Origin of the sequence: Isoptericola sp. NPDC056618 (assembly GCF_042792715.1) — a bacterium.
GTDB classification, from domain to species: Bacteria; Actinomycetota; Actinomycetes; order Actinomycetales; family Cellulomonadaceae; genus Isoptericola; species Isoptericola nanjingensis.
In genome coordinates this window covers 21,600-76,524 of the sequence record NZ_JBHTVZ010000004.1, presented here as the reverse complement: position 1 = coordinate 76,524, position 54,925 = coordinate 21,600, and the positions used below count along the sequence as shown (strand labels likewise).

General features: G+C 75.1%; 53 protein-coding genes and 1 pseudogene (1 of these 54 running past the window's edge). 24 read left to right on the top strand and 30 right to left on the bottom strand.

The window, feature by feature from the left end:
• The 3 genes in view from ACFQ8T_RS07770 to ACFQ8T_RS07760 are tightly spaced (at most 52 nt apart) and all read left to right on the top strand, a layout consistent with a single transcriptional unit that may run on beyond the window.
• Window positions 1–631, top strand: the 3' portion of a protein-coding gene (locus tag ACFQ8T_RS07770) for a LysR family transcriptional regulator (protein WP_430545975.1). Its footprint begins 260 nt before the window's first position; the window shows 631 of its 891 coding nt (coding positions 261–891); its start codon lies off the left edge, out of view; it ends in the stop codon at window positions 629–631.
• Window positions 632–683: 52 nt separating this feature from the next.
• Window positions 684–1,304, top strand: coding sequence for an RNA polymerase sigma factor (locus ACFQ8T_RS07765; RefSeq protein WP_430545974.1), 621 nt, complete (start codon window positions 684–686; stop codon window positions 1,302–1,304).
• Window positions 1,304–2,311, top strand: coding sequence for a hypothetical protein (locus ACFQ8T_RS07760; RefSeq protein ID WP_430545973.1), 1,008 nt, complete (start codon window positions 1,304–1,306; stop codon window positions 2,309–2,311). The genes ACFQ8T_RS07765 and ACFQ8T_RS07760 overlap by 1 nt, the downstream gene beginning before the upstream one ends.
• A gap of 50 nt (window positions 2,312–2,361) precedes the next feature.
• Here ACFQ8T_RS07760 and ACFQ8T_RS07755 read toward each other — a convergent pair whose 3' ends face one another.
• Both ACFQ8T_RS07755 and ACFQ8T_RS07750 read right to left on the bottom strand, forming a co-directional pair.
• Complete coding sequence (locus ACFQ8T_RS07755) at window positions 2,362–3,060, bottom strand: response regulator (RefSeq protein WP_430545972.1); 699 nt, start codon at window positions 3,058–3,060, stop codon at window positions 2,362–2,364.
• Window positions 3,057–4,772, bottom strand: a complete 1,716-nt coding sequence (locus tag ACFQ8T_RS07750; RefSeq protein WP_430545971.1) for an ATP-binding protein — start codon at window positions 4,770–4,772, stop codon at window positions 3,057–3,059. Before ACFQ8T_RS07750 ends, ACFQ8T_RS07755 begins: the two co-directional genes overlap by 4 nt.
• Before the next feature lie 108 nt (window positions 4,773–4,880).
• On the opposite strand from ACFQ8T_RS07750, the gene ACFQ8T_RS07745 reads away from it, so the two are divergent.
• Genes ACFQ8T_RS07745 through ACFQ8T_RS07715 form a run of 7 tightly spaced genes read left to right on the top strand, consistent with a single transcriptional unit; the run spans window position 4,881 to window position 11,399 of the window.
• On the top strand, window positions 4,881–5,891 hold the full coding sequence (locus tag ACFQ8T_RS07745) for a Bug family tripartite tricarboxylate transporter substrate binding protein (RefSeq protein ID WP_430545970.1): 1,011 nt from the start codon (window positions 4,881–4,883) through the stop codon (window positions 5,889–5,891).
• Window positions 5,888–6,403 (top strand): tripartite tricarboxylate transporter TctB family protein, encoded by a 516-nt coding sequence (locus ACFQ8T_RS07740; protein ID WP_430545969.1) that lies wholly within the window; start codon window positions 5,888–5,890, stop codon window positions 6,401–6,403. Before ACFQ8T_RS07745 ends, ACFQ8T_RS07740 begins: the two co-directional genes overlap by 4 nt.
• A gap of 7 nt (window positions 6,404–6,410) precedes the next feature.
• On the top strand, window positions 6,411–7,979 hold the full coding sequence (locus ACFQ8T_RS07735; protein ID WP_430545968.1) for a tripartite tricarboxylate transporter permease: 1,569 nt from the start codon (window positions 6,411–6,413) through the stop codon (window positions 7,977–7,979).
• Window positions 7,976–8,425, top strand: a complete 450-nt coding sequence (locus ACFQ8T_RS07730; RefSeq protein WP_430545967.1) for a universal stress protein — start codon at window positions 7,976–7,978, stop codon at window positions 8,423–8,425. The genes ACFQ8T_RS07735 and ACFQ8T_RS07730 overlap by 4 nt, the downstream gene beginning before the upstream one ends.
• A 49-nt stretch (window positions 8,426–8,474) precedes the next feature.
• Window positions 8,475–9,089, top strand: a complete 615-nt coding sequence (locus ACFQ8T_RS07725; RefSeq protein WP_430545966.1) for an RNA polymerase sigma factor — start codon at window positions 8,475–8,477, stop codon at window positions 9,087–9,089.
• A complete protein-coding gene (locus tag ACFQ8T_RS07720) occupies window positions 9,086–10,450 on the top strand; it encodes a hypothetical protein (protein WP_430545965.1) in 1,365 nt (454 codons plus the stop codon). The genes ACFQ8T_RS07725 and ACFQ8T_RS07720 overlap by 4 nt, the downstream gene beginning before the upstream one ends.
• Before the next feature lie 40 nt (window positions 10,451–10,490).
• Window positions 10,491–11,399 carry an aminoglycoside phosphotransferase family protein gene (locus tag ACFQ8T_RS07715; protein ID WP_430545964.1) on the top strand — a complete coding sequence of 303 codons (909 nt, stop codon included), beginning with the start codon at window positions 10,491–10,493 and terminating at the stop codon, window positions 11,397–11,399.
• A gap of 27 nt (window positions 11,400–11,426) precedes the next feature.
• On the opposite strand, the gene ACFQ8T_RS07710 is transcribed toward ACFQ8T_RS07715, so the two are convergent.
• Window positions 11,427–12,011 (bottom strand): hypothetical protein, encoded by a 585-nt coding sequence (locus ACFQ8T_RS07710; RefSeq protein ID WP_430545963.1) that lies wholly within the window; start codon window positions 12,009–12,011, stop codon window positions 11,427–11,429.
• Between the two features lie 82 nt (window positions 12,012–12,093).
• On the opposite strand from ACFQ8T_RS07710, the gene ACFQ8T_RS07705 reads away from it, so the two are divergent.
• Both ACFQ8T_RS07705 and ACFQ8T_RS07700 read left to right on the top strand, forming a co-directional pair.
• Window positions 12,094–13,272 carry an SLC13 family permease gene (locus ACFQ8T_RS07705; RefSeq protein ID WP_430545962.1) on the top strand — a complete coding sequence of 393 codons (1,179 nt, stop codon included), beginning with the start codon at window positions 12,094–12,096 and terminating at the stop codon, window positions 13,270–13,272.
• Window positions 13,273–13,305: 33 nt separating this feature from the next.
• Entirely contained in the window at window positions 13,306–13,773 is a 468-nt protein-coding gene (locus ACFQ8T_RS07700) for a luciferase family protein (protein WP_430545961.1), read from the top strand.
• A 12-nt stretch (window positions 13,774–13,785) separates the two neighbouring features.
• On the opposite strand, the gene ACFQ8T_RS07695 is transcribed toward ACFQ8T_RS07700, so the two are convergent.
• Both ACFQ8T_RS07695 and ACFQ8T_RS07690 read right to left on the bottom strand, forming a co-directional pair.
• Window positions 13,786–14,376, bottom strand: coding sequence for a formyltransferase family protein (locus ACFQ8T_RS07695; protein ID WP_430545960.1), 591 nt, complete (start codon window positions 14,374–14,376; stop codon window positions 13,786–13,788).
• A 23-nt stretch (window positions 14,377–14,399) separates the two neighbouring features.
• Window positions 14,400–14,774, bottom strand: a complete 375-nt coding sequence (locus tag ACFQ8T_RS07690) for a VOC family protein (protein ID WP_430545959.1) — start codon at window positions 14,772–14,774, stop codon at window positions 14,400–14,402.
• A gap of 62 nt (window positions 14,775–14,836) precedes the next feature.
• Between ACFQ8T_RS07690 and ACFQ8T_RS07685 the strand changes: the two genes are divergently transcribed.
• Window positions 14,837–15,418, top strand: coding sequence for a 1-acyl-sn-glycerol-3-phosphate acyltransferase (locus tag ACFQ8T_RS07685; RefSeq protein WP_430545958.1), 582 nt, complete (start codon window positions 14,837–14,839; stop codon window positions 15,416–15,418).
• Window positions 15,419–15,428: 10 nt separating this feature from the next.
• On the opposite strand, the gene ACFQ8T_RS07680 is transcribed toward ACFQ8T_RS07685, so the two are convergent.
• Entirely contained in the window at window positions 15,429–16,331 is a 903-nt protein-coding gene (locus tag ACFQ8T_RS07680) for an SDR family oxidoreductase (RefSeq protein WP_430545957.1), read from the bottom strand.
• Between the two features lie 103 nt (window positions 16,332–16,434).
• Between ACFQ8T_RS07680 and ACFQ8T_RS07675 the strand changes: the two genes are divergently transcribed.
• Complete coding sequence (locus ACFQ8T_RS07675; RefSeq protein WP_430545956.1) at window positions 16,435–16,998, top strand: TetR/AcrR family transcriptional regulator; 564 nt, start codon at window positions 16,435–16,437, stop codon at window positions 16,996–16,998.
• A 10-nt stretch (window positions 16,999–17,008) separates the two neighbouring features.
• Window positions 17,009–17,578, top strand: a complete 570-nt coding sequence (locus ACFQ8T_RS07670; protein WP_430545955.1) for a GNAT family N-acetyltransferase — start codon at window positions 17,009–17,011, stop codon at window positions 17,576–17,578.
• On the opposite strand, the gene ACFQ8T_RS07665 is transcribed toward ACFQ8T_RS07670, so the two are convergent.
• Entirely contained in the window at window positions 17,459–19,567 is a 2,109-nt protein-coding gene (locus tag ACFQ8T_RS07665; RefSeq protein WP_430545954.1) for a hypothetical protein, read from the bottom strand. The two genes, ACFQ8T_RS07670 and ACFQ8T_RS07665, sit on opposite strands and share 120 nt — an antisense overlap.
• Window positions 19,568–19,674: 107 nt before the next feature.
• On the opposite strand from ACFQ8T_RS07665, the gene ACFQ8T_RS07660 reads away from it, so the two are divergent.
• Window positions 19,675–19,971 carry a hypothetical protein gene (locus ACFQ8T_RS07660; RefSeq protein WP_430545953.1) on the top strand — a complete coding sequence of 99 codons (297 nt, stop codon included), beginning with the start codon at window positions 19,675–19,677 and terminating at the stop codon, window positions 19,969–19,971.
• An 86-nt stretch (window positions 19,972–20,057) separates the two neighbouring features.
• On the opposite strand, the gene ACFQ8T_RS07655 is transcribed toward ACFQ8T_RS07660, so the two are convergent.
• Window positions 20,058–20,948: a universal stress protein gene (locus tag ACFQ8T_RS07655; protein ID WP_430545952.1), complete on the bottom strand. Its 891-nt coding sequence runs from the start codon at window positions 20,946–20,948 to the stop codon at window positions 20,058–20,060.
• 177 nt (window positions 20,949–21,125) lie between these two features.
• Between ACFQ8T_RS07655 and ACFQ8T_RS07650 the strand changes: the two genes are divergently transcribed.
• A complete protein-coding gene (locus tag ACFQ8T_RS07650) occupies window positions 21,126–22,844 on the top strand; it encodes a GAF domain-containing protein (protein WP_430545951.1) in 1,719 nt (572 codons plus the stop codon).
• Here ACFQ8T_RS07650 and ACFQ8T_RS07645 read toward each other — a convergent pair.
• The 6 genes from ACFQ8T_RS07645 to ACFQ8T_RS07620 form a co-directional block, all read right to left on the bottom strand.
• Entirely contained in the window at window positions 22,799–23,476 is a 678-nt protein-coding gene (locus tag ACFQ8T_RS07645) for a response regulator (RefSeq protein WP_430545950.1), read from the bottom strand. The two genes, ACFQ8T_RS07650 and ACFQ8T_RS07645, sit on opposite strands and share 46 nt — an antisense overlap.
• A gap of 56 nt (window positions 23,477–23,532) precedes the next feature.
• Window positions 23,533–24,765 (bottom strand): dipeptidase, encoded by a 1,233-nt coding sequence (locus ACFQ8T_RS07640; RefSeq protein ID WP_430545949.1) that lies wholly within the window; start codon window positions 24,763–24,765, stop codon window positions 23,533–23,535.
• Window positions 24,766–24,847: 82 nt separating this feature from the next.
• A complete protein-coding gene (locus tag ACFQ8T_RS07635; RefSeq protein ID WP_430545948.1) occupies window positions 24,848–25,207 on the bottom strand; it encodes an RNA-binding S4 domain-containing protein in 360 nt (119 codons plus the stop codon).
• A gap of 12 nt (window positions 25,208–25,219) precedes the next feature.
• Complete coding sequence (locus tag ACFQ8T_RS07630) at window positions 25,220–25,873, bottom strand: response regulator (RefSeq protein WP_430545947.1); 654 nt, start codon at window positions 25,871–25,873, stop codon at window positions 25,220–25,222.
• Window positions 25,870–27,186 carry a sensor histidine kinase gene (locus ACFQ8T_RS07625; RefSeq protein ID WP_430545946.1) on the bottom strand — a complete coding sequence of 439 codons (1,317 nt, stop codon included), beginning with the start codon at window positions 27,184–27,186 and terminating at the stop codon, window positions 25,870–25,872. Before ACFQ8T_RS07625 ends, ACFQ8T_RS07630 begins: the two co-directional genes overlap by 4 nt.
• 90 nt (window positions 27,187–27,276) lie before the next feature.
• Window positions 27,277–27,876: an NADPH-dependent FMN reductase gene (locus ACFQ8T_RS07620; protein WP_430545945.1), complete on the bottom strand. Its 600-nt coding sequence runs from the start codon at window positions 27,874–27,876 to the stop codon at window positions 27,277–27,279.
• Between the two features lie 96 nt (window positions 27,877–27,972).
• On the opposite strand from ACFQ8T_RS07620, the pseudogene aspA reads away from it, so the two are divergent.
• Window positions 27,973–29,406, top strand: a pseudogene (gene aspA, locus ACFQ8T_RS07615) (aspartate ammonia-lyase); the annotation flags it as partial.
• 134 nt (window positions 29,407–29,540) lie between these two features.
• Complete coding sequence (locus ACFQ8T_RS07610) at window positions 29,541–30,848, top strand: anaerobic C4-dicarboxylate transporter (protein WP_430545944.1); 1,308 nt, start codon at window positions 29,541–29,543, stop codon at window positions 30,846–30,848.
• An 8-nt stretch (window positions 30,849–30,856) separates the two neighbouring features.
• Here the strand turns inward: ACFQ8T_RS07610 and ACFQ8T_RS07605 are convergent, their stop codons facing one another.
• A complete protein-coding gene (locus tag ACFQ8T_RS07605) occupies window positions 30,857–31,273 on the bottom strand; it encodes a cupin domain-containing protein (protein WP_430545943.1) in 417 nt (138 codons plus the stop codon).
• A 219-nt stretch (window positions 31,274–31,492) separates the two neighbouring features.
• Between ACFQ8T_RS07605 and ACFQ8T_RS07600 the strand changes: the two genes are divergently transcribed.
• Window positions 31,493–32,950, top strand: a complete 1,458-nt coding sequence (locus ACFQ8T_RS07600) for a DUF2252 domain-containing protein (RefSeq protein WP_430545942.1) — start codon at window positions 31,493–31,495, stop codon at window positions 32,948–32,950.
• Between the two features lie 64 nt (window positions 32,951–33,014).
• On the opposite strand, the gene ACFQ8T_RS07595 is transcribed toward ACFQ8T_RS07600, so the two are convergent.
• The 8 genes from ACFQ8T_RS07595 to ACFQ8T_RS07560 are packed head-to-tail and all read right to left on the bottom strand — an operon-like array spanning window position 33,015 to window position 44,031.
• Complete coding sequence (locus tag ACFQ8T_RS07595; RefSeq protein WP_430545941.1) at window positions 33,015–33,263, bottom strand: DUF2630 family protein; 249 nt, start codon at window positions 33,261–33,263, stop codon at window positions 33,015–33,017.
• Between the two features lie 44 nt (window positions 33,264–33,307).
• Window positions 33,308–33,739 carry a GNAT family N-acetyltransferase gene (locus ACFQ8T_RS07590; protein WP_430545940.1) on the bottom strand — a complete coding sequence of 144 codons (432 nt, stop codon included), beginning with the start codon at window positions 33,737–33,739 and terminating at the stop codon, window positions 33,308–33,310.
• Window positions 33,740–33,748: 9 nt separating this feature from the next.
• The gene (locus tag ACFQ8T_RS07585; protein ID WP_430545939.1) at window positions 33,749–35,077 is read right to left on the bottom strand and encodes a cellulase-like family protein; all 1,329 of its coding nucleotides are present in this window, start codon (window positions 35,075–35,077) and stop codon (window positions 33,749–33,751) included.
• A gap of 5 nt (window positions 35,078–35,082) precedes the next feature.
• Entirely contained in the window at window positions 35,083–35,979 is an 897-nt protein-coding gene (locus ACFQ8T_RS07580; RefSeq protein ID WP_430545938.1) for a carbohydrate ABC transporter permease, read from the bottom strand.
• A complete protein-coding gene (locus ACFQ8T_RS07575) occupies window positions 35,976–36,911 on the bottom strand; it encodes a carbohydrate ABC transporter permease (protein ID WP_430545937.1) in 936 nt (311 codons plus the stop codon). Before ACFQ8T_RS07575 ends, ACFQ8T_RS07580 begins: the two co-directional genes overlap by 4 nt.
• Window positions 36,908–38,236, bottom strand: a complete 1,329-nt coding sequence (locus ACFQ8T_RS07570; RefSeq protein ID WP_430545936.1) for an ABC transporter substrate-binding protein — start codon at window positions 38,234–38,236, stop codon at window positions 36,908–36,910. The genes ACFQ8T_RS07575 and ACFQ8T_RS07570 overlap by 4 nt, the downstream gene beginning before the upstream one ends.
• On the bottom strand, window positions 38,227–40,695 hold the full coding sequence (locus ACFQ8T_RS07565) for a beta-galactosidase (protein ID WP_430545935.1): 2,469 nt from the start codon (window positions 40,693–40,695) through the stop codon (window positions 38,227–38,229). Before ACFQ8T_RS07565 ends, ACFQ8T_RS07570 begins: the two co-directional genes overlap by 10 nt.
• 39 nt (window positions 40,696–40,734) lie before the next feature.
• Window positions 40,735–44,031: a DUF5107 domain-containing protein gene (locus ACFQ8T_RS07560; RefSeq protein WP_430545934.1), complete on the bottom strand. Its 3,297-nt coding sequence runs from the start codon at window positions 44,029–44,031 to the stop codon at window positions 40,735–40,737.
• A 55-nt stretch (window positions 44,032–44,086) separates the two neighbouring features.
• Between ACFQ8T_RS07560 and ACFQ8T_RS07555 the strand changes: the two genes are divergently transcribed.
• Window positions 44,087–44,989, top strand: coding sequence for a helix-turn-helix domain-containing protein (locus ACFQ8T_RS07555; RefSeq protein WP_430545933.1), 903 nt, complete (start codon window positions 44,087–44,089; stop codon window positions 44,987–44,989).
• A 3-nt stretch (window positions 44,990–44,992) separates the two neighbouring features.
• Here ACFQ8T_RS07555 and ACFQ8T_RS07550 read toward each other — a convergent pair whose 3' ends face one another.
• Complete coding sequence (locus tag ACFQ8T_RS07550; protein ID WP_430545932.1) at window positions 44,993–45,481, bottom strand: nitroreductase family deazaflavin-dependent oxidoreductase; 489 nt, start codon at window positions 45,479–45,481, stop codon at window positions 44,993–44,995.
• Between the two features lie 16 nt (window positions 45,482–45,497).
• Here ACFQ8T_RS07550 and ACFQ8T_RS07545 point away from each other — a divergent pair, with 16 nt between their 5' ends.
• The gene (locus ACFQ8T_RS07545; protein WP_430545931.1) at window positions 45,498–45,902 is read left to right on the top strand and encodes a hypothetical protein; all 405 of its coding nucleotides are present in this window, start codon (window positions 45,498–45,500) and stop codon (window positions 45,900–45,902) included.
• A 13-nt stretch (window positions 45,903–45,915) separates the two neighbouring features.
• On the opposite strand, the gene ACFQ8T_RS07540 is transcribed toward ACFQ8T_RS07545, so the two are convergent.
• The 4 genes from ACFQ8T_RS07540 to ACFQ8T_RS07525 are packed head-to-tail and all read right to left on the bottom strand — an operon-like array spanning window position 45,916 to window position 51,560.
• Window positions 45,916–48,384, bottom strand: a complete 2,469-nt coding sequence (locus ACFQ8T_RS07540; protein ID WP_430545930.1) for a beta-glucosidase — start codon at window positions 48,382–48,384, stop codon at window positions 45,916–45,918.
• A complete protein-coding gene (locus tag ACFQ8T_RS07535) occupies window positions 48,381–49,268 on the bottom strand; it encodes a carbohydrate ABC transporter permease (protein WP_430545929.1) in 888 nt (295 codons plus the stop codon). Before ACFQ8T_RS07535 ends, ACFQ8T_RS07540 begins: the two co-directional genes overlap by 4 nt.
• The gene (locus ACFQ8T_RS07530; RefSeq protein ID WP_430545928.1) at window positions 49,265–50,233 is read right to left on the bottom strand and encodes a carbohydrate ABC transporter permease; all 969 of its coding nucleotides are present in this window, start codon (window positions 50,231–50,233) and stop codon (window positions 49,265–49,267) included. Before ACFQ8T_RS07530 ends, ACFQ8T_RS07535 begins: the two co-directional genes overlap by 4 nt.
• Before the next feature lie 7 nt (window positions 50,234–50,240).
• Window positions 50,241–51,560 carry an ABC transporter substrate-binding protein gene (locus tag ACFQ8T_RS07525; RefSeq protein WP_430545927.1) on the bottom strand — a complete coding sequence of 440 codons (1,320 nt, stop codon included), beginning with the start codon at window positions 51,558–51,560 and terminating at the stop codon, window positions 50,241–50,243.
• 196 nt (window positions 51,561–51,756) lie between these two features.
• On the opposite strand from ACFQ8T_RS07525, the gene ACFQ8T_RS07520 reads away from it, so the two are divergent.
• A complete protein-coding gene (locus ACFQ8T_RS07520; protein WP_430545926.1) occupies window positions 51,757–52,803 on the top strand; it encodes a LacI family DNA-binding transcriptional regulator in 1,047 nt (348 codons plus the stop codon).
• Window positions 52,804–52,849: 46 nt separating this feature from the next.
• On the opposite strand, the gene ACFQ8T_RS07515 is transcribed toward ACFQ8T_RS07520, so the two are convergent.
• Together ACFQ8T_RS07515 and ACFQ8T_RS07510 are read right to left on the bottom strand one after the other, a co-directional pair.
• Window positions 52,850–53,566, bottom strand: a complete 717-nt coding sequence (locus ACFQ8T_RS07515) for a DedA family protein (protein ID WP_430545925.1) — start codon at window positions 53,564–53,566, stop codon at window positions 52,850–52,852.
• Window positions 53,563–54,312 (bottom strand): copper homeostasis protein CutC, encoded by a 750-nt coding sequence (locus ACFQ8T_RS07510; protein WP_430546142.1) that lies wholly within the window; start codon window positions 54,310–54,312, stop codon window positions 53,563–53,565. Before ACFQ8T_RS07510 ends, ACFQ8T_RS07515 begins: the two co-directional genes overlap by 4 nt.
• Before the next feature lie 202 nt (window positions 54,313–54,514).
• Between ACFQ8T_RS07510 and ACFQ8T_RS07505 the strand changes: the two genes are divergently transcribed.
• A complete protein-coding gene (locus tag ACFQ8T_RS07505) occupies window positions 54,515–54,802 on the top strand; it encodes a hypothetical protein (protein WP_430545924.1) in 288 nt (95 codons plus the stop codon).
• Window positions 54,803–54,925: the final 123 nt, after the last annotated feature.

Below are 54,925 nucleotides of genomic sequence, written 5' to 3'. Positions count from 1 at the left end.
CGCCGCCGTCGCCGCGCCGACCCTTTCGGTCGGCACCATCCAGGCCCTCAGCCCGATGGTGCTCACGGCCGTCGAGCTCGAGCTGCCCGAGGTCACGATCCTGCCGGAGGTCGACCACGGTCCGAACCTCGTGCGGCAGGTGCACGAGGGCACCCTGGACGCCGCGATCGTCACCGTCGCGGAGCAGATCGTGGTGTCGCGCGGCCTGCAGCGCACCCCGCTGGGCGAGTCGCCGCGGGTGGTCGTGCTGCCCGACGGCGTGGCCCCGCTCGCCGCCGGGAGCCGGCCGTTCACGGGCCGCACCGTCGTCTACAGCCTCATCGACCTGGCCGGCGAGGCCACCCACCGGCGGCTGTCCGCGCTGGGCGCCGTCCCGCGCCGCGGCCCCACCACCGAGGCCACCCTCCGCATCGCGCGCGAGCTGGGCTGCCCCGCCCTCATGCCCGAGCTCACCGCCCGCTGGTACGCGGTCCCCGGGGACCGCGTGGTGCCGTCGCCGGTGCCCGGGACGGTGCGCATCACCCTCGTCACCCGCACCCCGCGGCCCGCCGCGCTGGCGGACGCGCTGCCCCGGATCACGGCGCGCGTGCTGGGCGACGACCGGTCGCCGGACGTGCCTGCAACGCTCTGACCCGAGCAGGACATGACACCGTCGTCACCGTCTCCCCGCCGAAGGGCCACCGATGCCAGCCCCCGAACCGCCCGACCACGAGGCGCGCTTCACCGCGCTCTTCGAGGCCACCCACCGCCCGCTGCTCGCCTACGCGGTGCGGCGCGTCGCCGACCCCGCCGACGCCGCCGACGTCGTCGCCGAGGCGTTCCTCGTCGCCTGGCGGCGCATCGAGGACGTCCCCGCGGGCGCGGACGCGCGGCCGTGGATGTTCGGCGTCGCGCGCCGTGTCCTCGCGAACCTCCACCGCGGGACCAGACGCCGCCTCGCCCTCGCCGACCGCCTGCGGGCCGAGGTCGTCGAGGCGGTGCCGCCGCCGTCCGACGACGACGTCGGCGACGTCGAACGGGCGCTCGCGCGCCTCGGCGACCAGGACCAGGAGCTGCTGCGGCTGGTCGCGTGGGAGGAGCTGGCACGGGAGGAGATCGCCCTCGTGCTCGGCATCTCCCGCGCGGCGGTCCGCGTCCGGCTGCACCGTGCACGACGACGGCTCGCCGACCAGCTGGCCGCGCTCGCCGCGGCGGACGACGTCCCCCGCGTGCGGCGCACCGACCGGGCCGTGCAACGCACGGACCCGGCCGGACAGGTGATCAGCGGGTGGGCACCGGCCCGCCCCGGAACCGAGGAGGCGTGATGAGCGACCTGACGAAGCGGCTGAGCGCCGCAGACCCGGCTCGCCGGGCGAACCTCGACGCCGTGGACGAGGCCGCGTTCGCCGCCCTGCGCGAGGAGATCACCATGACGAGCACCGGCGGCGCGACGGCGCCGACCCTCCCCACCGCCGACGACCCGCTCCCCCGGCGACGCCGGCTCGGGCGCCGCGGCGCGGTGGCGATCGGCCTGGCCGCCGCCCTCACCGGGGGCGGCGTCGCGTACGCGGCGATCCAGGCGTTCCAGGGCTCCAGCGGCGAGGGCGTCGCCTGCGTGCACGTCTGGGACGCGGACGCCGCCGAGGGCCTGCACCTCGACGCCGCCGGCTCGTGGATCACCGGCGACCCCTACGCCGACTGCACCACGCTGCTCGCCGAGGAGGGGCTGCCCCCGATCGAGGACCCCGTCGCCTTCGCGTGGGACGGCCAGACGATCGTGGCCCCCGCCGACCAGGTGCCCGAGGGCGTGCAGCGGCTCGAGGGCACGCAGGCGGTCGAGGGCGGCGTCGTCGAGCTCCAGAGGAGCGTGGCCGACACCGTCGACGGCGGCAGGAGCGGGTGCCGCACGGTCCCCGAGGCCGTCGCCTGGGCGCAGGGCGAGATCGAGCGGCTCGGCCTGCAGGACTGGACGGTGGTCACGCCGGAGTCCGCGCCGGCGCCCGACGCCGTGCCGGGCGCCGCGCCGCCGTGCTCCGACGGCGAGGTGCACGCCGGGGATCGGCAGGTCGTCGTCTTCGCGTCCGACGACCCGTTCGCGCGGCTCCACGGGCCCGACGACGACCCGACGATCGACGCCCTGCGCGAGCGGATCGTGGACGAGTGCGTCTCGCTCGACGAGGCCCGTGCCGTCGTCGACGAGGCGTACGCGGACGAGGAGTTCGAGGTGCCGACGACCGAGGTGGTCGACGACGGCGCCTCGTGCGCCCGCGTGGACCTCGTCGAGGGCGGCATGATCGAGGCGTTCGTGTACGGGCCGGGCTCGGGCTCCTGATCGGTCGCCGGGCGTCCGCTCCCTGACGCCCGGCGGGCGCCGCCGCCGGCTCAGCGCAGCCGGTAGCGGCGCTCGGGGCGCCCCGCGGTGCCGTAGTTGAGGCGCACCGCGGCGCGCCCCGTCGTCGCGAAGTGCTCCAGGTAGCGGCGGGCGCTGACGCGGCTGACGCCGACGGCGTCGGCGCACTCGGTGGCGCTGAGCTCCGCGCCGTCCGCGAGCGCGGCGAGCACGGCGTCGGCGGTCTCCTGGCTGAGGCCCTTGGGCAGCGGGTCGCGCGGCGCGGACGCCTGCGGCGGGCGGGCGAAGACGGCGTCGATGTCGGCCTGGATGTCGGCCGGGCTGCCGGCGGCGCCGTCGTCGTCCAGCCCCGCCAGCGCGGCGCGGGCGCGGCGGAACTCCTGGAGGCGCGCCGTGAGGTCGTCGGACGCGAACGGCTTGACGAGGTAGTGCGCCGCCCCGCCGGCCGCGGCGGCGCGCACGGTGTCGGCCTCGCGGGCGGCGGTGATGACGACGACGCCGAGGTCGTGGCCCGCGGCCCGCAGGCGGCGGAGCACCTCGATGCCGCTCATGTCGGGCAGGTGCACGTCGAGGAGGACGAGGTCGGGGTGCAGCGCCTCGACGGCGGCGAGCGCGTCGGCGCCCGAGTGCGCCTCGCCGACCACCCGGAACCCCGGCACCCGCTCCACGAAGCGGCGGTGGATGGACGCGACCATGAAGTCGTCCTCCACCACCAGCACGTCGAGGCTCACGCCTGCTGCTCCCCCTGATCGGTCCGTCCGGTGCCCGCGACGGCCCGCGGCAGCCGTGCGATGAACACGGCGCCGCCCTCCCCGGCCGGGGCGTCGCCATTGTGCACCGTCACCCGCCCGCCGCGGCGCTGCGCCAGCACGTGCACGAGCGCGAGCCCCACGCCGCGGCCGGTCGCGCCGTGCGGCTTGGTGCTCCACCCGCGCCGGAAGATCGTGTCGGCCTGCTCGGGCGGCACGCCGGGCCCGGTGTCCGCGACCTCGACGAGGACGTCGTGCGCCGGCCCGTCCAGCGCCAGGCGCACCCGGACCATGGCGGGCGCCGAGACGCCGTGCGCGTCCGGGCCCGCGGCCCAGGCCGCGGCGTCGACGGCGTTGTCCACGAGGTTGCCGAGCACGGTGCCGACGTCCGCGGACAGGTCCGGGTCGAGGCGCGGCAGCGCGCTGCCCGGGTCGACGACGAGCTCCACGTGCCGCTCGTCCGCGAGCGTCGCCTTGGCGATGAGCAGCGCGGCCACCGCCGGGTCGGCCACGCGCGTCGTCACGACGTCGCTCAGGTCGGCCCGCCGCCGCGTGAGCCGCTCCACGAACCGCCCCACCTCGTCGTACTCCCCCAGCTCGATCAGCCCGGAGACGGTGTGCAGCTGGTTGCTGAACTCGTGCGTCTGCGCGCGCAGCGTCTCCGTGACGCTCTCGCGCGCGTGCAGCTCGCTCTGCAGCGCCAGCAGCTCGGTGCGGTCGCGCAGCGTGGTCACCGTGCCGGCCGGGCGGCCGTCGTGCAGCACGCGGCGCCGGTTGAGCACCAGCACGGTGTCGCCCGCGACCAGGACGGCGTCGTGCACCTCGTCGGTGCCCTGCAGCAGGTCCAGGACGGCGGGGTCGAGGCCCAGGTCCTCCAGGCGGCGCCCGGTCGGGTCGGGCGCGTCGTCCGCGAGGCCGAGCAGCTCGCGGGCGCTGTCGCTCACGAGGCTCACCGCGCCGTCGTCGCCCAGCACGACGACGCCCTCGCGGATCGAGCGCAGGACGCCCTCGCGGTGGTCCGCGAGCGCCGCGATCTGGGCAGGCTCCAGGCCGCGCGTGCGCCGCTTGACGAGGCGCGCCAGCAGCCACGACCCCGCCGCCGCGAGCGCGGTGCCGATGCCGAGCACCACGAGCACGTCGCCGCCGGCGTCCGAGAGCCGCTCCGTCAGCGGCGGGTACGGGTCGGCCAGCACGACGACGGCGACCGGCTCCGGCGCGCGCGGCTGCGGCACCGGGTCGCTGCCGCCGTACACCGGCACCCACGCCGCGATCGAGCGCCCCGCCACGTCGTCGACGTCGCCGCTGCCGGCGCGCGCGGCCGCGTCGTCGGGCAGGTCGAGACGCTCGCCCCTGCGGGTCGGGTCCGTGGCGACGAGGATCCGGCCCTCGGGGTCGGTGAGGTAGGCGTTGCGGGCGTCGACGTACGCCGCGCGGCTCTGCAGGTAGAACGCGAGGGCCTGGGTGTCGGGCGCATCGGCGACGAGCGTCGCCTGCACCGCCGGGATGCCCGCCAGGCCCTCGGCCGCCACCTCGAGGCGGTCCGCGCGGTCGTCGCGGAACGCGGCGTCGGCCTGCCCCAGGAAGACGACGGCGGCCGCGGCGACGACGACGAGCAGCACGGCGAGCTGGAGCGCCAGCACCTGACCGCCGAGCGTCAGGTGCCGCCGGGTGCCGCGCGAACGTCGTGACCGCAAGTTCCACAACCTCCTTTGGTTGCCCAATGATGACGCGCCCGGCGGTCACCTGTGACGATCTCACCCGGGGCACAGCCGCCCCGCAGCACCGACAGTCTGGAGTACCCGGTGTCGACGACGACATCCCGCCGACGACGCGGCCTGCGCGCCGCCGTCGCCGCGACCCTGGCGACCGCCCTGGTCGCCGTGACCGCCGCCTGCGGGGTCACGCGCGGCGACGACTCGACCGACCTCGACATGTGGATCCCCAACAGCCCTGGCGGCGGCTACGACCAGACCGGCCGCGCGGCCGTCGGCGTCCTGGACCGCGACGGCATCACCGGCGGCGACATCCAGGTCACCAACATCCTCGGCGCGGGCGGCTCGGTCGCCATGTCGCGGCTCATGGGCGAGGCGGGCAACGAGCGGCTCCTCATGACGCTCGGGCTCGGCGTGGTCGGCTCCACGTACTCGTTCGGCGTGGACGCCCGCCCGCACGACGCGACGCCGATCGCCCAGCTCATCGAGGAGCAGGAGGGCGTGCTCGTCCCCGCGGACTCGCCGTTCGAGACCATCGACGACCTCGTCGCCGCGTGGGAGGACGACCCGGGCTCCGTGGTCGTGGGCGGCGGGTCGTCGCCCGGCGGGCCCGACCACCTGTTCCCCATGCAGCTCGCCAAGGCGACCGGCGTCGACCCGAAGGACCTGCGGTACGTGCCCTACGACGGCGGCGGCCCGCTGACCAGCGCCCTGCTGGGCCACAAGATCCAGGTCGGGTTCTCCGGCCTCGCCGAGTTCGAGGGGCAGATCGAGGCGGGCGAGCTGCGCGTGCTCGCCGTCTCCGGCGAGGAGCGCGTCGCCGGGGACGCCTTCGCCGACGTCCCGACCCTCACCGAGTCCGGGATCGACCTCGTCTTCACCAACTGGCGCGGGGTCGTCGCCCCGCCCGGCATCAGCGACGAGGCGCGCGACCGGCTCGTCGACTACCTCACCCGCATGCACGACTCGCCCGAGTGGGAGGAGGCCCTGGCCGACAACGGCTGGACCGACGCCTTCACCACCGGCGACGACTTCGAGCAGTTCCTGCGCGAGCAGGACGAGCGGGTGTCGACCACCCTGAAGGAGCTGAACCTGCTGTGAGCACCCAGGAGGAGACGCCGACGGCGGCCACGCCCCGCGTCGACGCCGCCCAGTACGGGCTGGCGGCCGTGCTGCTCGTCGTCGGCGCGTACACCGTCTACGACGCCGCGACGCTCGAGGTCGGGTTCGCCGACCCCGTGGGCCCGCGCATCTTCCCGTTCGTGATCGGCGCCGGGCTGGCCGTGACGAGCATCCTGCTGGCCGTCGCGACCGCGCGCGGCTCGCGCCCCGAGCCGGAGGCGGGCGAGGACGTCGACGTCACGACCCCCGCCGACTGGCCCACGGTGCTGAAGCTGGTCGGCGTCATCCTGCTGACCGTCGCCACCGTGAGCTGGCTCGGGTGGGCGCTCGCGGGCGCCGTCCTGTTCGCCGGGTCGGCGTGGGCGCTCGGCAGCCGCACGGTGATCCGCGACGTGCTGGTGGGCCTCGTGCTCGCCGTGGCCAGCTGGTACGGCTTCGTCGTCGGGCTGGGCATCCCGCTCACCCCCGGCGTCCTCGACGGGATCCTGTGAGGCTCTGATGGACAACCTCGGACTGCTGGCGGACGGCCTCGCCGCCGCCCTCACCCCCATGAACCTGCTGTACGCCGCGGTGGGCGTGCTGCTCGGCACGTTCGTCGGCGTGCTGCCCGGCATCGGGCCGGCGATGGCGATCGCGCTGCTGCTGCCCGTGACGTTCGGGCTGGAGCCCACGCAGGCGTTCATCATGTTCGCCGGCCTGTACTACGGCGGCATGTACGGCGGGTCGACGACGTCGATCCTGCTCAACACGCCCGGCGAGTCCGCGTCCGTGATGACGGCGCTCGAGGGCAACCGCATGGCCCGCGCCGGGCGGGGCGCGCAGGCGCTGGCGACCGCCGCCCTCGGGTCGTTCGTGGCCGGCACGATCGGCACGCTGCTCGTCGCGATGTTCGCGCCCGCGCTGGCCGACGTCGCCGTCGAGATCGGCGCGCCGTCGTACTTCGCGCTCATGGTGCTGGCGCTGGTCATGACCGCGACCGTGCTCGGCGCGAGCCCGCTGCGCGGCCTCATGTCGCTGTTCGTCGGCCTGACGATCGGCCTGGTGGGGCTGGACCTCAACACCGGGCAGCCGCGCCTGACGTTCGGCGTCACGCAGCTCGTGGACCGCCTCGACATCGTGGTGGTGGCCGTCGGCATCTTCGCCCTCGGCGAGGCCCTGTGGGTCGCGGCGCACCTGCGGCGCAAGCCCGCCCGCGTCGTGCCGGTCGGGCAGCCGTGGCTGGGCCGCGCGGACCTGCGCCGGTCGTGGAAGCCCTGGCTGCGCGGCACCGCGTACGGGTTCCCCTTCGGCGCGCTGCCCGCGGGCGGCGCCGAGCTGCCGACGTTCCTGTCGTTCGTCACCGAGCGCAGCCTGGCGAAGCGCGGCGTGGCCAAGCGGCGGGCGGACGCCAAGGACGAGTTCGGCCGGGGCGCCATCGAGGGCGTCGCCGGACCGGAGGCCGCGAACAACGCCTCGGCCGCGGGCATGCTCGTGCCGATGCTGGCGCTCGGCCTGCCCGTGACGGCGACGGCGTCCGTGATGCTGTCCGCGCTGCAGGGGTACGGCATCCAGCCCGGCCCGCAGCTCATGACCGAGCACGCGGACATGGTGTGGACGCTGCTCGCCAGCCTGCTGATCGGCAACCTGCTGCTGCTGGTGCTCAACCTGCCGCTCGCGCCGCTGTGGGCGCGGCTGCTGCGCATCCCGCGGCCCCAGCTGTACGCGGGCATCCTGTTCTTCGCCTGCCTGGGCGCCTACGCCACCAACCTCGACCCGTTCGACATCGCCCTGCTGCTCGTGTTCGGCCTGCTCGGGATGGCGATGCGCCGGTTCGGGCTGCCGGTGCTGCCGCTGATCCTCGGCGTCATCCTCGGGCCGCTCATGGAGACCAAGCTGCGCGAGGCGCTCACCATCTCCGGCGGCGACCCGGCCATCCTGTGGAGCGAGCCGCTCGCCATCGCCATCTACGCGGTGCTGGCGCTGGTGCTGCTGACCCGCCCGCTGCTGTCGCGGTGGCGGAACAGGACCGAGTCGCGGATCGTCGCGGAGGCCGAGCCCGAGACCGAGCTGGAAGGGAGCACGCGATGAGCGAGCAGGAGCAGACCCCGCCCCCGGCCGACGGCTGGGTGGTGGTGGCCTGGACGCCCGACGAGTTCGGCGACGCCGCGCTGGAGCACGCGATCGCGTGGGCCGCCGAGGGTGCCGCCGCGGGCAGGCGCGGAGTCGCCGTCGTCAACGGCACCCGCGGCGACGCCTTGGTGGACGAGCGGTTCGCCGCCCCCGGCGGGCTCGCCGACCTGGCCGAGCGGCTGCGGGGCACCGGGCTGCCGCACGTCGTGCGGCAGGAGATGGGGCGCGACGTCGCGGAGCAGGTGCTCGACGTCGCGGCCGAGCTCTCCGCGCGCCTCGTCGTCGTGGGGCTGCGGCACCGCAGCCCCGTCGGCAAGCTGCTCATGGGCTCCGTCGCGCAGCGCATCCTGCTCACCGCGGCGTGCCCCGTGCTCGCCGTGAAGCCCGGGGAGCAGCCCGCCTGACGGCCCGAGATCGCGTGTAAGGAGCGACCGGCCCGGGACACTACGTCGTGTGAGCACCCCCGACGACGCTCCCGACGGCGCTGCCGCACGGCGCGAACGACTGTCCGCGCTGTGGTGCGCGCACGCCGTCCGCGTCCAGGCGTACCTGTGGCGGCACACCGACCCGGACACGGCGCAGGACGTGCACTCCGAGACCTTCCTCGTGGCGTGGCGCCGCCTCGACGACGTCCCCGACCCGGCGCTGCCGTGGCTGCTGGTCGTGGCCCGCAACCTCGTGCGCAACGCCCACCGCGCCGCGCGGCGCCGTCGCACGCTCGACGACGAGCTCGCCGCCCTCGCGGCCTCCGCTCCCCTGCCGGAGGCCGCCCCCGAGGCGCTCGCCGTCGAGCGCGACGCCCTGCTGCGCGGCCTCGCCCGCCTCGGCGAGCGGGAGCGGGAGGCGATCCTCCTCGTCGCGTGGGACGGCCTCGCCACCGCCGACGCGGCCGACGTCGCCGGCTGCAGCACCGCCGCGTTCCACGTCCGGCTGCACCGCGCCCGACGCCGGCTCGCCGGCTCTGCGGACAGCACCGCCGGCGGCCCGGCCGACAGCCCCGCCGCCCGTCCCGCCATCGGTGACACCGACACACCTCGCTCCGCCGCGTCCTCGAGGAGGTCCGCATGAGCACCGCCGGCATCGACGAGCGGCTCGCCCGCCTCGCCCCCACCACGTCCCCCGACCCCGCGCGGCTCGACGCCGCCCGCGCCGCGCTCGACGATGTTCTCGACGGCACCAACGACGGGACCGGCCCCTCCCGCAGCCGCCGCGTCGGCGACGCGCACGTGCTCGACCTCGACGACGCCCGCGCGCGCCGGGACGGCCATGACGGCGACGACCCGCTCCCCCTGGTCGACGACGACGTCGTCGTACCGCTCCGCCGAGGCCGCACCGTTCGCGAGCGCCGCAGGCGGCGCGTCCAGCTCGGCGCAGCCGCCGCCGGCGTCGTCGGGATCGTCGCCGTCGGGCTGGTGCTGGCGCCGCAGGTCGCGCCTGGACCCGCGTCGTCCCTGGCGCGCTGCGAGAGCAGCCTCACCGCCGCGTCCCTGCCCGACGACGCCGAACTCGAGCTGCGCTGGCGCACGCTCGTCCGCGAGTCACGCGACGGGTCGGACCTGATGCTCCTGCGCGAGGACGCGATCGGCTTCACCGGGTTCTGCGCGGACGACGAGAGCTCGACGGGCTCCAGCACGTCGACCACCCTCTGGTCCGAGGAACCGCCCACCACCCCCGCGGAGGACGAGGTCGCGGTCGGCGCCGTGCAGGACGACGAGTGGTACGTGGTGTGGGGCGTCGCCGGGGCCGACGTCAGGTCGGTGCGGCTGCTCGCCGAGTGGTCGATAGACGGCCTGGTCGACGAGACCGCGGTCAGCATCGAGCCCCGGCAGGCGGAGGACGGGCTCTGGTCCGTGTTCGTACCGGGCGCGCAGATCCCTGCCGAGGCCGAGATCGCGCTCGAATGGCGGCTGGCCGACGGAGGCGAGCGCTCGATGGCCCTCGACAGCGCCTGGCCGGAGCCGGGGGTGCCCGGGACGCCGTTGGCCGACGCGCGGCGTCACGCCTGCGTCCCCGGCGGCGGCGCGGCGGCCCTGCGCCCCGTCCTCGAGGGGCGTCACGGCGACGGCGGTCTCACGGTGTTCGCCGACGACGACCAACGGTTCGTCGCGTGCCTCCAGGAGGCCGTGCCGCCGTACGGGGCGTATCACACGCTCAGCGGGTCGCCCGACGAGGACGCCCCCGCGAAGGGCGAGGCGAAGGCGCTCCTCGGCGGCGGTGACGACGACGGGCGGGTGATGATCGGCCTCGCCGGCGCCGACGTCGCGCGCGTCGAGGTGCTGTCGGCGGACGGCAGCCGGCTCAGGGCCGACCTGAACGACGGTTACTGGGCGGCGTGGGCCTCCCACCTGGACGAGGACGCCTGGGACGACGCCCGGATCGTCTGGTACCTCGACGATGGCTCCCGGCACCAGGGGCGGGCGTTCTCCTGACGCAGGAGCCAGGGCCGCGGCGCCCGGGTACCGTGCCCGGATGTCTCCCTCGAGTCCTGGCCTCTGCGCCCTCTCCGACCGGCAGCGGTCGCTGCTGAGCACATGGCTGCCGGACCTCGCGGTCGAGGAGGACATGAGCTGGGGCCTGGTGGAGACGACGGTGCTCCGGGTGGCGTCGGGGGGCCGGACGCTCGTCGTCAAGGCCGGGGGCGAGCAGGACCACCACATCGCGCGGGAGATCCGGGCGCACCGGGAGTGGACGGGGCCCTGGCTCGCGGACTGCCCGGGCGCCCCCGTGGACGCGGACCGGGTCGGGCGCCTGGTGCACGCCGACGTCGACGCCAGGCTGCTCGTCACGACGTACCAGCCGGGCCGGCTGGTCCAGGACGACGCCGCCGCCGCCGAACCGGACACCTACGAGCAGGCGGGGCGGCTGCTGGCCGCCCTGCACGGGCAGCTCGCCGTCGAGGACGTCGGCTACGAGGCGAGGGCGAACGCCCGGGCCGAGCGGTGGCTGGGCGATCCGCACCGGATCGCCCCGGGCGACGTGGTGCGGTTGCGCACGCTGATCCGCTCCTGGCCCACGCCGCCCGCCGTCGTCGTCCCGACGCACGGCGACTGGCAGGCACGCAACTGGCTGGTGGACGACGGCGGCACGGTGCGCGTCATCGACCTCGGCCGCGCGGACCTGCGGCCGGCGATGAGCGACCTCGACCGTCTCGCGTCCCGCGAGTTCCGCCGGTACCCAGGCGCCGAGGAGGCGTTCCTCGCCGGGTACGGGCACGACCCGCGCGAGCCGGGGGCGTGGTCGCGGTCCCGATTGCGCGAGGCGATCGGGACCGCCTGCTGGGCGTACCAGGTGGGCGACGACGCATTCGAGGCGCAGGGCCACCGCCTCGTCGCGGAGGCGTTGGACGACGCCGGCGACGCCCGCCCGGCGAGCCCCTGATCAGGCCGGACGGGCGCCGCGGGCAGCTCATTGCGGCGCGGCGAGGTGCTCCTCCCACGGCAGCGGGGTGACCGGGTGCGGCGGGTGGTCCGACGCCCGCAGGGTCAGGTCCACGACGGCCGCGCGCACCCGCGCCCACTCGGCGTCGCCGCCGGAGCCGCCCCGCCCGTCGGAGGCCTGCGCGACCTCCAGGATCTGGCGCAGCACCAGGACGGCGCGCGCCCGGTCGACCCGGTCCGCGGTGCCGGGCCGGGTGGCGGCACGCACGACCTGGGCCGCGAGGGCCGCCCCGCGCGACCCGGGCTCGAGGGGCTCCGACGTCGCCAGGCGCACCGGCACCGGGGCCGCGCGCAACGACCACCGTGTGCCGGACGGGTCGTGCGCCACGATCCGCGTCGGGCCGCGCAGCAGCGACGCCACCAGCAGACCGTCGGCGACCAGCACCGCGACCCCGCCCGCCGCCAGCCCCCAGCCGGCCGGCTGCGGCCCCGAGACGTCGGTGAGCATCAGCACGCCCAGCCACACGACCCAGACGGTGGCGCAGCCGAGCGCCACGAGCGCGAAGATCAGGGGCGCGGAGGCGTCCCCGGGGCGTCGGCGTCGAGTGCTCATACCCCTCAGTTGCCGGCGGGGGGTCGATCACTACATCGTCGGTCGATACGGCTGAGGTCGGGCCGGCGTCTACGCTCGGCCCGTGACACGCCCCGCGCGACGGCTCCTGCCGCCCCTGTGGGTGCCCGCCCTGGTGCTCGTGGTGGTCCTGCCGCTGTCGGGGGCGCTGCCGGCCGCCGAGGCCCGCGCCCTCGCCGCACTGACCGGGCCGGTGCTCGGCTTCGTCGTCCTGCTCACGGTGGTCGCCGAGCTCTGCGCGGGCGCGGGGTTGTTCGACGCCGTCGCGGACGGCGCCGCGCGACTCGCCCGCGGGCGGGCGCCGGCGCTGTGGCTCCTCGTGGCCGCGGTCGCGGCCCTCTGCACCGTCGTCCTGTCCCTCGACACGACGGCCGTGCTGCTCACCCCGGCCGTCGTGGCCGTCGCCCGCCGCGCCGGCCGCGACCCGCTCCCCCTCGCGCTCACCGTGCTGGCGCTCGCCAACACGGCATCGCTGCTGCTGCCGGTCTCCAACCTCACCAACCTCATGGCCGCACCGTCGTTCGAGGCCGGGTATCTCGGCGTCATGGTCGCGCCCGCCGCCGCGGTGCTCGTGGTCGTGGTCGCCGCGCTCGCCGTCCTGCACGCGCCGGCGCTGCGCGGCACGTACGCCCTGCCGGAGCCTCGCCGGGCCGCCGACCCGGTGCTGCTGTGGATCGCGGGGGTCGTCGTCGTCCTCATGGGTGCCGGCTTCGCGGCCGGGCTGCCGGTCCTGCCCGTGGCGCTGGGCGCCGTCGTCGCGCTCGGGGCGGCGACGGCGTGGCGCCGGGTGCCGCTGCTCGTGCCGGTCCGCGAGCTCGTGCCGTGGCGCACGGTCGTGGTCACCGCCGGCCTGTTCGCCGTCGTCGGCACGTGGCACGCGCACGGCCTCACGGACCTGCTCGCCCCGCTCGTGGGCACGGGTGACGACGCAGGGTCCCTCGCCCAGGTCGCCGCCGTCGGCGCGGCGTCGGCGAACGCGGTGAACAACCTGCCCGCCTACCTGGCGCTCGCCCCGACCGTGACGGGCGACGACGCCCGGCTGGCGGCGCTGCTCGTCGGCGTCAACGCCGGGCCGCTGATCACGCCCTGGGCGTCGCTCGCCACGCTGCTGTGGCTCCAGCAGTACCGGCGGCACACGTTCTCCGCCCCGGCGGGCCTGATGCGCCGCGTCGTCACCCAGGGCGCCGTCGTGGCGCCGCTCGCCGTCGCGGCCGGCGTGCTCGCCCTGGCTGTCGTGGGCTGACGTCCCGGCTGCCGGGGCGGGTACGGTGCCACCGTGCCGACCTCCCCACACCTGACCACCGCGCGCCCGGGCGACCGTCCTGACACGTCCGCCGAGGGCCCGCACCGCCAGCTCACCCAACGCTCGACCCCTGCGCTGTGGGGCGAGCTGGTCGCCCGCGTCTTCGCGCTCGACGGCGTCGTCGAGGGCCACAGCCAGGTGTCGCCGAAGTCCTCGCGCGCGGTCTTCCTCGCCGACCTCGAGCGGGAGCGGGAGCCGGCGACGAACCTCGCCCCGGGCCGCCGCCTCGAGCCGGTGCACCTGCACGGCGTGACCGACACGAGCGTGCACCTGGTGCTGCCGCACGAGCGCGGCGAGGAGCTCGTCGCGCTCGGGTGGGCGGAACCGCACCAGTACGAGGACTTCGGCACCGAGTACATGATCTACGGCCCGCGCGACGCCGCGGAGGTCGACGCGGTCGTGTCCGTGGTCGCCGAGAGCCTCGCCTTCGCGCGCGGCTGAGGCCTGACCCGCTCAGGGGCGCCAGGCCTGCAGCACGTCGACGAGGAGGGCCTTCTCCGCGGCCTGCACCCGGGCGCGCAGGGCGGGCACGTCGTCGCCGGGGAGGACCGGCACCTCGGTCTGCGCGACGACGGGTCCCTCGTCGTAGTCCGCCGTCACCACGTGGACCGTCGCACCGGAGACCGTGCGGCCGGAGGCCAGGACGGCCTCGTGCACGCGGTCGCCGAACATGCCGGCGCCGCCGAACTCCGGCAGCAGCGCCGGGTGCGTGTTGAGGATCCGCCCCGCGTAGCGGGCGAGGACCCGCGGCCCGAGCTTCTTCATGTACCCGGCGAGCACGACCACGTCGGCCCCGGCGCCGTCGAGGGCGGAGAGGACGGCGTCGTCGAGGTCGCCCGGGTCCGGGTGCGTGACACCGCTGAGGTGGGCGGTCGGGACGCCGTGCCGCCGGGCGACGTCGAAGATCCCCGACCGGCTGTTGTTCCCGAGCACGAGCCGCACGTCGGCGGCGCCCGACCCCAGGACGTGGTCGGCGGTGCTTCCCGCGCCCGACCCGAGGAGGGCGACAAGGAGCGGGACGAGGGGGCTCGCGGCGGCGGTCACGGCACGAGCCTGCCAGAGCCCGGTCAGGCCGTCGCCCACACCCCGAGCTCGTTGCCGCTGGGGTCGAGGAAGTGGAAGCGGCGGCCACCGGGGAACTCGTACGGGCCCTCGACCACCCGACCGCCCGCGGCCGTCACACCGGCCCGCGTCGCGTCGAGGTCGTCGGAGTACAGCAGGACGAACGGCCCGCCCCGGGAGACGTCGGCGGCCTCCGCGAGGCGCAGTCCGCCCGCCTCGGCGGGCGCCTGCTCCGCGGCCGTGCGGATGCCCGCGTACCCCGGCCCGTAGGAGACGAACTCCCAACCGAAGGCCGCGGCGTAGAACTCCCGGGCCGCCGAGAGGTCGGTCACCGGCAGCTCGAGGTAGTCGATGGTGTGGTGGACGCCGTGCTCGCTCATCCCGGCAGCATGGCGCGGCCCTCCGACACGGGTTCTGCCAGACGGGCCGGTAGAGTCGCCCGATGCTCAGAACCCTGCGGCGGGCGCTCGCCGGCACCTACTGGCGGCTCAGCCGCTGGACCCTGCGCAGCGAGCCCGCCCCGGCGCAGGCGGGCGTGCTGGTGGGCGCGCCGCACACGTCCAACTGGGACTTCGTGCTCATGCTCGCCATCGCGTGGCGGCTCGGGCTGGACGTGCGCTGGCTCGGCAAGCACACCCTGTTCGCCGGTTGGCGCGGTCCGCTCATGCGCGCGCTGGGCGGCATCCCCGTGGACCGTCGCGACCCCAGCCGCGTGGTCGACGACGTGCTCGCCCACGTCCGCGCCGGCGAGGTGTTCCACCTCGTCGTCACGCCCGAGGGCACGCGGTCGGGCGACGGGTGGAAGTCCGGCTTCTACCGCATCGCCCGGGCCGCGGACCTGCCGGTGACGCTCGGGTACGTCGACCGCACCACGATGACGACCGGCCTCGGCCCCACCCTCCGCCTCACCGGCGACGTGCGCGCCGACATGGACGACATCCGCGCGTTCTACGCCGACAAGGCGGGCCTGCGCCCGGCGCTGCGCACCGAGCCGCGGCTGGCGGACGAGGACCGGCAGGGCTGACGCCGCCGAGTCAGCCGCGCGCCACGTGGTCGTAGGCGCCGGCGGCGAGGTCCTCGACCAGGGTCGGGCCGACGGGCTCCCAGCCCAGCCGCTCGCGGGTGATCGCGCTCGACGCGACGGCGTCCATGCCCCAGAACCGGCTGAGCCAGCCGAAGTGTGCGGCCGAGTCCGCCGGGTCGACGGAGACGGCGGGCACCCCCACGGCGCGGCCGATCGCCTCCGCGATCTCGCGGGAGGGCACGCCCTCCTCTGCGACGGCGTGCACCGCGGACCCCGCGGACGCCTTGTCGACCGCGAGCGCGACGAGGCGCCCGGCGTCGTCGACGTGGACGGCGGGCCACCGGCCCGACCCGTCGCCGACGTAGCCGGAGACCCCCCGTTCGCGCGCGATCCGCGTCAGCACGGCCGTGAAGCCGTGGTCTCCCACCCCGTGCACGGTGGCCGAGAACCGCAGCGCCACCGACCGCACGCCGCGGTCCGCGGCGTCGAGGGCCAGGCCCTCGGAGCCGCCGCGCGGGGCGTCCGGGCCGGAGAACACGGACCTGTCGTTCTCGGTCATCCTCACGCCCGGGGTCCCGACCAGGCCGGAGGCCAGCAGGAGCGCGCGGCCGCTGCCCGCCAGCTCGTCGACGAAGGTCGCGACGGCGGCGCGCTCGACGCGGCCGGCACCCACGTAGTCGTCGAAGTCGTGCTTGAAGGCCAGGTGCACGACGGCGTCGGCGTCCTTGGCGCCGGCGCGCAGGCTCTCCAGGTCGTCGAGCCCGCCGCGATGGACGGTCGCACCCAGGGCCTCGACCCGGCGCGCGGAGTCGTCCGAGTAGCCGAGGCCGACGACGTCGTGCCCGGCGGCGATCAGGTGGGGAACGGTGTGGGAGCCGATCCAGCCGGAGGCTCCGGTGACGAAGACGCGCATGGGTTCTCCTCTCGTGGGCCGCAGCGCGGCCCGTGATGTCAGTTACTGACATCAACCACGCTACACCCGCATGTCAGCAACTGTCATCACTAGACTGTCCACCATGGCCCGATGGGAACCCGACGCGCGCGGGCGCATGACGCGCGCCGCGCTCGACCTCTACGCCGAGCAGGGGTTCGAGCAGACCACGACCGCGCAGATCGCCGAGCGCGCCGGCGTCACCGAGCGCACGTACTTCCGGCACTTCGCCGACAAGCGCGAGGTGCTGTTCGACGGCGGGCACGAGCTCGAGGCGGCCGTCGGGGCGGCGATCACCGCCGCGCCCGCCGCCGACGACCCCCTCGACGTCGTCGGCGAGGCCGTCGCCACCGCCGTCGAGGTCCTCGAGGAGCGCCGCGAGTTCGCCGCCCGCCGCGCCGCCGTCATCGCCGTGACCCCGCGCCTCCAGGAGCGGGAGCTCCTCAAGCTCGCCGCGCTGCGCGACGCCGCCGCGGCAGCCCTGCGCGACCGCGGGGTCCCGGAACCCGACGCCTCGATGGTCGCCGAGGCGGGCGTGGGCGCGTTCCGCGTCGGGTTCGAGGCGTGGATCGCCTCCGGGCAGGCCCGCCCGGTCGCCGACGAGGTGCGGTCCGCGCTCGCGGCCCTGCGGGCCCAGGCCCGGGGCTAGGCTCGCCGTCGTGCCCGCGACCGGAACGCCCTCGACCCCGTCCGGCGCCCCGCTGCCCGCCGGCGTCGCCCTGCGCCTGCTGCGCCCCGACGACGGCCCGGCGCTCGCGGCCGCGTACACCCGCAACCGCACGCACCTCGAGCCGTGGGAGCCCGTGCGGCCGCCGGAGTTCTACGACGGCGACCGGCAGGCCGCGCTCGTCGCCACGGAACTGCGGTCGCACGAGGACGGCCGGTCGGTGCCGCTCGTGCTCGAGCGCGACGGCGAGGTCGTCGGCCGCGTGAACCTGTCCGACATCGTGCTCGGGGCGTTCCGCAACGCCCACCTGGGCTACTGGGTCGACGCCGCGCTCGCCGGGCGCGGCGTCATGACCGCGGCCGTCGAGGCCGCGTGCGCCCACGCCCGCGACGACCTGGGCCTGCACCGCGTCCAGGCGGCGACCCTGCTGCGCAACGCGGCGTCACAGAAGGTGCTCGCGCGGACCGGTTTCGACCGCATCGGCACCGCGCCGTCCTACCTCCGGATCGCCGGCCGTTGGCAGGATCACGCCCTCTTCCAGCGCATCCTCCACGACGACTGACCCCGCTGCGGCACGGTCCGCGGCCGCCGGGTCCACGGCCGCGGACCGACGTCGACGGCGCACCACGAGCGCGGCCACCCCGCCGGCCGCCGCCAGCACCAGCACGACCAGGCCGGCACCGGCGGCCGTCGAGAGCCCGGCCCGGTCCGACGCGGCGCCCGCGCGCTCGGCCGCCGCGTCCAGGTCGCCGGCGGCGAGGTCGTCCCGCGCCCGCTCGGCCGACCGGTCGACGCCGAGCACCAGCGCCCCCAGCTCCGTCACCGGGTCGCGGTCCGCGTCGGACGCGCGGACGGCCGCGCCGACGCGCGTCGTCACCTCGGCGGCCCGGGGCAGCAGGGTGGCGAGCTCCGCGTAGGCGTCGGCGTCGGACGCGCCCTCGTAGGCCGCGCGCACCGCCGCGGGGACGCCCAGCCCGGCCTCCTCCGCGGCGGCCTGGACGGCGCCGGCGTCGCGTGCCGCGCCGTCGAGGGCGGACAGCACGTCCTTCGCCTCGCCGAACTCCCAGCGGGTCATGGCCGTGCGCAGCCCGAGCGGCGGCGCCCAGGCGCCGTCGGCCTCGTCCAGGGCCGCGTACGCCTTCCGCGCGGCGGCCCGGGGCTCGAGCACGGCCTTCTGCTCGGCGTCGAGCACCCACGTGCGCAGCACCTTCGGGGCACCGGAGACGCCGCCCCGCTCCTCCACCAGGTCGAGGAAGCGCCGCCAGTCGGTCCGGCCGCCGTTCTCCTCCATGGAGCCCGGGCGCTCGTACGCGCTCTCCCCCGCCTGGGCCGCCGAGACCACCGCGGTGAACGCGTCGTCGTCGAGCCCGCCCAGCAGCTTCCGCACCACGGTGTACGACGCCGCGTACCCGTACTGCTCGGCGTCCGCGTCCAGCTCGCCCGGGTGCGCGTCCCAGGCCGACAGGGGCACGGCGACGTCGGCGTGGCGGTCGGGCGTCGACCACGGGTCGCTCGACGCGCCCGTCCGCTCCACGACGCGCTGCGCCACCACCTCCGTCACGCCCTCGGACAGCCACCGCTCCGTGAGGCGGTCCGGGTTCAGCCAGGCGTGCCCGAGCTCGTGGTAGAGCGTCGCGGAGTCGAGGTCCTCCGGGATGACGATCTCGTCCTTGTCCGGGTCGAACCACGCGTACCCCAGCACCTTGGGCGACACGTCCTCGCGGATCGTGTCGAGCCCGCCGGGCCACGGCCGCCCGACGAGGTCCTCCAGCACCGGCAGGCCCTGCCGCAGCCGCTTCGCCACGAAACCGGTCCACTTCTCGTCGCCCGGGAAGCTCTGCAGGGTGAGCGTCGTGCCGCCCACCTCGACGTCCTTCTCGTCCGCCTTCTTCGGGTCGCGCGCCGACACGACCGCCCAGATGCCGTCCTTGTCCGTGTTCTCCGTCGCCGTGTACGTGACGGTCTTCCCGTCCCGCTCCGACCGGAACGCGTCGGACGTCGCGTCGAACGTCATCGACGCCGGCAGCACCACCTCGACCGTGGTCCGGCCGACGTCCCCCACGCCCGACGCCGCGAACGTCGCGAAGCCGTCTCCCACCCGCGTGTAGTCCTTCGAGCGCACGGGCTCGCCCGGGACGACGAAGCTCCACTCGATGGTGCGCGTCTGTCCGTACCGCAGCGGCGCGAACGTCGCCACGGCGTACCGGGTGCTCGGGTCCTCGGTCGCCTCGAGCCGCACCGGCAGGGCGGCGCCACCGCTCGTCGCGCGCACGTCCTCGGCGCCGGCCGGCACGGCGATCGAGTAGCTCGTGAAGTAGTAGTACGTCAGCCCGCGGTCGGGCGTGACGTTGCCGATGGTGGTGGTCGTCGTGGCCCGCAGCTCGGTGTCCTTCGCCCGCAGCACGTACCGGCTGTGCGACTCCTCCGTGAGCCCTTCGTCGGCGACGGCGACAGGCCCGGCCAGCAGGAGGGCGCCGGTCAGGCCGACGCCGAGCAGGGCGGGCAGCAGGTGCGGCGCGGCACGTCGGCGCTGCGCGGGCGAGGGGATCATCGCGCGCATCCTTGCGCCTGCCCTCGGCGCGCCGCAAGCCCGTCCGGGGTGCGCGACGTCGTCCCGTGCGGTAGACCGGAACCCGTCGGGCCGCGGAGGGGGACGCCATGGGTACTGACAGCACCGGTGCCGGCGAAGGCACCCCCGGCACGGACGCCGGCTCGCTGACGATCGCCCTGCTCACGGCGTGCTCGGAGCCCGACCTCGGCATCCGCTCGCGCGTCGTGCAGGAGCTGCTCGACGAGGCGAGCGTCGACCCCCGCCTCGCGCGCGAGGTGATCACCACCATGCTCACCGCGTCGGTGATGTCCCTGCGCGCATACACCGACGCGACACGGCGCGACCCGAGCGACGTCCTGCGCGCGCTCGGCACCAGCTGGTCGCAGCGTTCCCTCAGCGCCTGAGCGCCCGGGACCCCGTACCTCCCCCGGCCGCTCGGGTTCCTGCCGCCGCGGCCCGCCGGGGGAGTCGACGGGCGCGCGGCGGCAAGCTAGTCGTGCACCACCGCCACGGCGCACGGCGCGTGGCGCACGATCCGGTCGGACCCGCCGCGCGCGCGGCCGACCTGCAGCGAGGCGGCGCGACCGCCGGTCACCACCAGGTCGTCCGACCGCAGCGCAGCGAGCAGCGCGCCCGGCGCGACGCCGCCGCGCGTCTCGACCGTCCAGTCGACGGCGGGGTACTTCTCCCCCCACCGCGCGACCCGGGCCTCGAGGTCGGCCCGCGCCTCGGCCCGCAGCCGCTCCAGCCACGCCAGGTCGCCGTCGGTGACGCCCGCGAACATCCCCTCGTCGGCGGAGTGCGCCGCCGTGAGCGCCACGCCGGCGCGGTCGGCCTCGTCGAACCCGGCCTCGAGCACCCGGTCGGAGGACTCACGGGGGTCGACGGCGACGACGACGCGGCGCGGCTCCAGGGCGCGGGCGGCCCGCGGCACGACGACCACCGTGCCGGGAGCCAGCGCCGCCACGGTGGACGAGATCGAGCCCATGGGGACGCGGTCGAACGTGCCGACGCCCCGGCGCCCCACCACCACGACGGCGCCGCGGCGGGCGTGCTGCACGAGGACGGCGCAGGCGTCGCCGCGCACGGCCACGAGCTCGACCCCGCCGGGCGACCCGCCGGTCCTCCGCGCCGGTGCGGCGCGCTCGTACCTGACCCGGGCCCGGGCGACCAGCGCCTCTGCCTCGACCCTCGGGTCCGGCCCGTGGGCCGCCACCAGCCCGACGCCGACCGGCTGGGCGTAGGCGTGCACGACGACGAGCCGAGCCGCCAGGCGCACGGCCTCGCCGGCCGCCCACGCCATCGCGTGGTAGCCGCCCTCCGAGCCGTCGACACCCACGACGACGTCCCGGACCAGTCCGTCCACGCTGCTGATCGCCATGGCGTCCCCCTCCGACCGCACCAGTGGGCCACGCGCGTCGGGGCGTCCGGCAGTGCCGAACGCCCCGACGGCCCGGCCGATGGTCCCGATCCGGACGACCGGGACAACGCGCGTGCAACTGGCAGTGCTCCTACCCTGTGTGCCGTGAGTCCGCGGCAGGGTCGCCGGGAGCGGGACATGGACGTCCTTCTGGACGCCGTCGTGTCCGTCGGGCGCGGTCTCGAGCTGGAGACGACGCTGCACCGGGTGGTGCAGGCCGCCGCCGCGGTCGTCGACGCCCGCTACGCCGCCCTCGGCGTGCTCGGGGACGCGGGGCGGATCGCCCGGTTCCTCACCGTCGGCATGTCCGAGGAGGAGATCCGCGCCGTCGGGCCGTACCCGACGGGGCACGGCCTCCTCGGCGAGCTCATCCGGCACCCCGTCCCGCTGCGGCTCCCGGAGATCGCGGCGGACCCGCGCTCGGTCGGGTTCCCGCCGCACCACCCGCCCATGCGCAGCTTCCTCGGCGTGCCGCTCCAGGTGCACGGGGAGCCGTTCGGCAACCTCTACCTCACCGAGAAGCACGGCGGCGGGCAGTTCACCGAGGACGACCAGCGGCTCCTGGAGGGGTTCGCGACCGCCGCGAGCTTCGCCGTCGAGAACGCGCGCCTCTACGAGGAGACGCGGCTGCGGGAGCGGTGGCTGCGGGCCGACGACGAGATCGCGCGGCGCCTGCTGTCGGGCGAGGACCCGGACAGCGTGCTCGACCTCGTCGCGGCAGAGGCGATCAGCGTGTCCGCAGCCGACACGGCCGGGATCGCCGTGCCGGTGGACGACGACCCGGCCCGGGAGCTCCCCGCCCTCGTGGTCCGCTCGGCGGTCGGGATCCGGGCGGAGAGCCTGCGCGGACAGGTGCTGAGCCCGCCGCGCTCGTTCAGCGCGATGGCGTTCGTCGACGGGCGGCCCGTCGTCACCGCCGACGCCACCACCGACGACCGCGCCGACGTCGCCCTGCACCCGGACGGCACGCTCGGCCCGGTCGCCGCCTTCCCCCTCGTGGGCCGCGGGCGACGGGCGCGCGGCGTCCTCGTCGTCGGGCGCGTGCGCGGCGCCGACCCCTTCCCGACCGTCGTCGTCGAGGCGCTGGGGGCGTTCGCGAACCAGGCAGCCGTCGCGCTCGAGCTGGCCGAGCGGCGCGCGGACGCGGCCCGGCTCGCCGTGGTGCGCGACCGCGACCGCATCGCGCGCGACCTGCACGACCTGGCGGTCCAGCGCCTGTACGCGACCGGGCTCTCCCTGCAGACCGTCGACCGCCGCCTCGCCGCCCCCGGCCCGCTGGACCCGGAGGAGATCCAGGAGACGGTTGGCCGGGTCGGGTCGGCGATCGACCAGATCGACGAGACGATCGACCTGATCCGCACCACGATCCGCGGGCTGCGCGACCCGGGCGGCGACCTCCCGCACCGGGTCGGCACACGCTCGCTCCTCCTGGCGGAGGCCGACGCCGCGACCCACGCGCTCGGCTTCGCCCCGACCGTCCGGTTCGAGGGGCCGATCGACGCCCAGGTGCCGTCCACCGTCGCGGCGCACCTCGTGGCCGTGCTGCGGGAGAGCCTGTCGAACGCGGCGCGGCACGCGCGCGCCACGCGGGTGCGGGTCGGGCTGCGCGCCGACGGCGACCTCCTCCTGACGGTCGTCGACGACGGCGTCGGGATCGCCGCCGACGCGCCTCGCAGCGGGCTCGCGAACCTCTCCCGCCGCGCGGCGGAGCTCGGCGGGTCGTTCGAGGTGCAGCCGGGCCGGGCCGGCGGCACGGCGCTGCGCTGGCGGGTACCCCTCGTGCCCGGTCGCAGCAGCGTCGCCGCCCCGGGTCAGGAGGCGGACGGTCTCTCGGAGTCGTCCGGCTGGCCGAGCTGATCGAGCCGCGCCGCGAGGACCGCCGCCTGCACCCGGCGCTCGAGGCCCAGCTTCGCCAGGAGGCTGGACACGTAGTTCTTCACCGTCTTCTCGGCGACGAACAGCTCGGCGCCGATCTGCCGGTTCGTCATGCCCTCGCCGATGAGGACCAGGATGCGCCGTTCCTGGGGGGTGAGCTCGCCGAGAGGGTCGTCGGCCTCGGTCTTCTCGCGCAGCCGCGCCATCACCCGGCCCGTGGCCCGCGGGTCCAGCATGGAGCCGCCCGCCGCCACGGTCCGGATGCCCGCGACCAGGTCGGTGCCGCGCACCTGCTTGAGCACGTAGCCGGACGCCCCGGCGAGGATCGCGTCGAAGAGCGACTGGTCGTCGTCGAACGACGTGAGCATGAGGACCGCCACGTCGGTGCGCGACCGCAGCTCCCGGCAGACGGTGACCCCGTCGCCGTCGGGCAGGCGCACGTCGAGGACGACGACGTCCGGCCGCACGGCAGGGACCCGCGCGAGGGCCTCGGCCGCCGTCCCGGCGGTGCCGACGACCTCGAGGTCGGCCTCCATGCCGAGCAGGTCGGCGACGCCGCGGCGCACCACCTCGTGGTCGTCGACGAGGAACACCCGCACGGGCGCGCCGGTCATGGCCTCACGCTAGCCCTTCGGCACCCCCTCGGCCGGGCAGCCGTCGCGGGCAACCGTCAGGAGCCGCCGTCGAGGTCCTCGAGGCGCGCCACGCTGGGCTCCCGCTCCGCCCGCAGCCGGGCCGCGACGTCCTCCGCCCCGCGCAGCGTGCGCAGCACGTTGCCGCTGGTGAGCGCGCCGAGGTCGGCATCCGACCAGCCGCGGTCCGCCAGCGCCGCCAGCAGGGCCGGGTAGCCGGAGACGTCGCGCAGCTCGTCCGCGAAGCCGCCGGCGCCGTCGTAGTCGCCGCCCAGTCCGACGTGCGCCGCGCCCGCGACCTCGCGCACGTGCTCGACGTGCGCGACGACGTCGTCGAGCGTCGTCGGCGGCTTGGGGTGCGTCTCGGCCCAGGCGGTGGAGAACCGGTCGAACTCGGCGTAGTCGTTCGGTGCGATACCGGCGGCCCGCGCGGCCTCACCGGCCTGCGCCCGCCACTCGCCGATGGCCGGGGTGACGAAGCTCGGCACGAACGTCACCATGCACACGCCGCCGTTGTCCGCGAGGCGCGCGAGCACGTCGTCGGGCACGTTGCGCGGGACGTCGCAGACGGCGCGCGCGGAGCTGTGCGAGAAGATCACCGGCGCCTCGGAGACGTCCAGGGCGGCGCGCATCGTGCCCGCCGAGACGTGCGACAGGTCGACGAGCATGCCCAGCCGGTTCATCTCGCGCACCACCTCGCGGCCGAACGGTGTCAGGCCCGCGTTCTCGAACCGGCCCGGATCGAAGCGCCCGTCCGCGGGCCGGTCGTCGGTGGCGGACTCCGCCCACGGGTTGTGGTGGTTGTGCGTGAGCGTCATGTAGCGCACGCCCAGCTCGTACAGCATGCGGAGCGCGCCCATCGACGAGTCGATGGACTGCCCGCCCTCCGCGCCCATGAGCGACGCGATGCGGCCTTCCGCCCACGCGGCCACGACGTCGTCGGCGCTCGTCGCGAGGCGGAAGTGCTCCGGCCAGCGCGCGACCATCTGGTGCACCGCGTCGATCTGCTCGAGCGTCGCCGTGACCGCCGCGCTGCCGGGCAGGTTGGACGGCACGTACACCGACCAGAACTGCGCGCCCACTCCCCCGGCGCGCAGCCGCGGCACGTCGGTGTGCGTGCGGCCCTCGGTGCCGGCCTCGACGTCCAGCCGCGCCCAGTCGTACGCGACCTGGTCGCGGGCCTCCCACGGCAGGTCGTTGTGCCCGTCCCAGACGGGGTGCTCGCGCAGGAGCGCGGCGATGCGGTCGGCGTGGTCAGGGGAGCTGGTCATCTCCCGCACGCTACCGGCCCCACCCGCCGACCGGTCAGGGCCAGGAACATGAAGATGTGCACGTGGTCCTGACAGGTCGGGGTCAGCGGTGGCCGCCGCGCAGGCGGTCGATCTCGCGGCGCTCGCGCTTGGTGGGCCGGCCTGCGCCGCGGTCGCGGACGCCGACGGCCTCGCGCTCCTGGCGGGTAGGCATCGGCGGGCTCTCGTCGCGGTACGCCTTGACTGCCAGCGGGGCGCCCACCCGCTTGGGCAGCAGCTCGACGACGACGACCTTGCGGTCGCGGAGCGGGTCACGCCAGGTGACGGTGTCGCCCACGGTGACGGACGTCGACGGCTTGGCCACCGTGCCGTTCACCCGCACCCGCCCCGACCGGAGCAGGGCGGCCGACGACGACCGGCTCTTGAAGAGCCGCACCGCCCACAGCCACACGTCCACGCGCACGACGCCAGCCTCTCACGACCGCCCGACCAGACCGCTCTCGTACGCCGCGATGACGAGCTGCACGCGGTCGCGGCGCCCGAGCTTGCGCAGCACCTCCGACACGTACGACTTGACGGTCTGCTCCCCGATGAACAGGGCGTCGGCGATCTCCGCGTTCGACAGGCCGCGCGCGACGGCGAGCAGGACGTCGTGCTCCCGCGGCGTGAGGGAGCCCAGCCCGGGCACCTCACGGCGGGGCGCCGCGGCCCGGTGCGCGAAGTCGTCCACCAGCCGGCGTGTGACCTGGGGCCCGAGCAGCATCGACCCGTCCGCGACGAGGCGGACGCCCTCGATGAGCCGCTCCGCCGTGACGTCCTTGAGCAGGAACCCGCTCGCCCCGGACCGCAGGGCGTCGTACACGTACTCGTCGAGGTCGAAGGTCGTGAGGACCAGCACGCGGGTGCCGGGGTGGTCGACCGCGATCCGGGCGGTCGCGGCGATGCCGTCCAGCACCGGCATCCGGACGTCGACGACCGCCACGTCCGGCTCGGTGCGGGCGACGACGTCGAGCAGTGCGCCCCCGTCGCCCACCGTCCCCACGATCTCCAGGTCGGGGGCGGAGCCGAGGATCGCGGCGAACCCGTGCAGCACGACCGGCTGGTCGTCGGCGACGACGACCCGGGTCATGAGACGGCCGCCGCGTCGCGCGGGACGGCAGGGGACGGCTCGCGCGGACCGACCGGCAGGCTGACGACGAGCACGAACGCCGCCCCCTCCCGCTCCGCCGTCGCGACGCCGCCGAGCGCCTCGACCCGCTCCCGCATGCCGATCAGCCCGCCCCCGGGCACGACGTCGCCCGGCCCTGCCGGGTGGTCGACCGGGTTGGTGACCCGCAGCCCGGCGACGTCCGACACGAGCGCGAGCGTGATCGTCGTCGGCGCGCCGGGCGCGTGCCGCCGGGCGTTCGTCAGCGCCTCCTGCGCGGCCCGGTAGAGCACGTAGCCCTGCGCGGCGGGCACGTCCTCGCACTCCCCGGTCAGCGTGACGTCCTGGCCCGCGGCCCGGGCCTGCTCGACGAGGCCCGCGATGTCGCAGGCCGTCGGCTGCGGCGCCCGGGTGCCGCCGTCGGTGCGCTGCAGCACGGCGAGCACCTGGCGCAGCTCGCCGAGCGCCTGGCGGGCGTCCCCGGCGATGTCGGCGAGCACGCGGCGGGCGTCGTCGCCCAGGTCCGGGTACGTGTAGGGGGCCGACTCCGCCCGCACGGCCACGAGCGACACGTGGTGCGCGACGACGTCGTGCAGGTCGCGGGCGAGGCGCGCGCGCTCGACGGCGACGGACTCCACCTCCAGCGCGTGCCGCTCGGTCGCGGCCGCCGCCCGCGAGCGCCGCGACGACGCGCGCACCACCCGGACGACGGCGGCGACCCCGACGACGAGCCCGACGGCCACCGTGTAGATCGCCCCCGCCGCGGGCGAGGGCGCGCCGTCGTAGCTGCCGGCGTTCACCGGGCCGATCGGGAGCGCCGCGGGCACGTCGGTGAGCGCGTAGAGCCAGGCGCCGGCGAGGGTGGCCACGAGCGGCACGACGGCGCGGCGCCACGAGTCCTGGACCACCAGGCACGTGATCATCAGCAGGGCGAGCCACCACCCCCACACGAACGTCCCCAGCAGCGGGATCGTCACGAACGGCCAGGCCGCCAGGAGCGTGGCGAGGACGGGGCGACGGCGGCAGACGAGGACGGCGGTCACGCAGCTCAGGCCGGCGGCCCAGGCCACGAACCACAGGAAGTACCCGCTCTCCGGCCAGGACGTGTTCACCAGGTACGGCGTCCCCGCGGGGATGTCCCAGGTGCCGTCCGGCTGCTCGACGGCGAGCGGCGCGTCCTCCACCTGCAGCGGCGACGCCAGGAGGAAGAGGCCGAGCAGCGCGGCCATCGCCGCGGGGGCGACCCACGCGCGGGCGGGCCGGGGAGCGTGCGTCGGGGCGACGGTCGAGGCCATGGCGACGATCATGGCCGCTGGGCCGCCCCGCCCACCACCGCCGAGCGGGGGAGATCCCGTCCCCCCGCGCGGGGGGACGTGCTCGACCGGCTACTTGGCCGACGCCGGGTCGCTGTCGCCGATGTGCCCGGGCGCGGTGACGGCGAGCACGCGCTGCACGAACGCGCAGTACTCGTCCATGTAGTGCCGCAGGAAGCCCGCGGTGCTCTCGTTCGTCACCTCGCCGTCGGGGCCGAAGTCGTCGGCGACGTAGGTGATGTACGCCTCCGGGGAGTTGAGCTGCGGCGCGTCGAGGAAGCTGAGGACGGCACGCATCGACGACTGCATGACGGCGGTGCCGATCCCGCCCGGGGAGGCTCCGATGATGCCGACGGGCTTGCGCGCGAAGGAGTTCTGGCCCCACGGGCGGGAGCCCCAGTCGATGGCGTTCTTCAGCGCGCCCGGGATCGAGCGGTTGTACTCCGGCGACACGACGAGCAGCCCGTCCGACGCCTCGACCGCCGCCTTGAAGGCCCGGCCCTCGGGCGGGTAGTCGGCGTCGTAGTCCCAGCTGTAGAGCGGGAGGCCCCCGATGGGGATCTCCGTGAACTCGAGGTCCGCGGGGGCCAGGCGGACGAGCGCCCGCGACAGCGTGCGGTTGATCGATCCCTGGGCGAGGCTCCCGACGATGTAGCCGATCTGGTAGGTCATGGCGACTCCTTCGCTCCGGCGCTCCTCCGGCCATTCTGCGCGGGGACGGCGGCACTGGCGCGGCGTCGGGCTGCCCCCGTTGCTAGCGTCTGCCCCATGGCTGAACCCACGGCTGACGTGCGCGTCGAGGAAGACCTGCTCGGACCGAAGGAGGTCCCTGCGCAGGCGTACTACGGGATCCACACCGTCCGGGCGATCGAGAACTTCCCCATCTCGGGAACGACCATCAACGACGTGCCGGAGATGATCCGCGGCATGGTGATGGTGAAGAAGGCGGCGGCGCTCGCGAACCGGGAGCTGCGCGCCATCCAGCGGGACGTCGCGGACGCCATCATCGGCGCGTGCGACGAGGTGCTGGTCAAGGGCAGGTGCATGGACCAGTTCCCGATCGACGTGTTCCAGGGCGGCGCGGGCACCAGCGTCAACATGAACACCAACGAGGTCGTCGCGAACCTCGCGCTGGAGCTGTCCGGCTTCCCCAAGGGCCGCTACGACGTCATCAACCCGAACGACCACGTCAACAAGTCCCAGTCCACGAACGACGCCTACCCCACCGGGTTCCGCCTGGCCGTCCACGCCCTGACCGAGTCGCTCGTGGTGGCCGTGCGGCGGCTGTCGCGGGCGTTCGACGAGAAGGCGTCGGAGTTCGCGGACCTGCCGAAGATGGGCCGCACCCAGCTGCAGGACGCGGTGCCGATGAGCCTGGGGCAGGAGTTCGCCGGGTTCTCGGTGAACGTCGCCGAGGAGGTCAAGCGCCTGCGGAACGCGGCCGACCTGCTGCTCGAGGTGAACCTGGGCGCGACGGCGATCGGCACGGGCCTCAACACCCCGCCCGGCTACCCGAAGGTCGCGGCGCGGCGGCTCGCGGAGGTGAGCGGGCTCGGCACGGTACCGGCGGAGAACCTCGTCGAGGCCACGTACGACAACGGTGCGTACCTGGCCGTGCACTCCGCGGTGAAGCGGCTCGCGGCCAAGCTGTCGAAGATCTGCAACGACCTGCGCCTGCTGTCCTCCGGGCCGCGCGCGGGGCTCAACGAGATCAACCTGCCCGAGCTGCAGGCCGGCTCGTCGATCATGCCGGCCAAGGTGAACCCGGTGATCCCCGAGGTGGTCAACCAGGTGTGCTTCAAGGTCATGGGCAACGACGTCACCATCACGCACGCCGCCGAGGCCGGGCAGCTCCAGCTCAACGTCATGGAGCCCGTCCTGGCGGAGTCCGTGTTCGAGTCGATCCGGCTGCTCACCAACGCGTGCGACGCGCTGCGCACCAAGTGCGTCGTGGGGATCACGGCCAACGCCGACGTGATGCGCCAGCACGTGCTCGGCTCCATCGGCATCGTCACGTACCTCAACGAGGTGATCGGGCACCACAACGGCGACCTCGTCGGCAAGGAGGCCGCTCGCACCGGCGCCTCGGTGCGCGACGTCGTCGTCGCGCGGGGCCTGCTCACCGCCGAGGAGGTCGACTCGATCCTCACCACCGAGAACTTCCTGCACCCGCGCTACAGCGGCCGCTTCTACGCGCCGGACGAGCGCGGCATCCCGCCGCTGGGCGAGGAGGGCGACTCCTCGCGCGTCGTGGAGTCCGACGACGCGACGGGCGCGCCGTCCGACCCGGAGCACGAGCACGACGACGCCCCCGACGAGGAGGGTGAGGCCGCCCGGTGATCCTCGTCCAGTTCGCCGTCGTCCTGGTCTTCGTCTTCATCGGGGCGCGCCTCGGCGGGATCGGGATCGGGCTGGCGGGCGGCGCCGGCGTCATCGTCCTCGGGCTGCTCGGGCTGGAGGTCGACCCGGCGACGGGCGTCCCCTGGGACGTGCTGGGCATCATCATGTGCGTCATCGCGGCCATCGCCGCGATGCAGGCCGCCGGCGGGCTGGACTACCTCGTGGCGAAGACGGAGGTGCTGCTGCGCGCCCGCCCGCGCAGCATCACCTTCCTCGCGCCGCTCGTCACCTACGTCATGACGGTGTTCTCCGGCACCGGTCAGGTCGCCTTCTCCACGCTCCCGGTGATCGCGGAGGTGGCGAAGGAGTCGAACGTGCGGCCGTCGCGGCCGCTGTCCATCGCGGTGGTGGCGTCGCAGATGGCGATCGCGGCGTCACCCATCTCCGCGGCGGTGGTGGCGATGGCCGCCGTCGTCGAGCCGCTGGGCGTCGACTACCTCACCCTGCTCACGGTGGCGGGGGTGTCCACGCTGGTGGGCTGCATGGTCGGCGCCGTCGTCGCGTCCCGGCAGGGCGTCGAGCTGCAGGACGACCCGGTGTACCAGGAGCGGCTCGCGAAGGGGCTGGTGAAGCGGCGCGAGCGCACCGAGTTCGTCGCGAAGCCGCGGGCGCTGCTGTCGCTGGTCATCTTCGCGGCGGCGCTGCTCGTCGTCGTGCTCTACTCCACGGCCGTGTCCGACTCGGTCGGGCTGATCGAGGACCCGACCATCACGCGCAGCGGCGCCATCATGACGTTCATGCTGCTGGCGGGCCTGCTCATCGCCCTGCTCTGCAAGATCGACGTCAGCACCGTCATCACGCAGCAGACGTTCCGCAGCGGCATGAGCGCCGCCGTCTGCATCATCGGCGTCGCGTGGCTGGGCAACACGTTCGTGCAGGGCCACACCGCCGAGATCGAGGAGCTGGGCGGCGACATCATCCAGCGCTACCCGTGGATGCTCGCCGTCGTGCTCCTGCTCGCGTCCGCGCTGCTGTACTCGCAGGCTGCGACGACGATCGCCCTCATGCCCGTGGCCGCCGGCATGGGCGTGGCGGCGACGACGATGGTCGCGTCGTTCCCCGCCGTCACCGGCCTGTTCCTGCTGCCGACCTACACCACGGTGGTCGCCGCTATCGAGCTCGACGACACGGGCACCACCCGCATCGGGAAGTACCTGTTCAACCACTCGTTCATGGTGCCGGGGCTGGTGGCCGTCGCGTCCGCCGTCGCCATCGGCTTCGGCCTGGCGCCGCTGCTGATCTGAGGGGCCGCTCAGACGTCGAGCCACGGTGCGGCGGCGTACTCCTCGTCCGTGACGTGCTCGAGCCACGTGGTCGTGGTCGCCGGGTCGTCGGCGTTCTCGAGCATCGCCAGGTGCTCCATGAAGTCGTCCGGCGACGCGCCGTGCCAGTGCTCCTCCCCCGGCGGGCAGTACACCGTCTCGCCGGGCCGGACCTCGGCGACGACACCGTCGCGCGTGCCGACGAGCGCCACGCCGGACACGACGTGCAGCGTCTGCCCGCGGGCGTGCGAGTGCCACGCGGTGCGCGCCGCGGGCGCGAACCGCACGAGCGCCACGACCATCCGCTGGTCGGCCTCCTGCGGCGTGGCGATCGGGTCGAGCCAGACGTCGCCGGTGAACTGCTCGGGCGGGTTCTTCGTGGTGGCCGGACGGGGGAGCTTCTTCATCGGTGTGCACCTCTCTCGGGGTGAAGGGGGCGTGCCCGTCCCACTGTCCTCCCGCGCCCGCCGGGGTGCCACGACGCGCCGTTCGCTGCCGCCCTCCTGGCCCGGGCACGCTTTCGCCCTCGTTCGTCCTGCGGGCGCTCGGTGGCAGCGTGACGCTGGAAACCCGGCTCCTCACGGCGCGGACGCGGCCAGGACCGACCAGGTGGCGGAGGTGGCCCCATGAGTATCCGACGGGACACGGGCGCGAGCACGGCCGGGGTCACCGAGCCGCCGCCCCCGCCCACCGAGTTCGCGCGCCGCGCAGAGCACGGCAGGAGCGCCCGCCGCCGCGTCCCGAGGTCGTCCCACGCGGGATGGACGCCCCCGCCGGACCGCCCCGACCCGATCGCTCTGCTCGAGGAGCAGGAGACCACCCGGGTACCGGGGCTGGTGCCGATCCGGCACCGGCGGATGATGGTCTCGCCGTTCACCTTCTACCGGGGCGCGGCCCTCCTCATGGCGACCGACCTGGCCCGCACCCCCGTGTCGGGGATCGTCACGCAGGTCTGCGGCGACGCGCACCTGTCGAACTTCGGCGTCTTCGGCACGCCGGAACGGGCGATGGTGTTCGACATCAACGACTTCGACGAGACGCTCCCCGGCCCGTGGGAGTGGGACGTCAAGCGGCTGGCTGCCAGCGTCGAGGTGGCGGGCCGACACCGCGGGTTCGACGCCGACCAGCGTCGCGACATCGACCTCGCCGTCGTGCGGGCCTACCGCGAGCGCATGCTGCGGCTGGGGGAGTCGGGCGTGCTCGAGGGGTGGTACGACCGGCTCGACACGGACCGTGTCGTGGCCTGGGTGGAGGCCGAGCACCGCGCGAAGCGGGTCGGCCGCAAGCAGGTCGACCGGCTGGAGGCCGACCTCGCGAAGGCCCGGACGAAGGACAGCACGCGCGCGACCGCCAAGCTCGTCGAGGTGGTCGGCGGCGAGCCGCGGTTCGCGGCCAGCCCGCCGCTCGTCGTCCCCGTCGAGGACCTCGTACCCCTCGCGCGCGACCGGGAGCGGGCGGAGGACTGGATGCGGCGCCTGATCGCGTCGTACGTCTCGACGCTCCAGCCCGAGCGGCACCCGATGGCGGAGTTCTCCTACGTGCACATGGCGCGCAAGGTCGTGGGCGTCGGCAGCGTCGGCACGCGCGCGTGGGTGGTGCTGCTGCGGGGCCGCGACGAGACGGACACCCTCGTCCTGCAGGCCAAGCAGGCGGAGCGCTCGGTGCTGGAGCGCTTCCTGCCGCCGAGCCGGTACGACAACCATGGCGAGCGGGTGGTGCGCGGGCAGCGGCTCATGCAGGCGGCCGGCGACGTCTTCCTCGGCTGGCAGCGCGTCGCCGGCGTCGACGGCGTGGTCCGCGACTACTACCTCCGCCAGCTCTACGACTGGAAGGGCGGGGTGGACGTCGAGGCGATGGACGCCGCGGGCGCGCGCGCCTACGCCCGGCTCTGCGGAGAGGCGCTCGCGCGGGCGCACGCCCGCTCCGGCGACCGCGTCGCGATCGCCGCCTACCTCGGCCACGGCGACGTCTTCGACCGGGCGGTCGCGGACTTCGCCGCGGACTACGCGGACCAGAACGACCGCGACTACGCCGCCTTCCTGGACGCCGTCGCGTCGGGCCGGCTCGAGGCCGCGGAGGCGTGACGGGCGCGCCCTCGGACGGGCATCGAGCTCTCGACGCACCGGCCCCACGTTCCCGCCCCCGGCTCTACCCGCGGTAGCGCTCCACGACCTCCGCGGGGCGGACCTTCGCCTGGTCCGGGTCGCCGCCGAACTCCCGCGCCGCCTGCCGCTGGCGCAGCAGGTCCCAGCACTGGTCGAGCCGGGTCTCCGTCGCGGCGAGCTCCTCGTGCTCGGTGCTCGCGTCGATCTCGCCCTTACCGAGTCGTTCCCGCAGGTCGCGCTCGCGGGCGATGAGGTCGCTGATGGTCTTCTGGATGTCGCCGTCGGTCGCCATCGTCCGATGCTCTCGCGCCGGGACGTACCCGGCAGCCCGAGGACTCAGGGCCGGTCGGCCAGGACCATCCCGAGGCTGTGCGGCGCGGACTCGACGAAGCCCATGCTGCGGTAGAGCGGACGGCCGGGCGCGTCCGCCATGAGGGTGACGTACGGGTCGGCGGGCGCCCGCTCGGCGATCTGGTCGAGCAACCATCCGAGCACCCGCCGCCCCAGGCCCTGCCGCTGGTGACCGGGCAGGGTCGCCATGTCGGCGACGTGGAAGTACCAGCCGCCGTCGCCGAGCACGCGCCCCATCGCGACGACCTCGCCGGTCGGCCGGTGCCGCACGTGGACGAACGCCCAGCTGTTCGCGAGGGCGTACCCCGCCTGCTCGGGCGTCTTCGGGCTCAGCCCTGAGTCCCGACGCAGCCGCACGTAGGCCTCGACGTCCGGGGCGGTGGGGACGAGCTCGTACGGGTCGTTCGCGTCGGCCATGCGATCACCCTAGGCAGGCTCGCCGCGGATGACGGCGGTGCACTCGCGCTGCAGGTCGGCGTCGAGCCACATGGCGTGCTGCGGCGCCGCGTTGGAGCACACGACGGAGCCCCACGCGCCCACGTCGGCCGCGTGCCGCACGGCGTCGCGGCAGATCTGCGCCCCGACCGGTCCCTCCTCGAACCGGGTGTCGCGCGGGGTGTAGCCCACCCAGCCCTCGCCGAGCACGAGCGGGATCCCGAGCCGTGCGGCGTGGTCCGCGGCGACGCCGATCCACTCCCGCAGCCGCTCGGCCATCGCGACGCGGTGCGCGCCGTACCGCTCGTAGAGCCACCGGTCCACGGCCTGCGGGTCGCACCAGTCGTGCACGTAGATCTCCGCGTGCCCGACGATCGACGCGCGACGCTTCCACTCCTCGTCCGCCGGCGGCGCCCACTCGCCGAGCCGCGGCGCGCCCGGCCGCAGCAGCTCGGCGTCGGCCCGCGCCTGCGGGAAGTCGGCGGGGTCGCCGCGCAGCGCGAACTCGTGCACCAGGTCGTCCAGGACGCCGTAGACGTACGGGTGGACGCCGAGCACCTGGGCGTTGCGCGGCAGCCCCCGCATCGCGGTGACCGGGACGGCGGCGTAGTTCGGGCCGCAGAGCACGTCGGGGTGCCGCGCGGAGAACGCGGCGATGCCGCGCTCGAGACGGTCGCGCAGCTCCACCACCGGGTCCTCGACGCCGGGCAACCCGGCGGTGAGGTGCCCGGCCTGGACCTCGTTGTGCGGCTCGACGTACGCCAGCACGTGGTCGAGCCCTTCGTCCCGCAGCAGGTCCACGAGGTCGGCCATCGCCTCGCCGAGCACGGTGAGACGGTCCTCGGGATCCACGGCCCGGAGGGCGTCGTACCAGGCGCGGTCGGCCGCGAACGCCGGGCTCTGCTGGTACTCCCACGACGACGCGATCACCGTCATGCCGTGCCGCTCCGCGCCGCGGAACAGCTCCAGCAGGTGCGCGCGGGCGTCGATCGTCGTCGGCTCGCGCACGTCGTACCAGCGCACCCGCGACGCGTAGCCCCCGCCGATCGGCCCCAGCCGCAGCGCCGTCGTGCCCAGGCCGGAGCGGAACAGCAGGAACGGCATCGCGCAGACCCGGACCGCGTTGTACCCGAGTTCCGCGGCGCGGGCGAACGCCGCGTCGAGGTCCTCGAAGGGCTCCCCCGGCCCGGTGCGCACGTACCAGGAGAAGTCCCACAGCGTGATCGCCAGCCGTCGGGGCAGGTGCGCGGGCACGGCCGCGCCGGCGGCGGTCATAGTGCCCGGCACCGACCGGTCCGTCACCATCCGGGGTTCCGTCATCTCGCTCATCCCTTCACCGCCCCTGCGGTCAGGCCGTTGACGAGCTGCTTGCGCAGCACGAAGAACACGATCAGCGCGGGGACGGCGGCGAGCACCGACCCCGCCATCACCAGGTCGTACTGCCGCCCCTCGGCGCCGAAAAGCGCCTGCAGCCCGAGCGGCAGCGTGTAGAACTCGGGCTCGGCGATGATCACCAGGGGCCACAGCAGCGTGTTGTACGAGTTGAGGAAGCTCCACACCGCGAGCGCCCCGATCGCCGGCCGCAGCAGCGGCATGACGACGGACACGAACGTCCGCAGCTCGGAGCACCCGTCGATGCGGGCCGCGTCGAGGAGCTCGTCGGGCACCGACTGCTCGGTGTACTGGCGCATCATGAAGATCCCGAACGCCGGCGCCACCCAGGGCACGACGAGCGCGAAGAACGGGTTCGCCAGCCCCAGCTTCGCGACGAGGACGAACAGCGGGACGACGATCACCGCGAACGGGATGGCCAGCGACGAGAACATCACGTCGAACAGCACCCGCTTGCCGCGGAACTCGTACTTGGCGAACCCGAAGCCCGCCAGGGAGCACAGGAAGACGGTGGCGACGGTGCTGACGGCGGCCACGACGGTGCTCATCAGCATCCACCGCCAGAACGGCTGCGTGGCGAGCAGGTTCGCGTAGCTGTCGAGCGTCGCCGGGTCCGGGATCAGCGCGGGCGGGAAAGCGAAGATGTCGCTGCGGTCCTTGAACGACGAGGACAGGGCCCACAGCAGCGGCGCCACGTAGACCACGGTCAGCAGGCCGAGCACCGCGTACAGCGCGACGCGGCCCGGGGGGAAGCGCCGCGGGGCGTGGGCCGCCGGCCCCGCCACGGGGTTGTCGGCGCGGGGTGTCCGCGCGAGGGTCGGTGTGCTCATCGGTTCCTCCCGACGCCGAACGCCCGGGTGCCGATGCGGCCCAGCACGAAGACGATGACGAACATGACGACGCCGGCGGCCGCGGCGTAGCCGAGCTCCTGCCGCTGGAACCCGGCCCGGTAGACGAACATCGAGACGGACAGGGTCGCCTCGCCGGGGCCGCCCTGCGTGAGCAGGAACGGCTCCTCGAAGATCTGCGCGGTGCTCACCAGCATGGTCACGGCGATGAAGGCCGTCACCGGCTTGAGCTGCGGCAGCGTGACGGCGAAGAAGCGGCGCACCACGCCCGCGCCGTCCAGCTCGGCCGCCTCGTGCAGCTCGCGCGGGATGTTCTGCAGGCCGGCGAGGAAGAAGATCGTGAGGTACCCGGTCCAGCGCCACAGCACCAGCACCACCACGACGACGCGCGCCCACCACGGGTCGGTGAGCCACGAGACGCCGCCGAACCCGAAGAGGGCCTCGAGGGTGGCGTTGAGCAGCCCGTACTCGCCGTCGAAGATCAGCCCGAAGATCAGGGCGATGACGATCGGCGAGAGCACCACCGGCATGAAGTACGTGAGGCGGAAGAAGTCCCGCAGCCGCAGCCCCTTCGCGTCGAGGGCCAGCGCGATCAGCAGCGCCAGCGGCAGCACCACGACCATCGCGAACACGGTGTAGAAGGCCGTGTTCGCGAGAGCGGCGCCGAAGCTCGCGTCGCGCAGCAGGCGGGAGTAGTTCGCCAGCCCCACGAACTCGGGACTGCCCAGGCCGGCCCAGTCGGTGAGGCTGAGGAAGATCCCCGCGCCGACCGGCACCACCATGAAGACGGTGAACAGCAGGAAGAACGGGGAGATGAAGAGGTAGGGCGCCCACTGCCGCCGGTTCCCGCGTCGGGGGGCGCGCAGGGCGTCCCGGGTGGCCGTCCCCGTCGACGGCCTGGTCAGGATGCTCACTGCTGCACCTGCCTCTCGTACGTGCGCACCCCGGCCCGCAGCGCCTCCTCGGCACCGACCTGTCCGTTGATGGCGCGCAGGATGGGACCGCCGAGGCTGTCGCGCAGCACCGAGGCGCCCGCGGACTGGTAGAAGAGCGGCATGTCGGCCGCGGCGGCGGAGAAGACCTCGAAGACGCGCTGGCCGCCGAGGTACGGGTCGGTGATCTCCTGGAACTCGGGAGCGTCGTAGAGGTCCACCAGGGTGGGCATGTACGCGCCGGCGAAGTATCGCGCGAGCTGACCCTCCTCGGACAGGTAGGCCCGCTGCAGGAAGTCGGTCGCGGCGTCGGTGCGGGGCTGGTCCTTGAGCACCGCGAAAGCGGTGCCGCCCATCGTGGAGGCGACGTGCCCGCCGCCCGCGAACCGCGGGATCGTGCGGGCGCGCCACAGCCCCTCCTGGTCGGGGGCGTTGGCCTGGAGGCCGTACACCTCGTACCAGTTCGGCATGACGGTCGCGACGAGCCGGCTCCCCTTGAGGGCCGCCGCGGCGGCGCCGCCGTACGGGTCCGCCAGCGCGACGAACGCGCCCGTCCGGACGCCCTCGGCCATGAGCTCGAGCACCTCGACGGCCTCGTCGGACAGGACCGCGAGGTTCCCGTCGGCGTCGTAGAGGTTCCCGCCGCGCTGCAGCAGCAGCTGCGTGAACCCGTTGACGATGGACCCGTTGTCGCCGTTGGCGACCATGCCGATGGCCTGCCCGGTGTCCGCGGCGACCTCGGCCCCGACCTCGAGGAGCTCCTCCCAGGTCCCGACGTCCGCCGGGATCCCCAGCTCGTCGAAGAGGTCGGCCCGGTAGAACATCACCGAGATCGAGTTGTCCGACTCCAGCGCGTACACCTTCCCGTCCACGGTGTACGGCTGGGTCTTCAGCAGCCGGTCGCCCAAGGACGCCGTGAGCGAGGTGAGGTCGACGAACAGGTTCTCCGCGATCCCCGCTCGCATGACGCGCGGGAACTGGTCGATCACCAGCCCGGCCAGGTCCGGCAGCGGCCGCTGCGCGACCGCCTGCGTCACCAGGCGAGAGACGATGTCGGCCGGCGCGACGGACGTGACGTCCACGCCGAAGGTCCACGCGCTGCCGCCGACGACGGCGGCGTCCGTCGCCGCCTGCGTGAAGTAGCTCGCGTAGCCCGGGTCGTGCGTCCACAGCCCCAGGGACACCGCCCCCGCACGGACCGGCGCGGCCGCGGTGGTGGACGAGCAGCCCCCGAGGATCCCGCCGCTCGCGACACCGAGGCCGGCGACGCCGAGCAGCCGCAGCAGGTCGCGCCGGTTCAGGTCCACGACCGTCCCTCCCCCGCGGTGAGCACCACCCGCGCCACCCGCACGACGTCGACCGCCGCGACGGCGATCCCGTCGGGCACGTCGCGCACGGACGGGTCCACCCAGACGCCGGTCGCGGCGCGCCACGGCAGCAGCTCCAGCGTCAGGCCGTCGCGGGCGACGTCGTCGCGCCACGGCGTGAGGTCGACGTCCCAGTCGCGGCCGTGCCAGAAGTGGTCGCTCACGACGACGCCGTGCCCGCGCGGCACGACGGCGCGGCCGACGTCGCCCTTCCACGCGACGCGCAGCAGCGCGCGGTCGACGCCGGCGAGCGCGTCGGCGGGCACGTCCAGGTGCACGCGGGCCGCGCCCGAGTAGTCGGTCGGCGCGCTGAGCCGGCCCATCGGCCCGCCGTGCGCCGGCGCCGGCGGGGCGGGGGCGTCCGGGTGCAGGTCCGTCGCGAGCCGGCGGCGCCCGGCCCCGGGGACGGAGAGCGTCCACGTGGACCAGGGCGTGCCGGTGGCGGCGTCGGCGGTGACGTCGGCGCCCGCGGTCGACGCCGTCAGGGACGGCGGCGCGGGCAGCATCGACACCGTGACCGCCGGCTCCTCCGTGTGCACGACGAGCGCACCGTCGAGCGCGTGCACCGGGGCGTCGGCGAGCACCAGACGCTCGCGCCCGCCGACGTCGAGCCGGTACAGGCGGTTCGCGGAGTCCTCGTCGAGCACCAGGACGTCGACCTCACCGGACGGACCGCGCAGCCCCACGACGGTGCCCGGCCCCGGCTCGCCGACCAGGTCGAGGACGGTCGCGCCGTCCTCGGCGCGCGCCTCCACCGGGCCGCTCGACCCGACCTCGCCACCGCCGTCCCGCTCGAGCACCAGCTCCACCGGGACGCCGTCGGTCGCGACCAGCACGACGAGGTCCCGTCCGACCCCGCCGCCTGTCCCGACGCCTGGCCCGACGTCGATCCGCGTGAGCACCTGCGCCGTCGCGCTGCGCAGCACCAGCCCCTCGCCGAGCGGGTACCGCACCGGCCACGCGACCGAGACGCCCGCAGGCAGGTCGACGGGACGCACGGGCACGGTCACGCTCGCGTCGTCGAGCTCGACGGCGACCTGGACGCCCGGCTGCGGCGGCAGCGGCCGGCGCGCGGGCTGGTACGTGGTGAGGAAGACGTACCCGCGGTGCCCGTCCGACCGTACCGACCAGCGCAGCTCGTCAGCGTCCGCGCTCCCCCCGCCCACCGTCGTGGTCATGGCCGCGAGCGCCGCGCCGTCGGCCTGGAGCCACAGGTGCTGACGGCGCAGCAGGTGGTGGTGACGCCGCACCTGGCCGTGCTCGCCGACGGGGGCGCCGAAGTCGTAGGTGCGGGTGGGCACGTCGTTGGGGTACCCGGTGGCGTGCGACTCCTGCTCCGTGCCCTGCGGCCCGACGCGCTGGGTGCCGCCCGCGTACATGTAGTACCCCTGCCAGACGGAGCCGCTGCCGATCTTCGCGAGCGCGAGCGCCGCGACGTCGTCGGGCGTGACGAGCGGCCGCCGGTGGTAGGCGACGTGCATCCCACCGCCCAGCTCGCAGGTCGCGTACGGCAGGGCGTCGTCGTCCTTGAGCGGGACCGCACCCGGCGCGACGACGATGCCGTCGAGGGCCTCGCGCAGGTCGGCGCCCACGCTGAGGTCGTCGCGCACGGTGCTGTACCGGAAGTGCACGGGCGAGAACGGCGGCCACTCCGTCTCGGCGTCCTCCCAGAACCCGTCCGCGTACGCGCTGTACAGCGGCAGCAGGGTGGCGGGCACCTGCGCCCCGCCCCACCCCGTCGCCGTCCAGACCGGCACCCGCAGGCCCAGCTCCTCGGCGAGGGACCGCAGGGCGGCGAGGTGCTCGGGCTGGTCGTAGAGCTCGTTGTCCACCTGCGCCCCGACGACCGGCCCGCCCTCGGCGTGCGTCAGGCCGTCGAGCTGCGCGACCGCCTGCGCGTAGTAGGCCCGCACCAGCTCGAGGTACGCGGGGTCGTTCGTGCGCGTGGCCAGCCCGCGCTCGACCAGCCAGTCGGGGAAGCCGCCGTACCGTGCCTCGCCGTGCGCCCAGGGCCCCAGCCGCACGACGACGTCGAGCCCGTGCCGGCCGGCCGTCTCGACGAAGGCGCGCAGGTCGAGGTTCCCGTCCCAGCGGAAGTCGCCCGGCGCGGGCTCGTGCGCCTGCCAGAGCACGTAGGTGGCGACGGAGTCCAGCCCACCCGCCTTCGCGTGCCCCAGCACCTCGGACCAGCGCTCGCGCGGGATGCGCGAGTAGTGCACCTCGCCCGTCACGGGGAACCAGGGCAGCCCCGCCCGCTCGAGGTACCGGCTGGTCACCGCCACCGCGTCCGACGCGCCTGGCGGGTCTCCCAGCTCGAGGTGGTCGCGGTGTGGCGGGGACGGGCGGTCGACCCGCACGCGGTGCGTGACGGTCCGTCGGCTGTCGAGGGCGTCGGGCATGGGCTCTCTCCTTCGAGAAGCGGGGTCGGGTCGGGCGGGTCAGGCCGAGGCGGGAGCGGCGTGCCGGTCGAGGGCGGCGAGCTGGTCGCGCAGGGCCCGGACCCGGTCGTCGTGGTCCTCCTGCACGTCGTGGGCGAACAGCAGCATGGCGGGCAGCGACGTCGCGAAGTAGTCGACGGTCGCCCGGCGGCCCGCCTCCTCCTCGACGTAGCGCGCGAGCCCGTCGCGCAGGCGCCGCGCGTCGTCGTCACGGCCCAGCCGGCGCAGCGCGACCACGGAGGCGGCCGTCCGCTCCGAGAACTCCTGGACGGCCATGCCCTCGAAGTCGCCCTGCTGGTCGGCCGCGGTGCGCCAGGCGTCCCGGGCCTCGTCGCCGCGCCCGAGCGCGGCGAGGGCGTCGCCGAGCAGCAGGTGCAGGTCGGCGGTGTTGGCGAGCGGGTGGCGCGCCTCCCCCAGGGACTCCGGGGGCGTCAGGGCCGCGGTGGCGTGCGCCAGCGCGGAGGTGGCGTCGCCGCCGTCCAGGGCCTGGCGGCCGAGGTCCAGGTGCGCGGCGTCCCAGGCGGCCAGCACCCGGCCCTCGCCGCCCTCCCACGGCTGGAAGGCCCGGCCGCCCAGGACGTCGAGCGCCTCGGCCGCGCGGCCGCGCGCGGTGAGCAGCTGCGCGAGCTGGACCGACAGGTCGTCCCGGGCACCGACCAGGTCGGGCCGGTCGAGCAACGTCGCCAGCCGTCGTTCCGGGGGCGTGCCCCGCCGCCCCTCGAGCTGGTCCGCCTCGTAGAGCAGGCGGGCGTCGTCGGGGGCGAGGGCCCGCGCACGGGCGTACCAGCCGGCGGCCGCCGCGGCGTCCCCGCGCACGTTGTACGCCGCGACCCCGAGGTTCCGCAGCACGACGGGGTCGGTCCCGTCGCCCGACGCCGCGACCTCCCAGGCCGCGACCGCGTCCTCGCGCCGGCCCGCCGCGTAGAGGCGGTGGCCGGCCAGCCCGGCCACGAGCGGGTCCTGCGGCCACGCCCGGCGCAGCCGCGCGAGGGCGTCGTCGTCCGTGGCGGCCGGGAACGCCCAGTCGCGCGGGGCGCGCCGGGCCCGCGCGAGCGCGTCCGCCGCGGCCGCCCGGTCGCCACGGGCCAGCTCCAGGTCGGCGCGGTGCAGCAGGGCGAGGGCCCGCACGTCCCGCTGCCCGCGGGGGGACGGGCGCGTCGCGACGTCCTCCAGCAGCCCGACGGCGGCCGCCGCCTCTCCCGCCGACGCGTGCTCCAGCGCGACGTCGAGCGCGATGGTCGGGTCGGAGGTCGGGCCGACCGGGACGGCGAGCCCGAGCCGGGCGCCGAGGTCGCGCGCCCACGCGTCGAGGGGGTCGACGGCGAGCGTCCCGCGCACGAGGTCGCGGGCGCGCGCCGCGTCCCCGGTCCGCTGGGCGGCGACCGCCGCGAGGTTGCGCCCCTGCACGTGCTCGGGGCTGCGGCGCAGCAGCGCGTCCAGCTGCTCCGCGGCCTCGGCGTCGCGCCCGTCGGCGAGGTCGAGGCGAGCCGTGGCGACGGCCGCGGCGTCCCGCCACGCCTGGTCCCAGGACGCCGGCCCCAGCGCCTCGCGCGCCTCGGCCGCGCGGCCCTGCCGGGCGAGGACCACGCCCAGCCGGTAGTGCGCCTCGCCGTCGCGCGGGTTGGGGTTGCGCGCCGTGAGCCGCGCGACGGCGGTACGCAGCAGCCGCTCGGCCTCGTCGAGCCGGCCCGCGCGCGCCCGCCGCGCCGCGAGCGCCGTCGCGCACCGCGCATCCCCCGGGTCGCGGCGCAGCGCCTCCGCCCAGTACGGCTCCGGCGAGCGCGTCGCGTGCCGGTACTGCTCCAGGTGCAGCCCCGTGACGTACAGCTCGTCGACGGAGCCGATCTCCGCCGGCGCGGGCGGCTCGGTGGCCGGCGCCGGCACCGGGGCGTCGGGAGCCGCGGCGGCCCGCGGACGCCAGGCCACCAGGGTCGCGCCGGCGTGCTCCACGACCAGCTCGTAGGCGCTGGGGTCGACGCCGGCGGGGCCCGTCAGCCCGCGGACCAGCGGCGCGCCGGGCGCGAGGTCGGCGAGCTCGTCCAGCAGCACCTCGCCGCCGGCGCGCAGCACGACCCGCGCCCCGGGCCGCGGGGACGTCGCCGCGACGCCGACGCGGACCGCCGTGCCCTCGACGTCGAGCCGGACGGCGGCCTCCCGCGTCGCCTGGTGCACCGGGCCGACGTCCTGGATCGGGTACCAGTACTGCGAGAAGGCCGTCGTCTCGCCCGGGCGCAGGAACGCGAAGTCGGGCTGGTTGTCGGTGAAGACGCCCGCCATGAGCTCCACGTACGGGCCGTTCGTGTCGGTGAGGTGCCGGTCCCAGGCCCAGCCGAACGGCGCGTTCCCCCACGTCCACATCTTCTTGCCGGGCGAGACCCGGTGGTCCGCCCAGTGCACGAACCCGGCGCTGGCGGCGTGGTCGTAGCCGCCGAAGAAGTCGTCCTGGGAGCCGAGGCACATGTACGACGTCGGTACGGGGATGTTGCGGTACCGGTCCAGGCGGTCGCCGTCGGGGCGCTCCGGGGTGCGCTGCGCCGGGTAGTCGACGCCGTAGTAGCGGCCCGACGCCGCGGGGAAGGTGGTGACGGCGCGCTTGGCGTGGTCGGCGACGACGGCGACGTCGGTCGGGAAGAACGCCTGGTAGTCGTCGTGCACCGCAGCGGCGACGTTGGCCCACCACAGGAACGTCTGCACGTCGTCGGTCCGGTTGACGAGCCGCACCCGCAGCTCGACGAGCGCGCTGTCCGGGCGCAGCCGCACGCCGTGCATCCCCTGCATGCGCGCGAACGGGTCGTGGTCGGAGCACCACGCCGTCACCGCCCCGTCCGGCTCGTGCTCGACCCACGCCTCCGTCGGGAGGAACGTCGCGGGGCGGTGGTGCTGCGGCCAGTTCAGCTCGACGCCGCCCGAGAGCCACGGCCCGAGCAGGCCGACCAGCGCCGGCTTGATGACGTCGTTGCGGTAGAAGAAGTCGTAGCCGCGCGTGCGGTCCACGCCCACGTGGATGCGCCCGCCGAGCTCGGGCAGCACCATGAGGCGTACGTACGCGTTCTCGAGGTGGATCGCGTCCCACTCGCGGGGTGCCTTGGTCTGCTCGACGCGGTCCACGAACGGCATCGGGTACACCGCCCCCGACGACCCCTGGTACACCCGCTGGTCCAGGTATGCCGGGTACCGGTCCGGCTCGCCGACGTCATACGTGTCGATGGACACCGGCTCGCGCCACCCGCGCACGGGCCGGTCGGCGAGGCTGTCCGGGGCGGACGGCAGGACGATCCGCGACTCTTCTCCTGGCATGCGACGAACGTAGGCCGCTTGACGGCGCCGCACGATGGGCGATTCCCTGGCGCACATGGACGAAACGACGGTCGAGCGCACGGTCGAGAGCGGCGGCGCGCTGCGCGACGGCTTCGCCGGTCAGCGCATGGTCGTCGTGCCGCGCCCGACGGTCCGCACGGCGCTCGCGCGCCCGGTGACGGGCCGGCTCGTGGTGACGGACGCCGGGTTCTTCCCGCACGCCGCCCGCCACGGGCGGTCGCGACCCGACGGCGCCCGGGAGCACGTCCTGCTCGTCTGCACCGACGGCGCCGGCTGGTGCCGCACACCGGACGGCCGGTTCGACGTCCGGCCCGGGGACGTGGTGCTCGTGCCGGCCGGGACGCCGCACGAGTACGCCGCCGCCGAGCGCGACCCGTGGACCCTCTGGTGGCTGCACGCGGCGGGCCGGGACGCCGACGAGCTCGCGGGTGCCGCCCGCGCCGCCGCGGGCGGACCGGTCTCCCACCTGCGTGACCCGGCCGCCCTCGCCAGCCTCGTCTCGCAGGTCATCGACGCGCTCGACGACGGCACGGCGGGCGGCCTGGTCCGGGCCGCGGGGGCGGCGTGGCACGCGCTCGCGCACGTCGTCGCGACCGGGCGGCGTTCCCCTGGGCCGTCCCCCGACCCGGTCGAGCGGGTCGTCGAGCACCTGCGGGCGACGACGCCGCACCGCACGTCGGTCGGGTCGCTCGCGGCGATGGTCGGCCTCAGCCCGTCCCAGCTCGGGGCGCGCTTCCGCGCTCGGGTGGGCACGTCGCCGCTGCAGTACCAGACCGGGCTGCGGCTCGCGCGGGCCCGCGAGCTGCTCGACTCCACCGACCTGCCCGTCGCCGCCGTCGCGCAGGCGTGCGGCTACGACGACGCGCTGTACTTCTCGCGCCGGTTCGCCCGCACGCACGGGGTGTCGCCCACCGCGTACCGGGCTCGGGGCGCCTGACCGTCAGCCCGCCCGCTCGAGCACGAACAGTCGCACCACCCGCCCGGACTCACGCTCGTAGGCGCGGTACCCGGGCCACTGCGCCTCGATGCGCGCCCACAGCGCGTCCCGCTCGCCGTCGTCGGTGACGGGTGTCGCGCGGACGTCGAAGCGCCGGCCGCGGATGCTGACGGCGGCGTCCGGGTGCGCGAGCAGGTTGTACGTCCACGCGGGGTGCCGGTCGCGCGCGAACGACGTGCCCGCGACCACGAGCCGCCCGCCGCCCACGGGCGTGTACATGAGGTAGGCGTCGCGCGGCTCGCCGGACCGGGCCCCGACGGTGTGCAGCACCAGCGAGGGCACCAGCACGGCGGAGAGCTGGAACCGGCCGCGCGTGAGCCGCGCCAGCGCGCGCTCCAGGGGCGGCATTGCGGCGGGGGCGACGGCCCGGAACGCGCGCGTCCGGGTGATCGGCGCGACGACGGACCGGACGACGTGCAGCAGGCGGGCCATGCCTCATTCTGGGGTGGTGCCCCCGCCACGGTGGTCCGTACGCGCCCTGGGAGTGGTGCGCCTGCTCTGGATGGCCGGGTTCCTCGTGGGCACCGCGACCCACGTGGTCGACCTGGTGCTGGGAGGCGCCGACGTCTACGCCGGGTTCCCCGCCGGCGTCCGCGCGTTCTGGGTGGCGCTGACCCTTGTCGACCCGCTGGTCGTGGCGCTGCTCCTGCTGCGCCGTCGGGCCGGGGTGGTCCTGGGCGTGGTGGTGATGGTCGCGGACGTCGCGGTGAACGGGACCGTGCTCGCCACCACCGGCGAGGGCCTGGCGGGCCTCGTGCCGCAGTCGCTGTTCGGCGTGTTCGTGCTGGTCACGGCAAGGCCGCTCGCCGCACGGTTCCGTGCGGCGAGCGGCCGGGTGCCGGAGGCGGGCTGACCCGCAGCGACCGTCACGCCACGGTGGACGTCACCACCCGCGGGTCGCCGACGGTCACCTCGTAGGTGTCGCCGGTGACGACGAGCGTCGCGCGCCGCGTCGCCGTCCCCGGCAGGTCGCGCTTCTCCGAGCGGCGGGCGCTGGTGATGGCGCCGCCGGTGGCGTGCTGCACGTCCTCGGCCTCGGCGTCGGGCGTGGCGGCCACGTGCGCCCCCACCCACACCTCGACGTCGCCCGGCTCGACGACGCGCACGAGGCGGCGGTCGGCGAAGGCGAGCCGCGTCGTCGGCACGTCGAACGTCACGACGACGGACTCCCCCGGCTCGAGCGCCACACGGCGGTACGCGAGCAGCTGCGCGACGGGCCGGGTCACGGACCCGATGACGTCGCGCCCGTAGAGCTGCACGACGTCCGAGCCGGCGACGGTCCCGGTGTTGGTCACCCGGACGGCGGCTGCGAACGTGCCGCCCGCGCCGACCTCGCCGTCGACGGCCAGGTCGGTGTACGCGAACGTCGTGTACGACAGGCCGAAGCCGAACGGCCGCAGCGGGGTCGAGTCGGTGGACGTCACGTCGGACGGACCGCCGAGCACTGGGTGCAGGTACGAGTACGGCTGCGCCCCGGCCGACCGCGGCAGCGACACCGGCAGGCGGCCCGACGGGTTCACCGCGCCGGCGATCGCCGCGGCGACGGCCGTGCCGCCCTCCTCGCCGGGGAAGAACGCCTGGAGCACCGCGCCCGGGCGGCGGTCGTCGGAGTCCCCGGCGACGTCGAGCGCCCAGTCGATCGCGTACGGCCTGCCGCTGAGCACCACCATGACGACCGGGGTGCCGGTGGCGAGCACGGCCTCGACGAGCCCGCGCTGCACGCCGGGCAGCTCCAGCGACTCCGCGTCGTTGCCCTCGCCCACGGTCCCGCGGCCGAACAGGCCCGCGTGGTCGCCCACGACGACGACGGCGACGTCCGCCGACGACGCGGCGGCGACCGCCTCGGCGAAGCCGGACGTGTCCTCGCCCTCGACGTCGCAGCCCGCGGCGTGCACGAGCTCGGGCTGCGGCAGGCCCGCGGTGCGGAACGCGCCGCCGAGCGACTCGAACACGGTGGGGATGTGGAAGCCCTTCGGCACCTCGGGGTGGTGCGCCAGCACGTGGTTGGCGAACGAGTAGCAGCCCATGAGCGCGTCGCTGCGGTGAGCGTTGGGGCCGACGACGGCGACGCGCGACGGCGCGGCGCTCCACCCCGTCAGCGGCAGCACGCCGTCGTTGCCGAGGAGCACGAGCGACTCCTCCGCCAGGCGGCGCGCCACGTCGCGGTGGGCGGGCGAGTCCAGGTCGACCACGGCGGGCGGCTCGCCGGCGAAGGCGTCGTCGTCGAGCAGGCCGAGCTCCTCCTTCTGCGCGAGGGCGCGCAGCACGGCGCGGTCCACGTACCGCTCGTCCAGGCCGCCCGCGCGGACGACCTCCGCGAGCGGCTCGAGGTACGCGTCGCCCGACGGCAGCTCGACGTCGAGGCCGGCCGCGAGCGCCTGCGCGGCCGCCTCTCCGCGGTCGGCGGCGACCCGGTGCATCACCTCGAGGAACGCGACGCCGAAGTAGTCCGCGACGACGGTGCCGTCGAAGCCCCACTCGTCGCGCAGGATCCCAGTGAGGTGCTCCGGGCTGGCGTGCATCGGCACGCCGTCGACGTCGACGTACGACGCCATGACCGACCGCACGCCGCCGTCGCGCACCGCCATCTCGAACGGCGGCAGGAAGACGTCGGCCATCTCGCGCGGCCCCGCCGAGACGGGCGCGTGGTTGCGCCCGGCGCGCGACGCCGAGTACCCGACGAAGTGCTTGAGCGTCGCATGCACGCCGGCGTCCTGCAGGCCTCGCACGTACGCGGTGCCGACCGTGCCGACGAGGTACGGGTCCTCGCCGATGCACTCGTCGACGCGGCCCCAGCGGGGGTCGCGCACGACGTCGAGCACGGGCGCGAGGCCCTGGTGGATGCCGAGCTCCCGCATGGACCGCCCGATGACGTCGCCCATCTCGGCCACGAGGTCGGGGTCGAACGACGCGCCCCAGGCGAGCGGCGTGGGGAACGTCGCCGCCTTCCACGCGGACAGGCCCGTGAGGCACTCCTCGTGCACGAGGGCGGGGATGCCGAGCCGCGTCTCGCGCCGGAGCCGCTGCTGCTCCGCCCACAGCCAGGCGGCGCGCTCCGCCGGGTCCACCGGCCGCGTGCCGTAGACCCGGGTGTAGTGGCCGATGCCGTGCCGGGTGACCTCCTCGAGGCGGCCGCCGTCGCCCGCGGCCATCTCGCCCTGCATGGGGGCGACGACGTCGCCGCCCTGGTCGAGCCAGTAGCCGACCAGCTGCGCGAGCTTCTCCTCCAGGGTCATGCGGGCGTGCAGCGCGGTCACGCGCTCGGACACCACGGGCAGCGCCGGCAGCTCCGGCACCGTGGGGACAGGGTGGGTCACGTGCTCTCCTTGGGTCATCCCTTCACGGCTCCCTGCAGGCCGTTCACGATGCGCTTCTGCATCGCGAGGAAGAACACCAGCGCAGGGATCATCGCCAGCGTCGTGAAGGCGAACACGCCCGCGGTGTCCGCCGAGTGCTCCGAGGAGAAGTCGGCGACGCCGAGGGGCAGCGTCCGCATGTCGCCCTGCAGCAGCAGCAGGGGCAGGAGGTAGGCGTTCCAGGAGCCGACGAACGCGAGCACGCCGACGGTCACCATCCCCGGCCCGGACAGGGGCAGCAGGATCCGCCAGAAGAACCCGATGCGGCTGGCGCCGTCGAGCTGCGCCGCCTCCTCGAGCTCGGTGGGCAGCGCCTGGAGGAACGGGCGCAGGATGACGACCGTCATCGGCAGCGCGAACGCCGCCTGCGGCAGCGCCACCCCCCACCAGGTGTTGCCCATGTGGTAGTTCTGCGTGATCAGGATGAACAGCGGGATGATCGCCACGGTCGCGGGGAACAGCAGCCCGATCACGAACACCATGAACAGCGCCTCGCGCCCCTTGAAGCGGTACCGCGCGAGGGGGTAGGCGGCCATGATGCCGAACACCACGACGACGGCGGTCGTGACGACGGCGATGATCGTGGAGTTGAGGAAGTAGCCCCAGAACGGCGAGTCGGCCGAGAGCACGCCGGCGTAGTTGTCCCACACCCACGGGCTGGGCAGGCCGGCCGGATCCTCCGCGAGCTGGGCGTTGGTGCGGAACCCGCCCAGCACGCCGTACAGCACCGGCCCGAGCGTCACCGCCACCACGACCAGCGCGATCGCGTAGACCAGCGGGTTCCCGCCGGAGAACGTCGTCCTGCGGCCGCCGCGGGCGGGGGCAGGGCCGGACGTGCGGGCGGGGGTCGTCACGGCGCTCATCGGCCGCCCTCCTTGCTGTCGCGGCTCAGGATGAACTTCTGGTACGCGAGCGCGAGCACCAGCGCGATGACGAACAGCACCACGGAGGCGGCGCCGGCGATGCCGAAGTTCTGCCGCTTGGTGCCCTCGTTGACGAGGAACGTCGCCATGGTCGTCGTGGCATTGGCGGGCCCGCCGCCGGTGAGGATCCACACCATGTCGAAGAGCTGGAGCGAGCCGATCATCGACAGGAAGCCCCACGTGCGCATGGTCGGGCCGAGCAGCGGGATGGTGATGCGCCGCTGCACCTGCCACCAGGAGGCGCCGTCGAGCTGGGCGGCCTCGTAGAGCTCCTGGGGCACGCCCTGCAGCCCCGCGAGGAAGAGGATCACGGCGAGGCCGAGGTACTTCCAGGTGAGCACCACGAGCACGGTCCACAACGCGTACTCGGGCGTGCCGAGGAAGCCCTGCTCGGGCCCGTGCAGGCCCACGGCGGCGAGCATCGTGTCGATGACGCCGTACTCCGGCTGCAGCAGCTGGAACCACACGACGCCGGCGATGACCTCCGCCAGCACGTACGGCACGAAGATGATGGTGCGCAGCAGGCCCTGGCCCCACATCTTGCGGTTGAGCAGCAGCGCGATCGCGAGCCCCAGCGGGAGCTGCAGCAGGATCGAGCCCACCACGATGACGAGGTTGTGCACGACGGCGTCCGTGAAGACCTCGTTGGTCAGCACCGACACGTAGTTGCGCAGGCCGACGAAGTCGACCATCGGCCCGAAGCCCTTCCACCTGTACAGCGACATCTGCACGGCGGTGGCCACGGGGACGACGACGAACGCGACGAGCAGCGCGAGCGCCGGCGTCACGAACAGGGCGATCTCCGCCCGCTTGCGCCACACGGCGGACCTGCCGCGGCGCTCCGGACGGCGGTCCGCCGACCGTGCCGGGGCACGGTCGGCGGACCGGACTGCGGTGTCCGTCATCGTCCGGTCACTGGTCCGCTTCCGCGGCGGACTGCACCGCGTCGACGACGTCCTGCGGGGTCGCCTTGCCGGCGAACTGCAGGGCGATCGCGTCGTTCATCGCGCCACCCACGGACGCGCCGAGCAGCGTGTCGAGGTAGAGCTGGATCTCCGGCGCGCTGTCACGCACCTCCAGCAGCTCCGCCAGGGCGGGGTCGGAGACCTTCTCCGAGGCCGTCGGGTTGGTCGGCAGGCCCATGTCGAGCTCGGCGAAGCCCTGCTGGACCTCGTCGCTCAGGAGGTACTGGGCGAAGTCGACCGCGACGTCGGGCGCGTCCTTCGACACGGCCCAGGCGTCGCCGCCGCCCATCTGGGCGCCGTCGGTGCCCTGCTGGCCGTCGATCGAGGGGTAGGAGAACCAGCCCGTGTCGTCGCCGAGGCCCGACCCGTCCTCCGTGAGCCCCTGCATGACGCCGGGCTCCCAGTGTCCGGCCAGCTCCATCGCGACCTTGCCCGAGGCGAGCAGGCCGGAGGCCGACGTCGCGCCGGTCTGGGCCGGGGTGGTGAGGAAGCCCTTGTTGAACGGCTCCGTGGCGAGCAGCTCGTCGAGCGTCTCGCCCGCCTTGACGAAGCACGGGTCGGAGTAGTCGACCGAGGTGACCGCGGTGTCGAGGGCGTCGGCCGAGCACTGGCGGATCACGTTGTAGTACCAGTAGTGCGCGGCGGGCCACTTGTCGCCCGCACCGACCGAGGCCGGCGTGATGCCCGCGGCCTGCAGCTTGTCGAACGCGGCGTAGAGCTCGTCCATCGTGGTCGGGGTCTCGGTGATCCCCGCCTTCTCGAACAGCGACTTGTTGTACCAGAAGCCGACGACGCCCATGGAGAACGGCAGCGCGTACGACGCGCCGTCCACCTGGAAGCCGGACATGTACGGCTCGATGGTGCTGATCGTGTCGGCCGCCGGCTCCGACAGGTCCTTGAGCAGCCCGGCCTCGACGTGGTCGGCGAGCTCGCCGCCGCCGCGCTCCATGAACACGTCGGGCGCGTCGCCCGCCTGGAAGGCGGCGTCGAGCTTGGTGAGCATGTCCTCGTGGGCCATGGCGCTGACCTCGACGGTCGTGCCGGGGTGGTCCTTCTCGAAGTCGGCGGCGACCTTGTCGTAGTACTCCTTGCCGTCGCCGGTGTTCGAGTTGTGCCACCACGTGATCGTGCTGGCGTCGGCGCTGCTGCCGCCGTCGTCGCTACCCTGCGACCCGGTGCCCTGGCCCGCGCAGGCGGCGCCCAGGAGCGCCACGGTGGTCCCGAGCGCGACCGCGGTGGCGCCGCGCATGATCCTCGTCCTCGTCATCATCGATCCCTTGTCCTCGTCGACGGGCACGGCAGCGACGCTGCCGCGAGGTAGGAGTGTTCCTGGCATGAGAGTGGCAGGCCGACCGGCTCACCGTCAATCGTTGTCGATAACGATTTCGAAACCTCACCCGTCGTCGCCTCCGAGGCCGAGAACGCCGCGTGACCGTCGCCCGCATGGCGCATACTGTCGACTCGTGAGCACCGCCGCCGACCCGTCCAGGGGTCCCCCCGCGCCCGTCGCCGGGCGCGTCACCATCTCCGACGTCGCGCGCGTCGCCGGCGTCTCGGTCGCCACCGTGTCGAAGGTCGTCAACAACCGGTACGGCGTGGCCGCCGTGACGTCCGAGCGGGTGCTCGCCGTCGTCGAGGAGCTCGGCTACGAGTCCTCCCTGGTCGCCCGCAGCCTGCGCCGCACCAGCACCAACGTCATCGGCGTGCTCGTCGCCGAGTTCGAGCCGTACTCCACCGAGCTGCTCAAGGGCATCTCGGCCGCCGTCGACGGCACCGGCTACGAGCTCCTCGCCTACGCCGGCCGCACCGACGGCGGCGCGCGCACGGGCTGGGAGCGACGGTCGCTGTCGCGGCTGGCCGGCACCCTGGTCGACGCGGCGATCGTCGTGACGCCCACCATGGTGATGTCGGCGGACTCCCCCGTGCCCGTGGTCGCCGTCGACCCGCACACCGGGCCCGAGGGCACCCCCACCGTCGACTCCGACAACACGACCGGCGCGCGCGAGGCCGTCGAGCACCTCATCGACCTCGGCCACCGACGGATCGCGCACCTGGGCGGCCGCGCCGACCTCGAGTCGGCCCGCCTGCGCGAGCTGGGCTACCGGCAGGCGCTCGAGGGCGCCGGCATCGCCGTCGACCCCCTGCTCATCAAGGTCGGCGGCTACCGGCCGGACCTCGCCGACGCGCCCGTGCGCACCCTGCTCGACCGGCCGGACCGGCCCACCGCCGTGTTCGCCGCGAACGACCTGTCCGCCATCCACGTGCTGGGCGTCGCCGCCGAGCTCGGCCTGCGCGTCCCCGAGGACCTGTCCGTCGTCGGCTTCGACAACATCCCCGAGTCCTGGGGCAGCGCTCCCCCGCTCACCACCGTCGCGCAGCCCCTGCACCGCATGGGCGCCGAGGCGCTCCGCATGGTGCTCGACCTCCTCGAGGGCACCGCCCGCGAGCGGCACCTCCGCCTGCCCACGTCGCTCGTCGTCCGCGCCTCCACGGCGCCCCCGCCGAGGTAGTACGGGAGCCCGTACTACCTCGCGGTGATACGAACTGCCTCGGCCGTCAGCGGGCGCGCCCGTGCCGGCGCTCGGGCTCGCGCGGACCGCGGCGGGCGAGGTGGCGCTGCCGCAGCCGCACCACCACGAACCAGAGCACGAGCAGCCCGATGACGACGAGCACGGCGTTCGAGATGATGCCGCTCCACCGCGCCAGCACGGGCTCGATGGCGGGGCCGAAGGCGTAGCCGAGCCCCACCCAGATGCCGTTCCACACGCCGGAGCCGATGGCGGTGTACAGCGTGAACGACCAGAACGGCATGCGCTCGATGCCCGCGGGGATGGAGATGAAGCTGCGCACGAGCGGCACGCAGCGCCCCACCAGGACCGCGATGCGCCCCCACCTCGCGAAGAAGGCCTCGGCCTTGTCGAAGTCGGAGCCGTCCATGAGGGGGATGGCGTCGACGATCGCCCGGGTGCGGTCGCGCCCGAGCAGCCACCCCAGGTACCACCAGACCCAGGCGCCGACGACGGCGCCGATGGTGGCGGCGAGGATCGCCAGCCAGGCGTTCATCTGCCCGTCGTACGCGAGGAAGCCGGCCGCCGGCAGCACGGCCTCGGACGGGATGGGCGGCACGAACGTCTCGATGAGGACGGCGGCGCCGACGCCGATCTCGCCGAGCGTGGTCATCAGGCCCAGCACCCAGCCGATGAAGCCGTCGTAGCCCTCCGCCGGGTCGGTGGCGGAGGCGGCGACCGCGGCGGCCTGCGCGAGGCCGGTCATGCGCCCGCCCCGGCGTCGCTCGTCGCAGCGAGCGCGGCGTCGAGGGCGGCACGGGTCGCGGCCACGACCTCGGGGTCGGTCACGTCGTAACCGCTGCTGCCGCCGCCCCCGGGCCCGCCGTCGGCGACCACCGTGCGCTTGGCGGAGAGGTGGACGGCGTGCACGCCCGCGCCGACGAGGGCGGGGACGTCGTCCAGGCGGACGCCGCCGCCGGCCATGACCTCGACGCCGAGCTCGCGGCCGCGCGTCGCGAGGGCCGCCAGGACGTCGAGGGCCTCGCCGGCCCGCGGGGCGCCGCCGGAGGTGAGGACGCGGCGCACGCCCGCGCGCGCGAGGACGTCGAGGACGGCGACCGGGTCGGGCACCTGGTCGATCGCGCGGTGGAACGTGACGTCCGCGCCGCCGGCCGCGGCCACGAACGCCGCGAGCGCCGCGGCGTCGACCGCGCCGTCCGCCGTCATGGCGCCGACGACGACGCCGTCCGCCCCGGCGTCGAGCACCGCGCGCACGTCGCGCACCTGCACGTCGACCTCGTCGGCCGCGAAGACGAAGCCCCCGGCCCGCGGGCGCACCAGCACGTGCACGCCGACGCCCGAGCCGCGCAGCGCGTCGGCGACGGCGGCGACCATGCCGGTCGACGGGGTGAGCCCGCCCGTCCCGGCGAGGGCGGCGCACAGCTCGAGGCGGTCCGCGCCGCCCGCCACGGCGTCGCGCGCGCCCGCGACGTCCTGCACGGCGATCTCCAGGGCGACGCTCGCCGAGCGGGAGCCCCGGCCGGTGACGGGCGCAGGAACGGGTACGGGTGCGGTCGAGGGGCCGACGAGCGCCGGAACGGGCGCTGCATCGTGCGGGCGATCGGTCACGGCCGCGAGTCTACGGGGGCACAGGTGTCCGGGACCGGTGCGACCTGTGACGAGACGGTGCCCGTGGGGATGACAGGATCGCCGGGTGCCCTCCTACCGCGTGAGCCTCGCCGTCGGACTGCTGCAGCCTGGGGTGGACCCCGCCGACGTGCTGCCCGCCGCGGCCGACGCGGCGCGCGAGCTCGTCACCGTCGAGGCGTACGACGTCGGCGTGGTGCGGGGCCGGGCACGCATCACGGTCCGCTTCACCGCGGACGACGACGCCGCCGCGCACCGCGTGGCGGACGCCGTCCACGACCGCGTCGACGCGCTGGCCGACACCTTCGGCGGCACGCTCACCCGGCGGTGGGGCGGCCGCTGGCAGCCCGCCTGACGCGTCCCCTACGCATCGAGCGTGGGGGGGGTTATTGTAAAAAAGGGGGGTTTTTGTATAAGGAGAAAGGCAGGGTTTGGGCGGGCGGGGGGGGGGGGAGGTGGCCGGAGAGCGCCGCCCCGA

Coding starts and splice junctions, on each gene's coding strand:
- ACFQ8T_RS07765 (WP_430545974.1), top strand. CDS start 684: ATGCCAGCCCCCGAACCGCCCGACCACGAGGCGCGCTTCACCGCGCTC.
- ACFQ8T_RS07760 (WP_430545973.1), top strand. CDS start 1,304: ATGAGCGACCTGACGAAGCGGCTGAGCGCCGCAGACCCGGCTCGCCGG.
- ACFQ8T_RS07735 (WP_430545968.1), top strand. CDS start 6,411: ATGGACAACCTCGGACTGCTGGCGGACGGCCTCGCCGCCGCCCTCACC.
- ACFQ8T_RS07730 (WP_430545967.1), top strand. CDS start 7,976: ATGAGCGAGCAGGAGCAGACCCCGCCCCCGGCCGACGGCTGGGTGGTG.
- ACFQ8T_RS07720 (WP_430545965.1), top strand. CDS start 9,086: ATGAGCACCGCCGGCATCGACGAGCGGCTCGCCCGCCTCGCCCCCACC.
- ACFQ8T_RS07715 (WP_430545964.1), top strand. CDS start 10,491: ATGTCTCCCTCGAGTCCTGGCCTCTGCGCCCTCTCCGACCGGCAGCGG.
- ACFQ8T_RS07710 (WP_430545963.1), bottom strand. CDS start 12,011: ATGAGCACTCGACGCCGACGCCCCGGGGACGCCTCCGCGCCCCTGATC.
- ACFQ8T_RS07690 (WP_430545959.1), bottom strand. CDS start 14,774: ATGAGCGAGCACGGCGTCCACCACACCATCGACTACCTCGAGCTGCCG.
- ACFQ8T_RS07685 (WP_430545958.1), top strand. CDS start 14,837: ATGCTCAGAACCCTGCGGCGGGCGCTCGCCGGCACCTACTGGCGGCTC.
- ACFQ8T_RS07680 (WP_430545957.1), bottom strand. CDS start 16,331: ATGCGCGTCTTCGTCACCGGAGCCTCCGGCTGGATCGGCTCCCACACC.
- ACFQ8T_RS07675 (WP_430545956.1), top strand. CDS start 16,435: ATGGCCCGATGGGAACCCGACGCGCGCGGGCGCATGACGCGCGCCGCG.
- ACFQ8T_RS07665 (WP_430545954.1), bottom strand. CDS start 19,567: ATGATCCCCTCGCCCGCGCAGCGCCGACGTGCCGCGCCGCACCTGCTG.
- ACFQ8T_RS07660 (WP_430545953.1), top strand. CDS start 19,675: ATGGGTACTGACAGCACCGGTGCCGGCGAAGGCACCCCCGGCACGGAC.
- ACFQ8T_RS07655 (WP_430545952.1), bottom strand. CDS start 20,948: ATGGCGATCAGCAGCGTGGACGGACTGGTCCGGGACGTCGTCGTGGGT.
- ACFQ8T_RS07650 (WP_430545951.1), top strand. CDS start 21,126: ATGGACGTCCTTCTGGACGCCGTCGTGTCCGTCGGGCGCGGTCTCGAG.
- ACFQ8T_RS07645 (WP_430545950.1), bottom strand. CDS start 23,476: ATGACCGGCGCGCCCGTGCGGGTGTTCCTCGTCGACGACCACGAGGTG.
- ACFQ8T_RS07640 (WP_430545949.1), bottom strand. CDS start 24,765: ATGACCAGCTCCCCTGACCACGCCGACCGCATCGCCGCGCTCCTGCGC.
- ACFQ8T_RS07630 (WP_430545947.1), bottom strand. CDS start 25,873: ATGACCCGGGTCGTCGTCGCCGACGACCAGCCGGTCGTGCTGCACGGG.
- ACFQ8T_RS07625 (WP_430545946.1), bottom strand. CDS start 27,186: ATGGCCTCGACCGTCGCCCCGACGCACGCTCCCCGGCCCGCCCGCGCG.
- ACFQ8T_RS07620 (WP_430545945.1), bottom strand. CDS start 27,876: ATGACCTACCAGATCGGCTACATCGTCGGGAGCCTCGCCCAGGGATCG.
- ACFQ8T_RS07605 (WP_430545943.1), bottom strand. CDS start 31,273: ATGAAGAAGCTCCCCCGTCCGGCCACCACGAAGAACCCGCCCGAGCAG.
- ACFQ8T_RS07600 (WP_430545942.1), top strand. CDS start 31,493: ATGAGTATCCGACGGGACACGGGCGCGAGCACGGCCGGGGTCACCGAG.
- ACFQ8T_RS07595 (WP_430545941.1), bottom strand. CDS start 33,263: ATGGCGACCGACGGCGACATCCAGAAGACCATCAGCGACCTCATCGCC.
- ACFQ8T_RS07590 (WP_430545940.1), bottom strand. CDS start 33,739: ATGGCCGACGCGAACGACCCGTACGAGCTCGTCCCCACCGCCCCGGAC.
- ACFQ8T_RS07585 (WP_430545939.1), bottom strand. CDS start 35,077: ATGACGGAACCCCGGATGGTGACGGACCGGTCGGTGCCGGGCACTATG.
- ACFQ8T_RS07580 (WP_430545938.1), bottom strand. CDS start 35,979: ATGAGCACACCGACCCTCGCGCGGACACCCCGCGCCGACAACCCCGTG.
- ACFQ8T_RS07565 (WP_430545935.1), bottom strand. CDS start 40,695: ATGCCCGACGCCCTCGACAGCCGACGGACCGTCACGCACCGCGTGCGG.
- ACFQ8T_RS07560 (WP_430545934.1), bottom strand. CDS start 44,031: ATGCCAGGAGAAGAGTCGCGGATCGTCCTGCCGTCCGCCCCGGACAGC.
- ACFQ8T_RS07555 (WP_430545933.1), top strand. CDS start 44,087: ATGGACGAAACGACGGTCGAGCGCACGGTCGAGAGCGGCGGCGCGCTG.
- ACFQ8T_RS07550 (WP_430545932.1), bottom strand. CDS start 45,481: ATGGCCCGCCTGCTGCACGTCGTCCGGTCCGTCGTCGCGCCGATCACC.
- ACFQ8T_RS07540 (WP_430545930.1), bottom strand. CDS start 48,384: ATGACCCAAGGAGAGCACGTGACCCACCCTGTCCCCACGGTGCCGGAG.
- ACFQ8T_RS07535 (WP_430545929.1), bottom strand. CDS start 49,268: ATGAGCGCCGTGACGACCCCCGCCCGCACGTCCGGCCCTGCCCCCGCC.
- ACFQ8T_RS07530 (WP_430545928.1), bottom strand. CDS start 50,233: ATGACGGACACCGCAGTCCGGTCCGCCGACCGTGCCCCGGCACGGTCG.
- ACFQ8T_RS07525 (WP_430545927.1), bottom strand. CDS start 51,560: ATGACGAGGACGAGGATCATGCGCGGCGCCACCGCGGTCGCGCTCGGG.
- ACFQ8T_RS07515 (WP_430545925.1), bottom strand. CDS start 53,566: ATGACCGGCCTCGCGCAGGCCGCCGCGGTCGCCGCCTCCGCCACCGAC.